Raw genomic sequence first — 57,671 nt, 5'->3', positions numbered from 1 at the left:
CGCCGAGTGGCTGCAGCTTCGCGGCATCAACGTTGCGCCGGTGGTCTTGAGCCGTGCCGTCGGAGCCGTCGCCCGCGAGCTGCGCATCCATCCCGTCCGCGACTGGCTCGACACCCTGACATGGGACGGCACACCCCGGATCGAGACCTGGACCAGCACGTATCTCGGCGCCGAGCCGACCGCGTTCCATCACACTATTGGTGCGCTTTGGCTGATCTCGGCCGTCGCCCGCATCTATCGCCCCGGCGTGAAGGCCGACCACATGCTGATCCTCGAGGGACCGCAGGGCGCGCGCAAGTCCACCGCGATCAAGGTTCTGGCCGGCGAGGAATGGTTCACCGACGAACTGCCCGAGCTCGGGTCCAAGGACGCGGCTCTGCACATGCAGGGCGTCTGGATCGTGGAGATCGCCGAACTCGACGCCATCGGCCGCGCCGAGGTGTCGCGCATCAAGGCGTTCCTGACGCGGACCACCGACCGCTTCCGCCCGCCCTATGGCCGCTACACCGTCGAGGTGCCCCGACAGTGCGTCTTCGCCGGCACCGTGAATCCAGACACCTATCTGCGCGACGAGACCGGCAACCGCCGGTTCTGGCCGCTTCGCTGCGGCGCCATCGACATCGCGACGCTCGCGCGAGACCGGGACCAGCTCTGGGCCGAAGCCGTCCATCGCTTCCGCGCCGGCGCGATCTGGTGGATCGACGACCCGGCGCTGTTGGCAGAGGCACGTGAGGAACAGGACCGCCGCTACCAGTCGGACGCCTGGGACGACCTGATCGAGCACTGGCTGACGCACGAGACCCGCACCGTCTCGGACGGCTTCCCCGACTACGGCAACTCGCGCACCGAGAGCGTGCCGCGGCCGGAGCCGCTGCGGGACGTGTCGGTCGGCGAGATCCTCGAGGAGGCCATCGGGCTCGAACCCGCACGCTGGACCCGCGGCGACCAGATGCGCGTCTCGGCCTACCTCAAGGGGAACGGCTGGGAGCGGTACCGGCGGCGCGACGAGGGCGGGCGCGAGGCGCCGCGGGAGTGGCGGTATCGGAGGGGTGCAAGGTAGGCTCGGAATGAGCGCAGACGGCCCTTAGCCGACGGTCGGGACAGCACTACGCGGTGCAGACTTTCGGAACTTCGCCATAGCTGACGTTTCCGGCGCATCATTGCCCTGACCGACATCTGGGGCCGACGGCGGGCTTTCGACCGTCGCGATCAGAAGACCCTCAGGCGCCGGTTACTGCTGCCCAGTCGGCGATCTCCCGCACTCACGGTCTCAACCAAAGACTTGACAGTTACAGCACTTACAAAACAGATACGACATTAGGAGAATTTTGCAGCGAGCGGCACTCATGGGTAAAGGCCTGGACCACGCAATCGCCGCGTTGCGTGACGCACTGCAGAAGCACTCCGGACCAGTCGAGGTTACGCTTGCCCTGGAGCGCAGCACGGCAGAGCGCGTCCTGCGTCTGCTGAAGGCGGAGCATGAATCTGGAGCCGTAGTCGTTCCAGTCAGGGTGTCATACAGCACGACAGAGGCTTCGGCGATGCTTGGTATCTCGCGTGCAACGCTCATGAAGCTAATTGAAGCCGGCGACATCGAAGCCTTCAAGGTGGGGACGCATCACAGAATCCACACAGAATCGCTGGTCGCATACCAACGCCTTCGACAGGTGAGCCAGAGCAGGGCGTCAGAGCTTCTAGCCGAGTTCTCTGCCCGCTCAGCCGAAAGGTTCCAGAGCAACGTCACTTTCCGCACGGATGGGGAGGTCTAGGTCAATGGATTCACAGGTGCGCCTCATGGAGGCTAAGATCGTGCCGCCCGAGAGTTTTGTGGCGGTTGATCATCGGCTATTCATCGACACCAATGTATTCATGGACACCGACCCAGTTCGTTCCGCCGGTTTGAAGAAACTATTCGAGCGGTGCAAGGACGCGGCCATCGGCAACGCCAACGGGATCATCGTCCCTTCGAAAGTCATGGATGAGCTCGTCCGGCAGAGCGGGCTCCATACCTCGGCATTCCCCGACGATCGCGCCGCTGCGGTTGAACGTGCTGGCAAGTGGCTCGAGGTGTTGAAGGAACTCGAGGTTCACAGAGTTGTACGCAACAATCTCGGAGATGGCTCGAACCCGTATGCTGACGACCTTTTTGCCGAACTGTTCTCTCAATTCGGTGGCCGTTACAACATGTGCCTTCTCACAAACGACATCACGCTAACGGTGCGGATTCGTCTACTTGCCGTGAGGACGGGACACCGGCTTGTAGCCGGGACTGTGAGCGGGGACGGCCAGGTCGAGCAGGATGGCGACCAATCCCTATATGATCGTGCAGTCAGGAAGCTGACTCGGATCACTCGGAAAACTGACGAAGGGCTCGCGAAATCCAAGGACATCAAAGAAGCAGCCTCCCTCACTTCTCTGCTTGACGAATTTAGACGAGCACTCCCGGTCGCAGCGGGAGATACCGGGTCCATTCCCAAGCAAGCAGACAAATTGAGGGCAGGTGAATCGCCCAGGCGCTTCAAGCGAGTGACAACGCTAAAGCCGAAGGACGAGCTGCTCCCGGACGCTGCAATCCCCGGGGCAGGTGACCGTGTGTTCATTGGGACTGCAGACTCACGGGTTGCCCTGCAACTCGGAGGCCTCCTCGGCGAAGGCGGAGAGGGCTCTGTTCACGCAATTGAAGAAGTTGAGAACCAGGTGGTGAAGATCTTCCATAAGAGTCACCGCACCACCCACCGAAAGGAGAAACTTGAGATCCTTGTGGAGCGTGTCCTGTGCGTGGAAGGCATTGGCTTTCCGACCGGCCTGATAACGAACGCCGACGGTGCGTTCGTCGGTTACTCCATGCCGAAGGCTTCCGGCAAAGAGCTTCAAGCGACGATCATGCGCCCCGCGCGGTTCAGGCGCGTCTACCCGAACTGGACGAAGGCCGATCTTGTTGATGTTTGCATCTCGTTCCTTGAGAAGGTTGAGTATTTGCACTCACTTAACATTCTCCTGGGTGACATAAACCCAAAGAATCTCATGGTTGACGAGCAGAAGAACGTCTGGATCATCGATGCGGACTCATGGCAGGTTGAAGGGTACCCCTGCCCTGTGGGTACTGCCATGTTTACCGCTCCCAGCATCACAGGCGACTATGCCAACTCGCTTCGCACCGTCGAAGAAGAGCGTTTCGCCGTAGCCACGATGCTGTTCATGATCCTGATCACCGGACAATTTCCCTATGCTCGCGCAGGCGCTGACGGAGGCGACTTCGCGACTTTGATACGTGAAGGTAAATTCACCTTCCAGTTCAAGGGAGCATCAAATCGAGACCAGCCAGAAGGCAACTGGAAGTTTATGTGGAGTCATCTCCCACCTCGGGTCAAGAGTCTGTTCTGGAACACCTTCCAGAAAGAGGGCGGTTCGCGCTACGATAGACGGCCAACCGCCGGCGAGTGGCTTGCCATCTTCCGTGAGTATCGAAGCTTTTTCGGAAGTGCCGACGACTTCGATCCAATGTCGAACGACGTCTATCCAATCCGATTCAGAGCATTCAAGCCTGATACGCCCATTCGGGATTGCCCAGGTTGTGGGCGCCAGAATGCGATCGCCTACACATGGGACGACCAGCATAAGAGCTACGTCGAGCAAACTCTGTGCTACACCTGCAATCAAATCAAGCCGCGATGCGCCGATTGCGGTAAGTCGAAGTCAGTGGACCAACTCAAGGACGGCTTATGCTTGGACTGCCGCCTTATGCCCTGCAAAGACTGCGGGAAACAGACTCGGAAGCCTGAGCTGCGATACGGCCGGTGCCCGGCTTGTGTGAAAAAGGGGACCGAGCTCGACCCGAACAGGTTGTGCTCCGATTGTCGCCAACCATTCATCACATACGATCACCAGCATTGGTTCACGTCAAAAGGACTGGACATCCCTAAGTCTCACCTCGCGATCAAGAAGGCTTGCCCGACGGGAGCATCTGCCCCGCAGAGCGCGCGAACGGCCCGCAATACCACGAGTGCGCCAAGATCGGTGAGCGCCACGACTGCACCGGGGCTATTAGAACGCTTGGTTAAATGGTTGTTCCAATGACTCTGTCCGCCTCCCAGTAGCACCACCCGAAAGGAATCCTCATGGCACTCAAATTTAACGTTGGCGACCTCGTGGACAACCCTACTCCGCGAGTCCCTGTTACGCTTTGTCTCGACACAAGCGGATCAATGATGGGAGAAAAGGTTCGCGAGCTCGTAAATGGTGTCAACCTCTTCTACGATGCTATTGGCGAAGACGATGACGCTCACGACTCGGCGGAGATCAGCATCGTCGAGTTCAATTCGTCGGCGAGCCTTATCCAGGACTTCGCTGGCATCGAGCACATCAGCCGGATCAACAGCATTGATGCCTCGGGAGGAACAGCGCTCGGTGAAGGCGTCAACCTGGCACTGGACACTCTCGAGCAACGGAAAATGATCTACTCCAATGCAGGAGTGCTATATTACCAGCCATGGCTCGTCTTGATGACCGATGGGCAGCCTAATGGGCGCCAGGAGGAGCTGGAACGTGCCATTGACCGTGTTACCGAGATGGTTGCGCAAAGGAAACTGACGGTTTTCCCGATCGGCATCGGCGCTGACGCCGATATGACCGTTCTGGCGCGGTTCAGTCCCAATCGCCCTCCACTCCGACTCCGTGGCCTGAGTTTCAAGGAGTTTTTCGAGTGGCTGTCAAAGTCTGTCTCTCGTGTTTCGCGATCCACGCCCGGTGACAAAGTAAAGCTGGACCTTGATGGACTAGCAGGGTGGGCGGAGTTGTAAGTGTTCAACGTGTTCCACCATTATGTTCGTGGCAGGGGTCACGAACTGGACGGCACCCCATGCCAAGACCGCACCCTGTATATGTCCTGCGATGGCGTCCAAGCGATATGTCTGGCAGACGGAGCAGGTTCCGCCTCACAGGCGGAGCTCGGCGCTCAAGCTGTGGTGGAAGAGGGCTGCGCCCTGCTGGTCGAGCGATTCAGTGAACTTTTGGCTAGCACCGATGCCGACCGGACGAGGATCGAACTGGTGGATCGACTGCTGTCAAAGCTTGGCCAGCTCGCGAGCCAACACGGGCTTGCACCTGAGGACTTCGCATCCACTTTTCTAGGCGTCGCGATCTCAGGGGACCATTTCCTGGGCGCCCATATCGGCGACGGGGTCATCGCGTATTTCAAAGACAGTGAGATGAGAATCGTTTCCGCCCCAGACAACAGCGAGTTTGTAAACCAGACCACCTTTGTCACCTCTCAGAACGCGGCCCAGTCGATGCGCTTGTTTCGGGGTTCGCTAGACGGCGTGGGCGGGTTCATACTGATGAGCGACGGTGCAGGAGAGAGCCTGTTTGACGCTCGATCACGTCAGCTCGCCCCCGCATGCTCCAAGATTATTGCAACCGTTGGTGCCGCACCTCCTCGCCGCGACGGAAGTTTCAAATTCAGAAAGCAGTTGCAGAAACTTATCGATCTCAAGATACGCAGTGCGACCAAGGATGATTGCTCGATTGCTGTCCTTGGGCGGACTGTGCCGTGACGAAGAACGGCCTTCCGTCGGCTTTCCGCCCCTTGAGCATTTCAGCTTCTGCACTGCCTGCGGAACGGAGCTCTGTCCCAACCTCCCCGGTGGTCCCAACCCTGTCCCAACCTCCCGAGGGGGTTGGGGACACGAAAAGTCTTTCAAAAACATCGGTGTCCCCAACCTCGCCCTGTGGTCCCAACCTTTTGCTACACATTCATGCGGGAGAACGGAAAAGGTCGGGAACATGTTTTTCTATACGAAAAGAGAAGGACCCCCGTTGGGGACACCGAGGTTGGGACCAGATCCGTTCAAGCCATTGGAGTAAAAAAAAAAAGGGTTGTCCCAACCCCCTCGAAGGTTGGGACCACGCGCTCGGAGGTTGGGACCGGGACAGGCAGCGCGTCGATCTTCGCCCGCCGCGTCGTCCCTGGTCGTTTTCGCTTTGGCGCCGACCCGCCGGATGCTAAATATTGCGGCGACCAAAGCCGAAGGCCCACAGCTTGTGAGCCTTCACGATGAACACACCGATCCCCGCGCAGGACGTCCGCCCCGAACCGGGCGCGATCAACCGGTCCTGCATACTCGCCATCGATCTCGGCACCACCACCGGCTGGGCGATCCGCAGCCATGACGGACTGATCACCAGCGGCACGGTCAGCTTTCGACCCGGCCGCTTCGACGGCGGTGGCATGCGGTTTCTCCGCTTCACCAACTGGCTGACCGAACTCGATCGGCTGTCCGGACCCATCGCCGCGATCTGGTTCGAGGAAGTCCGCCGCCACGCCGGCACCGACGCGGCCCACATTTACGGCGGGCTGATGGCTACCCTGACCTCGTGGGCCGAACTGCGCGTCGTTCCCTACTAGGGCGTTCCGGTCGGCACGATCAAACGCCACACGACCGGCAAGGGCAACGCGCTGAAGGAGGCGATGATCGCCGCTGCCCGAGCACGAGGGTTCTCACCCGCCGACGAAAACGAGGCCGACGCCATCGCCATTCTGCACTGGGCGATCGAGACGAACGGGGGCCTCGGATGAGGTGGTACCCGAAAGGTTACGGCGGCACGCGCCGGGATCCGGATCAGGTAAAACGCGATGGCTGGCATGACGAAGGCGTGCTCGCCGTCTCCGTCGACGACGACCGGCTGACCTGGCCGGAGCGCGAGCTGGTGCGTCAGCTCGCGGAGAAGCTCTACGGGCCACGTGCGGGCGCCCGGGAGGCGGCGAATGGCTGAGTGGACGCCCACCATGGTCGAGGACCGGCTCGAGAGCGCGGCCGACGTGTTCCGGTCGCTGCCCGAGGTGAAGCCGCAGGGCTACTTCAACGCGTGGCCCGCGTACTTCCACAGCTTTGCCGACCACGTCGCCCAGGAGCCACGAACCCGCCGACCGAAGCCCGGACCGCGCGACATCACGCAGGCCGAGGATGCTCTGCTCTGGCTGCGCTGGCTCGACCCTGCCGATGCGCGCCTGCTCTGGCTCCGGGCGAACCGAAAGCCGTGGAAGCCCATCTGCTGGGAGCTCGGCATCAGCCGCGCCACCGCGAACCGGCGCTGGCAATACGGCATCGCGGTGATCGTGTGGCGGCTGAACGGGAGGCGAGTGCCGCGGAAGAGGTCGATGGGGTTCGTGGTGGCGCAGGCGGCGCACTGAGTGTGTCAAGGCTCGACAGTCGCGTGAGACAATTTCCGGCGAGACACCGGACGGCGAGACGGATCGCCCCGCTGACGCTATCCATGGCGATATACTCGGGGTCGTGCGCTCGGGCGAACCGACGCTCATCCCGAAGTGGACACCGGGGCTGGCTTCCGGGGTCCAGCCAGAGTCCAGGCCGCCAAGCCATTGTTTTCCGGTTACTTTCCGGGCCGAAACGTATGCTGGCGGGCTTGGCTCGGCATTTCGCCAGCGACAGGGCCGGATTTTTGGGAAGCCACCGGAGTCCAGCGTCCAGCCACGACGCCCTGAAACCCTCGTGAATTCGAACATCTGACCGGCCGCCCTGGGTGGATACCCCGCGGATGTCGGAGTCCGGCCGGAAGCCGGTGGACCCCATCGCGCCGGGGTCCACCCAGCGGATGCCGATCAACCATCGACAGGAACCTGCATGACCCTCGCCTTCGCCCCCGAGCGGATCGAGACCTGGCCCCTTTCGCGCCTGCAGCCCTACGCGAAGAACGCGAAGGTGCACGGGGCCGACCAGGTCGCGAAGATCGCCGCCAGCATGGCCGAGTTCGGCTGGACCGTGCCCTGCCTCGTCGGCGATGACGGGGAGCTGATTGCTGGTCACGGCCGCGTCCTTGCCGCGACGCAGCTCGGGCTGACCGAAGCGCCGGTGATCGTGCTCGGGCATCTGACCGAGGCGCAGCGCTGAGCGTACCGGATCGCGGACAACAAGCTGACCGAACTCGGCACCTGGGACGAGGCGCTGCTGTGGGCGGAGTTGAACGACCTCTTGGCCGAGGATTTCGACCTGTCGCTGGTCGGCTTTTCCGATGGCGAGGTGGACAAGCTGCTGGCGTTTGTGCCGGAGGGGGACGGTGAAGAAGGTGGCGCCGGGGGCTCCGTGCCGCCGGTGACCATCCCCGAACCGCCGCGCAATCCGGCCTCGCGAACCGGCGATCTGTGGATCCTCAGTGATCCCGGCTGCTCTGCGGTGACAGCACCAGCGCGGCCGATGTGCGCCGCTTGATGAATGGCGAGCGCGCGATCCTGTTCGCCACCGACCCGCCGTATCTCGTCGACTACGACGGCTCAAACCATCCGACCCGGAACAAGGACTGGTCGGCGTCTTATGGCACGACCTGGGACGACAGTTCGCAGGGGGCGGACCTCTACGACGGCTTCATCGCCGCTGCGGTCGCCGAGGCGATCACCGACGATGCCGCCTGGTACTGCTGGCACGCCTCCCGCCGCCAGGCGATGCTCGAAGCCTGCTGGGAGAAGGCCGGCGCTTTCGTCCACCAGCAGATCATCTGGGTGAAGGACCGCGGGGTTCTGACCCGGTCACACTACCTCTGGAAGCACGAGCCGTGTTTCATGGGCTGGCGCCGACCGAACCGCCCACCGAAGGTCGCCGAGCAGACGCTGCCCTCGACCTGGGAGATGCCGTCCTTCGCGAAGGACGAGCGGCCCGACCACCCGACGCCGAAACCGCTCGACGCCTTCGGCATCCCGATGCGCCAGCATGTGGCGCGGGGCGGCCTATGCTACGAGCCGTTTTCCGGCTCCGGCTCGCAGATCATGGCAGGCGAGGCCAACGGCCGCCGCGTCTTCGCGATGGAAATCAGTCCCGCCTATGTCGATGTCGCCGTGGAGCGCTGGCAGGCTGAGACGGGCAAGGAGGCCATCCTCGACGGTGACGGCCGGACCTTCGCGCACGTGAAGGCCGAGCGGCTGGGCGAGACCCCGGCCGCGGCCGAGGCGGACGTCCAGGCGGTGCCTGGCTGAAGTCATGGCCGCGCATTTCGTCAACATCAGCGGTGGAAAGGATTCCACCGCTGTCTAACTGCTCGCGCTTCGCCGTGGTCGTTCGTTCCGAGCCATCATGGCCGACACGGGCCATGAAAATCCGGTGACGCTGGAATATGTCGCGCAGCTCTCTGAGCGCACCGGCGGCCCCGTGGTCGAGATGGTGCGCGCCGACTTCTCTGCCGAGATCGCACGCAAGCAAAGGTACGTGGAGACAGTCTGGCGTGAAGAGGGCGTACCGGAGACGACGATCGAGAGAGCCTTGGCAGCGCTGGTGCCCACCGGCATCCCGATGCTGGATCTCTGTCTGTGGAAAGGGCGCTTCCCGAGTCGGCGAGCGCAGTTTTGCACCGAATACCTGAAGGAAAGGGCGGTTTTCGACACATGCGTGGGCCCGGCACTCGAGACAGGCCCCGTCGTTCAATGGCTCGGCGTACGCCGAGATGAGAGCCGCAATCGCGCTCAGGCGCCCTTCACGCAACGCGTCCGGTACTCGGATCGGCACGACATGGTGCTCTTTTGGCCGCTGATTCACTGGAGCGCCGATAACGTCTTCGCCTTCGCGCGGGCGCACGGAATGCCGCCAAACCCACTTTACCTGCAGGGCATGGGACGGGTTGGCTGCTTCCCCTGCATCAATGCGGGCAAGGTGGAACTGGCTGCTATCGGCCGACGGCATCCTTGGGCAATCGACCGTCTGCGTGAGTATGAAGCGGCGGTTATGGCCGCGTCCAAACGCGGCATCGCCACGTTCTTCGCGGCCGACAAGACCCCGCAGGGAGCAGCGCTGGTCAAGCAGCTCAAGCGCCGCGCGATCGCGGAGACGCAGGGAGCCCATCCAGTTCTGGACCCGGAGAGCAAAGAGTTTGACCGGGAGCGGCGGCGGCGACTGTCGGACCTCTGCAACGACGCGGAGTGGCCGGGAGCCGATGCGGTGTTCCGCTGGGCCAAGACCGCGCGCGGGGGGCGGCAGTACGATCTTCTTAGCTGGAGCGACGAGGGGCTGTCCTGCTCGAGCCAGTATGGCCTTTGCGAATGATGACGGGGACAGCAGGCATGAAACAGAGCCGGGCTATGTCGCAGGTGGAGGCCGTTGCCAACGTGGCGGTGGGCTACGGCGTCGCAGTCGTGACGCAGATCCTGATCTTCCCGGTATTCGGGCTGCACACGACGCTGGCGCAGAACCTGAAGATGGGCGCGATCTTCACCGTGGTGAGCATCGCGCGCTCCTTCGCCCTGCGGCGGCTGTTCGAGGCGATCCGAATGCGGAGCGCCAAATGATTGACCGCTGCCCCGGCGGGACGGCGGCCTGAGTTCTTGTGCGCGCGATCAGGCGGCGGGGAGCCGATAGACCCGCCCGCGCCCCTCGACCTTCTCGGAGCTCACTTCGAGCCCGAGCTTCTTCTTGAGCGCCCCGGCGAAGGCGCCGCGCACCGTGTGCGACTGCCAGCCTGTCGCAGCCATGATCTCCTCGATGGTCGCGCCGTCCGGCGCGCGCAGCATGGCGATCAGCGTGGCTTGCTTCGTCCCTTCGCGCGGCGTGTACGCCTTGGGCGCGGTCTCGGGTTGGCTGGGGGTGTCCGTCGAGGGCTCCTCGGACGGCGCGTCCGTCGCGCCCGCAGACGCGGCGTCTGCGTCTTCCGACTCGATGCCGATGGCGGCGAGCCCTGCGTCGGTGGCGACCAGCGTGACGCCGTGGCCGTCACCGGTCTCGCGCCACACGGGCTCACCCTTGCGCGTGTCGGCGTCGACCTCTTCGAGAAAGCCCTTGGCGAGCATCGCGCCGACCACCTTGGCGGCCGCGCCACCCCGCAGGCTCGCGGGCAGCGGCAGGGCGATGTGCTCGGGCCGCTGGGCGGCGGCGCTCAAGATCAGGGCTTGGATGTCGGAAAGCTGGGTCATTGTCGTCTCCGGTATCGGGGCGCGCGGGATGCGGGCCCTTCTACGAGGTCGAGCCCGCCAGTCGGCGGGCGGGACCGGGAGCGGGTCGTCTCACTCGGCGTGTTCGCCTTCGCGGAAGGCCATGTCCGTGATCTCGCGCAGCTTGGCGCGGTAGTGGCTCAGGGTTCCGATATGGCCCCAGTTGATCTCGTCGGGGTGGGTCTCGAAATGGTCCGCACTGAGGGCGGCGAGCCGTTCCAGCATCGCGTCGATCTCGGTCTTCGCGGTAATGAAGGCGTCGAGGGCCTTCGCGTTGTCCTGTGTGCGGCGCGTCATCGTGGTGGCTCCTTGGGTCGAGTTGCATCTCCCTTCTGGAGACACGTTCCCTCTGTCCGCACCGCTTATCAACTCGATAAGCACATGATTCTGAATGATAATCTGAGCCATCGATGCAGGGCATGAGCGAGCGCCAGTACGCCGCCCATGTCGGGCTGTCGCGGGGCGCGATCCAGAAGGCAAAGGCCGCCGAGCGGCTGGTTCTCTATCCGGACGGCAGCATCAACGCGGCCGCCAGCGACGCCCGGCGGGCCGAGACGACGGACCCGTCGAAGACCCGCAAGCCGCCCGAACCCAAGCTGAAACCCGTGCCCGAGGCCGCTGCCGCCGCCGTCGGCGACACGCTTCGGGAACAGGGGCTTTCCGCCCCGGCCGTCGGCGGCGGCACGACGTTCCTGCAGGCCAAGACCGCGAACGAAGTGCTGAAGGCGCAGGAAAGGCGCATCCGGCTTCAGAAGCTGAAGGGGGAACTGGTCGATCGAGCCCGGGCGGAAACCCTGATGTTCCGACTCGCGCGCGACGAACGCGACGCGTGGGTGACCTGGCCGGCGCGGGTTGCCGCGCTGATGGCCTCGGAGCTCACCGCGGAGCTCGGGGACGGATGCGAGGTGGAGGCGGCGCTGATGCAGAACGTTCTGGAGGCCCATGTCCGCGCCCAGCTTGACAGCCTCGCGGAGATCCGACCCGGGCTTGGATGACGATCTTGTCGGGTTCGACGGGTCAGCCGCGCTGATCCGCGCCTGGTCGCGGGGCCTGCGTCCCGACCCGGACCTGACCGTTTCGAGCTGGGCCGACCGCCACCGGAAACTCGCCTCGCGCGCCTCTGCCGAGCCGGGGCAGTACCGGACCGCGCGCACGCCCTACATGCGCGAGATCATGGACCGGCTCTCGCCCGGCGATCCCACGCAGCGGATCGTGTTCATGAAGGCCGCGCAGGTCGGCGCGACCGAGGCCGGGAACAACTGGATCGGCTTCGTCATCCACCAGGCGCCCGGGCCGATGCTGGCGGTCCAGCCGACGGTGGAACTGGCCAAGCGGAACTCGCGGCAGCGGATCGACCCGCTGATTGACGAGAGCCCCGAGCTACGGGAGCGGGTGAAGCCCGCGAGGTCCCGCGACGCGGGCAACACAATGCTGTCGAAGGAGTTCGCGGTCGGCATCCTGATCATGACTGGGGCAAACTCGGCGGTCGGGCTGCGGTCCACTCCGGCGCGCTACATCTTCCTCGACGAGGTCGACGCTTATCCGGCGTCCGCTGACAAGGAAGGCGACCCCGTCACGCTGGCCGAGGCACGGTCGCTGACCTTCGCCCATCGGCGCAAGGTGTTCCTGGTATCAACGCCGACGATCCGGGGGCTGAGCCGGATCGAGCGCGAATACGAAGCCAGCGACCAGCGCCGGTTCTTCGTGCCGTGCCCGCATTGCGGGGCGATGCAGTGGCTGAAGTTCGACCGGCTGCGGTGGCAGAAGGGCCGTCCGGCGACGGCCGAATATCTCTGCGAGGGCTGCGAGCGGCCCATCGCCGAGCACCACAAGACGCGGATGCTCGAGCGCGGCGAGTGGCGCGCGACCGCCACGGCCGCCGATCCGACGACCGTCGGCTACCACCTGTCGGCGCTCTATTCGCCGGTGGGCTGGCTCAGCTGGCAGCGGATCGCGCGGGCGCATCAGGCGGCACGGAGCAGCGACGAGGCGATGCGGGCGTTCCGGAACACGATCCTCGGCGAGACCTGGATGGAAGCCGGCGAGGCGCCCGACTGGCAGCGGCTGGCCGACCGGCGCGAGGCGTGGGCGCCGGGCACGGTGCCTGAACGCAGCCTGTTCCTGACCGCGGGCGCCGACGTGCAGAAGGACCGGATCGAGGTCGATGTCTGGGCGTGGGGCCGGGGTCTGGAAAGCTGGCTCGTCGACCACCTCGTGCTCGAGGGCGGCCCTGGCGATCCGGCCTGCTGGCAGAAACTGACCGACCTGCTGGGTCGGACATGGGAGCATGCCTCGGGACAGCGAATGACGCTCGCTCGGCTCGCGATCGATACCGGCTACGAGACGAGCGCGGTCTATGCCTGGTCGCGCCAGGTAGGTTTCGCGCAGGTGGCGCCCGTGAAGGGCGTCGAGGGGTTCACTCGGACGAGCCCGGTGACGGGACCGACCTATGTCGACGCGACCGTCGTGGGGCAAGCGGCTCCGCCGTGGCGCGCGGCTCTGGACAGTGGCCACCTCGACCTTCAAGGCCGAGACCTACCGCTTCCTGCGGCAGGACCGGCCGACGAGGGAGGAACAGACGGCGGGTGCTCTGTGCCCGCCCGGCACGATCCATCTGCCGGATTGGGCGGACAGCGAATGGCTCAAGCAGCTGACCGCCGAGCAGCTGGTGACGGTGAAGGGCAAGCGTGGCTTCACGCGGCTCGAATGGCAGAAGCTCCGCGAGCGCAATGAGGCGCTGGATACCCGGGTCTATGCCCGCGCGGCCGCGTGGATCCTAGGGGCAGATCGCTGGCCCGAGGCGCGGTGGGCCGATCTGGAGGCACAACTCGGTGTGGCGAAGCAGGACGGGCCCGAGGCCGGTCCAGCGACGGCGCCATCCACCCCAACCCGAACGACGCCGCGCCGACGCACGGTGCGCTCGAGCTACATGAGGTGATCCATGGCCACGGCCGAAGAGCTCCGCGCCCGCCGCGACGCGCTGACCGCGCAGCGGTCCTCGGGCGTGGCGCGGGTCAGCTATGACGGCAAGACCGTGGACTATCGCAGCGTCGCCGAGATCGACCGGGCCATCGAGGCGCTGGACCGAGAGATCGCCGCGGCCGAGGGGCGCCGGATCGTTCGGCATGTGCGCGTGACGACTACGAAGGGTCTTTGAATCCATGGGTCTCTTCGACCGCTTTCGCCGCCGGTCCACCGGCGGCCCCGCTGCCGTGCGCGCCCGTCTCGAAGGCGCCATGGCGAAGCGCCGGCTTCGCGGCTGGAACCCGCCGCTCGAGAACATCAACGCGCTGGTTGCCTCCGGCGGTCCGCGGCTGCTGGCGCGGTCCCGCGAGCTGGTGGTGACCAACGGCTATACCGCCAACGCCTGCGATGCCTTTGCCGCTAACCTCGTCGGCGACGGGATCAAGCCGTCGTCGCTGATCGGGGACGCTAACCTTCGCGACCGTCTGCAGCGGCTCTGGCTCGCCTGGACGGACGAGGCCGATGCGGATGGGCTGACCAACTTCTACGGCCTGCAGGCCATGGTCGCGCGCGAGATGTTCGTCGCCGGCGAGTGCTTCGTCCGGCTGCGTCCGCGCCGGGCCGAGGACTGGCTGCTGGTGCCGCTTCAGCTGCAGCTCCTGCAATCCGAGATGCTGCCGTTCGAGAAAACCGAGACGGCTGCGAACGGCAACCGCATCCGCTGCGGGATCGAGTTCGATGGGATCGGGCGGCGGGTGGCCTACCACTTCCGCCGCCGGCACCCGGGTGACAGCACCGACCAGGGGGCGGTCATCCCGGAGACGGTGCGCGTGCCGGCGGCGGACGTGCTGCACATCTACCGCCCCATCGACGCGGGCCAGATCCCGGGGCTGCCGCATATCGCGCCGGCGATGGTGCGGCTGTTTCTCCTGGACCAGTACGACGACGCCGAACTCGACCGGAAGAAGACCGCGGCGATGTTCGCGGGCTTCATCACCAAGACCGCGCCGGAAGAGCCAATGATGGGCGAGGCGGAGGCGGATCTCGAAGGCGCGGCCATCGCCAGCCTCGAGTCCGGCACGATGCAGGTACTGCTGCCGGGCGAGGACGTGAAGTTCTCGTCCCCGGCCGATGTCGGCGGCGGCTACGAGGCCTTCCAGTATCGCACGCTGCTCGCGGTCTCGGCCTCGCTGGGGCTGCCGTATCAGCTCGTCACCGGCGACGTGCGGCAGGCGAACTACTCGTCCCTGCGCGCCGAACTCGTCGAGTTCCGCCGCCGCATCGGCCAGCTGCAGCACGGCGTGATCGTGCACCAGCTCTGTCGCGCGGTGTGGCAGCGCTTGCTGGAGACGGCGGTGCTGTCGGGCGCGCTCGATGCCGATCCCGCGATGGCGCGGCCGGTGCAGTGGATTCCGCCGCGCTGGGACTGGGTCGATCCGCTGAAGGACATCCAGGCGCAGGTGCTGGCGATGGAGGCGGGCATCACCTCGCGGCGCAAGGTGGTCGAGGCCACCGGCTACGACATCGAGGAGGTCGACCGCGAGAACGCCGCTGATGCCGCGCGCGCGACGGGTCTCGGCCTGCGCTACCGCACGAGCCCCGGCGAGACGCAGGGCGCCCGCGCGACGCCAGCGACGCGGCCGCACCCGGGCGATGGCGCCGGTAACGACACGGACGACGGCGCCGACGCGACCGATCCGGCCACCGAACAGGAGTGACAATATGACAAGCTGGTATGCGATCCGCGCCCGCGGGACGGGCGCGGAAGTGGCTATCTATGACGAGATCGGCGCCTATGGGATCTCTGCGAAGGGGTTTCTGAGCGAACTGGGCGCGCTGCCCAAGGGCGCGCCTGTCGATCTGCGGCTCAACAGCCCTGGCGGATCGGTCTTCGACGCGGTCGCGATCCACAACGCGCTGAAGCGCCACGAGGGCCCGGTCACGGTCTGGATCGACGGCATCGCCGCCTCTTACATCGCGATGGCGGGCGACGAGATCGTCAAGCCGGAGAACGCTTTCCTGATGATCCACGACCCCGCCGGCCTCGTGATGGGCACGGCCGAGGACATGCGCGCCATGGCCGAGGCGCTCGACAAGGTGAAGGGCAGCCTCGTCTCGGGCTACGCCGCGAAATCCGGCCGGACGCCCGAGGAGGTCTCCGCGCTGATGGCCGCCGAGACTTGGTTCGACGCAGGCGACGCCGTGGCGCAGGGCTTCGCCGACCGCCTGATCGAGCCTGTTCGGATCGCCGCGAACTTCGACATCGGACGCTTCCGGAACGCGCCGCCGGTGCTGGTCGAGGCTATCGAAACCGAGCCGGAGCGCGATGACGAAAGCGACGGCGGTGAGATCGAAGCGGACGAGGATACCGACGACGCCACCGAAGGTAACAAGTTCGCGGACGCCGAGGACGAGCCGGCCGCCGCCTCCGATTCCCCGCAGCCGCCGGCCGAGGCGCCGCCGCCCAGTGGCGCGCCGCCGGACCCGGCCGCGATCCGGTCGGAGGCCATCGGCCACGCCCGGGCCGTCGTCGAGCTCTGCCGCCTCGCGGGCAAGCCGCAGATGGCGGGCCGCTTCCTCGAAGCGGACGCGAGCCTCGACGAGGTGCGCGCCGCACTCCTCGCCGCGAAGGCCGAAGCCGAGCCCGAGATTGCGCCCCATCACCCGCAGCCCGGCCGGTCCTCGGCCGCGCGCCCCTGGGGCGAGATCGTCGCCCGCACCTTCAAGCTGAAAGGATGACACCATGACCACGCTCGTCGAAGGCACGCACCCCGGCGGCTTCCTCGTCTGGGAAGCCTTCCGCGACTACACCCGCGAGACGATCACCGTCGCCGCGGGCACGCTCGAGCCCGGCACGGTGCTGGGCAAGATCACCGCCAGCGGAAAATACGCCGCCCACGACCCGGCCGCCGGCGACGGCACCGAGACTGCCGTCGCGGTGCTCTGGGGCAAGGCGGATGCGTCCGGTGGCGATGCGCCTGCCGTCGCGGTCGTTCGCGGCCCCGCCATCGTCAACCGCCACGACCTCGTCTTCGCCGGCACGCCCAGCGAGGCCGAGATCGCGGCCGCCCACACGGCGCTCCTCGCCGCGGGCATTCTCGTTCGCTGACCCAATCCCGACAGGAGGCATCCTCATGGCGCAGGCCCGAACCCCGATTACCGACGGCGCGGCGGCCAAGCCGTGGGTCTTCCGCTACAAGGATCTGCGCGCCTGGTGGTCGAGCGCGCACTACGACCGCCCGGGCGGGTTGGAGAGCGCGACGCCGACGGCATGGGCGCCCGAGTCCAAGCCGATCTGGTTCACCGAGTTGGGCTGTCCCGCCATCGACCGGGGCACGAACCAGCCGAACGTCTTCTTCGACCCGAAGTCCTCGGAGAGCTTCACGCCGCATTTCTCGCGGGGCTGGCGCGACGATGCCATCCAGCGGGCCTATCTCGAGGCGACGTATCTCTGGTGGGGCGAGGCCGCGAACAACCCGCTGTCATCGGTCTACGGCGGCCGGATGGTGCATGTGCCCGAATGCGCCGCCTGGACATGGGACGCGCGGCCGTACCCGTTCTTCCCGGCGCTGGCCGGCGTCTGGACGGACGGGGCGAACTGGCGGCTTGGGCACTGGCTGACCGGGCGGCTGGGAGCGGTGTCGCTGGCGGCGCTCGTGCGGCACCTCTGCCTGCGGGCCGGGCTGCCAGAGACCTTGATCGACGTCACCGGCCTCTGGGGCGCGGTCGAAGGCTACGCCATCACGGCGCTGGAAAGTCCGCGCGCCTCGATCACCACGCTGTCGCGACACTTCGGCTTCGACGCCGTCGAGACCGAGGGGGCGATCCGCTTCGTCATGCGCGGTCGGGCGTCCGTCGCCACCCTCGCGCCCGACGACTTGGTGGCCGTCCGCGAGGGCGACGTGCTGGAACTGACCCGCGGCCAGGAGACCGAACTGCCGCAGGCGCTGAAGTGGCAGGTGGCTCGCGCTGACGAGGATTACGAGGCCGCGCAGGTCGAAGCCCGGCGCATCACCGTCGACACCACGCGGATCGCCTCCGAGTCCTTCCCGATGGCGGTGCCGCCCGAGGAGGCTGAACGCCGCTGCCGACGCGCGCTGATTGAGGCGTGGGTGGGTCGCGAGACGGCGGCGTTCCGCCTGCCGCCCTCGCGCCTCGCGCTCGATCCGGCCGACGCGATCCGGCTCGCCCATGACAGTCGGCTGGTCGATCTGCGGCTCGTTTCCATCGCCGATGCCGAGGCGCGCGGCATCGAGGCGGTGCGCCAGGACCGGGCGACCTACGATCTGCCGCCGGGCGATCCCCGCGCGGCGTCGCTGACGCGGGTCGTGGTGTTCGGCGCGCCGGATGCGGTGCTGATGGACCTGCCGCAGCTGACCGAGGAGCAACCCGCGCATCGGCCGATGGTCGCCGCGCACGCGGTTCCCTGGCCGGGCGAGATGGCGGTGTTCCGCAGTCCCTCGACCGATGGCTTCGAGCTGCTGACGACGTTTGGCAACCGCGCCCGGCTCGGCACGCTGGTCTCGGACTTCTACGCGGGGCCCACGTCGCGCTTCGACCTCGGCAATGTACTGGTCGTCGAACTGCTCACCGGGACACTGGAGAGCGTGACCGACCTGACGCTGTTCGGAGGGGCCAACGCGCTCGCCGTCGAGAGCGCGCCCGGCGATCGTGCAGGCGGGCGCGGCGGAACTGCTGGCGCCCGGCCGGTATCGGCTGGCTCGGCTCCTCCGCGGCCAGCGCGGGACCGAGGATGCCATGGGCAACCTGACTCCGGCAGGCGCGCGGGTCGTCGTGCTGGACACCGCGCTGGCGTCGCTGCCGATCGCCGAGGCCGATCTCGGCATCCCTTGGAACTGGCGCATTGGCCCTGCCAGCCGCCCGGTCAGCGACGAGACCTATGTGGCGCAGACCTTCATGCCCGAGGGCATCGGACTGCGGCCGTTCTCGGTCGCGCATGTCGAGCAGCCGTGGCGCAAGCCGCGCACGCCCGGCGATCTGACCATCCGCTGGACCCGCCGGTCCCGCGCGCTCGCGGCGGACAGCTGGGGCGGGCTGGAGGTGCCGCTGGCCGAGGAACTGGAAGCCTACGAAGTGGAGATCCTCGACGGTGCCACCGTGAAGCGGATGCTGAGCACCGCCACCACCAGCGCGGTCTACACCGCCGCCCAGCAGAGCGCAGACTGAGGAACGCCGCTCGCCTCCGGCGACAACCTCACCGTCCGCATCTACCAGCTCTCCGCCCTCGTCGGGCGGGGCGCGCCCAAGACCGTCACGCTGAGCTTATGAGGTGGCGCAATGAGTTCTGGCACTATGCGCGATCGGCGTCCTAGGCTCGGGCCATGCGCCCCGAGGACGAAGACCGGATTGCCGCCAAGCTTGCCAGAGTGATGGCCGTTGCCTGCGTGCGAAACACGCAGCTCGAGACCCTGCATGCCGGCCTCACGCCCGTTTCGCACACGGGTGATGGCAGCGACGTCATCGTGGAGGACGCCGTGGGCCGACGCATACCCTGGTCCGAGGTCTCGCGGATCAATGACGACGAGATGCGCGCGTTGATGCGCGAGATCGTGGATCGCCTCTACACCTTTCATCTGCGGATCGACGATCCGGCCTTCCGGGCCGAGATCGATCGCTGGGCCGCGATGACCGCAAAGTGGGACGCGCCGAAGCCCGATCCGGTTCTCTCGGCCATTCCAGCGGAGACGCCCGAACGCGGGTAGCCCGCCACCGCCGATCGCCGCGCCATTATCCGCCGCCTGCCATGCAGGCGGCGTTCTTCGTTCTGGAGACCGCCCATGTCCGACGCCACGACCCATCTCCTGCTGCCCTACATCCTCGCGGCGCAGGCCCAGAAGCACGTCACGCACAACGAGGCGCTGCGGATCCTCGACGGGCTCATCCAGCTTTCCGTGCTCGACCGGCACCTGACCGCGCCGCCCGGAAGCCCTGCCGATGGAGATCGCTACATCGTCGGCACGGGCGCGACGGGTGACTGGGCGGGGTGGGATCTGAACGTCGCGCTCTGGACGGACGGCGCGTGGCTGCGTCTGCCACCCCGGACCGGCGGCGCGCTTGGGTCGAGGACGAGGGGCTGCTGCTGGTCTACGACGGGTCCGGCTGGATCGGCACGACGCCGGCCGCGCTGCAGAACATGGCACTCCTCGGGGTCGGCACCACAGCTGATGCGTCGAACCCGTTCTCGGCCAAGCTGAACGCCGCGCTCTGGACCGCGAAGGCCGTGGCCGAGGGCGGCACCGGCGATCTGTTCTACACCATGAACAAGGAGTCGCCGGGCGACGATCTCGGGCTGACCCTGCAGACCGGCTTCGTGACCAAAGCGCTGGTGGGGCTGTTCGGCTCGGACCGCTTCCGGCTGGCAGTCTCCGCCGACGGCAGCACCTTCTTCGACGGGCTCAGCGTCGACAACGCAACCGGCATCGTCGACCAGCCCCGGCTGCCGCGGTTCAAGGCATACACGAACTACGACAACTATGTCGGCGTCGGGACCTGGACGAAGATCGGCCTCAACAACACCGACTACAATGACCAGGGCGCCTTCGACGCCGCCAACAACCACTTCGTGGCGCCAGTCGAAGGCACCTACCTGTTCGGCGCGACGCTGCTCTACAAAATCAACGCCAGCGCCACGGCCCGCATGCGGGGGCGGCTCGTGCTGAACGGCACCACCGAAATCCGCGGCTCCCTCGGCGAAATCTCAGCCACCCATGTCTCGCTCGCCACTGCCATTTGGCTGCAGACCATGGTGCCTCTGACTGCGGGCGATACCGTTGAGCTGCAGGGCTATTTCCGGGTCGCGGACGGGTATTTTGCCGCCGATCACACGTCCTTCTGGGGCACGAAAATCGGCTAAGGGAGGCGCGCCATGGCACCCCAAAGACCCGAAGACGGTTTCGTCCGCATGCCGGAGCACGAGTTCGAGGCGATCTTGGCGCGCGCCGCGGAAGTAGGTGCGAAGCGTGCGCTGGCCGATGTCGGGCTGGAAGGCGACGAGGCCGCGCTCGACATCCGCGACCTGCGCTCCCTGGTGGGCTGCATCCGGATCGTGCGCCGCACGGCGATACAAACCGCCGTTCGTATGATCACCACCGGCGTCATGCTGGCGTTGCTCGCCGGCATCGCCATCAAGCTCAAGATCTTCGGCGGTAGTCCGTAGCACGTCACCATCCCATCCATCAGCCCACCAGCACCCGCCCACGAGGCGGGTTTTTCGTTTCGGAGGACCCCATGACGACGACCTTCCACCGCAACTGGCGCGACGTGCTAGAGAGCACCTGGCGCTGGCCGAATTTCAGCCCTGCTGAGATCGCCTGCCGGGGCACTGGCAAGCTGCTCATCAACGAGCCCGCGCTCGACAAGCTGCAGGCGCTCCGCGACCGGCTGGGCAAGCCGCTGATCGTCCGTTCCGCCTATCGCAGCCCCGAGCACAACCGTGCTGTCGGCGGCGCGATCCGGTCGAAACACCTCGACGGCGCCGCCTTCGACATCGCCATGGCGAACCATGACCCGGTGGCCTTCGAGGCCGCGGCGCGGGAGGTCGGGTTCCTCGGCTTCGGCTTCTATCCGCGCTCGGGGTTTATCCATGTCGACCTCAGCCCCGCACGCCAGTGGGGCAAGCGGTTCCCGGCACGTGCTGTTCCCTTCGCGGCCGAGACCCCGCCGGCGCGCGAGGTCTTGGCGCGGAGTCGGACCATGAAGGGCGGTGGCGCGGCGGGCGTCGCGACGCTCGGAGCGGCCGGAGTCGAGGTGGCGGAGCAGGTGCTCACCGAGACCCAGACCGCGATCCTGCCGCTCGTCCCCTATCTCGACACCCTGCGCTGGGTGTTCATCGCGGTTGCTCTCGGCGGCATCGCCGTCACGATCTACGCGCGCCTCGATGACTGGCGCCGGGGGCGGCGGTGATCGGCGGCCTCCTCGCCACGCTCGCCGGATCGGCATGGGCGCGCACGGCACTCCGCTACGGCGTCACCGCCCTTGCGATCCTTCTGTTCCTGCTTTCCCTGCGCCGCTCCGGCGAGCGCACGGGGAGGTTGGCCGAGCAGCTCGAAACCATGGAGAAAACCCATGACGCGCAACGACGGATGCTCGAGGCGGCGGCGCGTCGCCCTCGTTCTCGCGACGATCTTGCTGAGCGGCTGCGCGACGGGCGCTTCTGACCTCACCGGCGTCGGGATGTGCCCGCCGGTCGTCGAATACAGCCGGGAGTTCCAGGCGCAGGCGGCGGAGGAACTGACCTTGCTGCCGGAAGGGTCGGCAATCGCCGAGATGCTGGCAGACTACGCGGTGATGCGAGACCAGGCGAGGTAGTAGCCTTCTGTAGATCGCTGCTCTTGTGATTCCGTCCACTTGCGACCTATGCTAAGTCCTATGACTTCATGGGTTTTTAGGAAGTGGCTTAGGACGCAATGAGCTTATCCCCTGACCTGGACGAGGCTGACCAGCCGCAAACCTCCGGCCGTCGCACGGGACGCTCATTCTACGCTGCGCCTGTATCAGAGTTTCGCATCACCGACGATGACGCGATCATCGGCAGGCTGTCATCTCGCCACGTTGCCTTCCACGCCGCCGCGGAGGCCGAGCAACTTCGCGCCTGGGAGCGCGAAATCGAGATCCTGAAGGGAAGTTTCGCAAAGCTAGGCTCGCTCTGCGACGACTGGCAGCCGCTTCTCGAAATCCCGCTGCTGCGGCTCGGAAAACGGATCGACGCGGTTGTTCTCGCGCCCGGCGTCGTCGGCGTGATCGAATTCAAGATCAACGCGACGGCGTTTCAGAGCGCTGACCGGGTCCAGACGGAACGCTATGCACAATCGCTCAGCGATTTCCACGAGGCGTCGCAGCAGCGACTGATCCTGCCGATCCTGTGCGCTGAGCGGGCGCGGGCGAAGCCCCCGGCGACGACGTTGGTCGAAGGCGTCGGCACATTGATGGAGGCCAATGCGACGACGCTCGCAGACGCGCTTCTGATCGTGCAAAGTCATGTCGATCCGAACGCTGCCGCGATTGACGCGCATGGGTTCGACTACTCGCCGTACCGACCGACTCCCAACATCGTCGAAGCTGCGCAGGCGCTCTACGCTGGGCACGAGATCGCAGATATTGGGCGCGGCGACGCGGCCGATGCAGAGTTGCAGGCTGCGGCCGCGGCGCTGCAGAAAATCGCCGCCGATGCAGAGGCGTAGCGCGCCAAAGTTGTGTGCTTCGTAACCGGCGCACCTGGCGCCGGTAAGACCCTGCTGGGCTTGGACCTCGCACTCAAGAGTCGATCGGGGACCCGTCCCGCGGCGCTTCTCTCGGGTAACCGCCCACTGGTCCATGTGCTGACCGAAGCCTTGGCGGAAGACAGTGCTGCGCGTGGCGCAATGACGAAGACCGAGGCGCGACGTTTCGCTGACGCAGCGATTCAGAACCTCCTTGGCTATTTGAAGGAGCACACGGACGGCGCTCCGCCGCCGGAGCATGTGATCGTCTTCGATGAGGCGCAGCGTGCCTGGGATGCCGAAGTAGGCAAGGAGCTTATGGGACGGCCGAGCTCCGAGCCCGAACTCTTTCTCGAGATCCTCGATCGCTTGGACTAAGCCTGCCTCGTCTGCCTGGTTGGTCCTGGCCAAGAGATCAATCGGGGCGAAGGCGGCCTCGCTCTCTGGGGGGAGGCGCTGCGCTCGGCACAGAGCGCAGGCAGTCGATGGCGTGTGGTCGCCGCGCCCCAGGCGCTTGACGGCGGGCCGGACGTTCCAGGTTCCGGCATGTTCGCTGAGGGTGGGCTCGGCGGTGTCGAGGTTCGACGGGAGCCATCTCTGCACCTGTCAAACGCCATACGGGCGTATCGAAACCCCCTTCATGCGCAGTGGGTGGCGCGCCTTCTGGATGGCGACATCGCGGAGGCGAAGGCCCTGGCCGCCAGAATGGACGCCCCACCAGCCCTGATGACGCGTGACCTCGCCGTCGCGAAGCAATGGCTTCGTCAACGGCGACGGGGCAGTCGGACTGTCGGTCTGCTTGCCAGCTCGGGTGCTGTCCGCCTCGTCGGCGAAGGAGTGCCGCCTTCACCGCGATCAAATGAGTTGAACCCCATCGGCCACTGGTTCTTGAAGCCCTTCACGGATTTCCGCAGCGCTGGCGCGCTTGAGACCCCAATGAGCGAGTTTGGGTGCCAGGGGCTCGAGTTGGATTATGCGTGCCTGTGTTGGGGCGGAGACCTGATCTGGACTGATCAGGGTTGGCTGCCCAGGATGATGCGTGCGCCTCGATGGCAGATTGCACGAGACCCTGAGAAACAGCGTTTTCGGCTGAATGGCTATCGCGTGCTGCTTACCCGGGCCCGGGCCGGTCTCGTGCTCTTCGTGCCGCGGGGCGAGACTGATGATCCGACCCGTTCCCCGGATGAGATGGACGCCTGTGCCGACGCTCTGATTGCAGCGGGGTGTGCGGAACTCACGCAGAACTAGAGTCGCCGCTGATTGAACTATTGAGCGTATGAACTGTGGACAGTCTGGCTACTCGACCACCGGGAAGAAGGGACGGCCCCAATCCTCCTTCGGGTTGTCCATCATTAGGTCCACGAAGACCGGGAGGAGGAAGCCGAGTATCGCAGCGCCGTCACGGACCTGTGCTCGGTTCACGCCGCTGTTCCACGTCGATCCGCCATGCACCAGCCGATTGCGCAGCACGTAGAGCCGGTCAAAGACGAAGCTGAGAACGCGAACGCTGTCGCCGGCCTGGAACGCCTGTGCAAAGCTGCGCGATGAGGTCCGGAACCTTTCCTCCCAATCCTCGAACCCGTCTATGCCGTTCTGATGCTGCCAGAATGGGTTGAAGACGAAGCGGTTCTCCATGAGCATCCGAACTGGACCTGAGAACCGTTGCCATAGCGCCCTGTAAACGCGTCGCTCTTCATCGCGCGCCACCAGCTTGCCAAAGTAATCGACGATCGCAGCCCTTTCCCCGGGTGCAACCCACTGGAATTCGCGCTCGTCCGCATAGGCTGCGTTGAAAGCGATCCAGAGGAAGATGAAGCGTGCATCGTGATCGTCGCCGCACGCCTCGGCTCGTCCGATCCAGCTGATGGAGCCGTGTACGCGCAGGCCCATCGTCTCGGGGAAGCTGCACGGATCGCGCGTTGCTTCTCCTTCAAAGCGCTAAACGACAGGCTGTCCGTCATCGAATTCCTCCATTTCAAATACTCGTTTAAGGCATCGCGCCGAAATCGGACCGGCAGTATCCGTCAACCATCGCGCGGAGCGGCTCCGGGGCAATGACCTCGACCTTGTTCCCCCACTGGTAGAGGTGCCAGGTCATCTCCAGCCAGCCTGCTGCCTCGAAACGCACGACAAGGCTGCCGTCGTCTTGCGGCTCAAGCACTTGCCGCGGATGAAAGCGAAAGCCAGCGGCGCGCTCGGCTGCCTCAGGCGCGAAGCGCCAGATCACCTCGCCGTATTGTTCGGGATCCTGCCAGACCCCGAAGGACCGTGCAGCGTAATCCACGATGCTGAAACCCTCCTGAAGCGGGAAGCTCTCGTCGAGGACTTCCGCAGCGCGGATCAGGTCGATGCGGAAATTGCGTACCTCGTCTGCTTTGGCGGGGTCGCGTGCCGCTAGGTATGTCCGGTGGCCCAGCAAGACGCCATGTGGTTCCAGGATGCGGTTTGCGTCGTCCTGGTTGTAGCGCACACTCAGGCGAAACGGGACGCGCAGTGCCTCGATGATGGCATCGAGCACGTCCGTTTCGACGCTGACTTTCGGGCCGGGGCGCGTGACCTGCCCCATGGCGGCCAGGACCGCCTCTGCGTCGGTTTCGATACGGGATCGGGAGGGCGCCTGAGCCAGCAGCCCCTCGCGCAGATCAGCCAAGGCTCGTGCATGTCGTAGCCGACCCTCGGCCTCCGCCCCGCGAACGGCGATCTCCAAGGCTTCCACACCTGTTTCATGGCGAAGTTGCAGGCGGTCGAGGCCGGGATCGATCAGGCGCCAGCGCCGTTTGCGGTCCTCGCCATCCTCTGCCAAGACGTTTCCAAAGGTTTCCTCCAGCGCGTCGGTCATCCTCTGCGCTGTCCGGTGGGACACTCCGAATTCCAGCGCGATCTCCTCGAGGCTGATCCCGCAGCGTCTTGCCGCAGCCAACTGTGCGAGCCGGATCAGATCCTGAGCCTTGGAAAAGGACATGTGCGCCTCGCAGCCTGCCAATTTTTGACACCCTTGGAGGCTAAGAAGGTATCTGTTGCCTGTCGACCTGATTCTCTCACCGCTGCAGAGGAACTGGCGAAAGGCAGACAGAAGCTTCGAAAGGAAGATGGATGGCCATGAGTGGGCGTGTGATCAGGATCGAACGAGTTTCTCCACGTGAAGGCGTTGTGGAAGAACCAGACTTCACGTCGAAAGGTTACCGCCTTGGCGACCCTGCCCATGGCAACGCCAAGCATCACGCCAAACACACCGTCTATGTGAAGACCCTCGATGAAGCTGCGGAACTGATCGAGAAAGGCTTCTCTCTGTGGATGGGGGCGAAGGGGAAGCGAGCTTCGCTGATTTCACCGCAGAGCCTGCGGATCGTCCGTGGCGGAAATACCAAGAAGGCTTGAGGCGTGGCTGTTCGTACCCCTTCCAGGCACCGGACCTGCGCAAAGGCCGACAGTTATTGACACCCACCGGGATGATTTAAGAAGCTGCAATCAGGAGACGTTTTCCGCGGTTCGGGTTGCGCTCATTGACGATTGAAGGAGCCCATGCGGGAAATCGGCGGCAACATCCTATTCTCGGCGAGCGACCTGATGCAGTTCATGGGCTGTGCCCATGCGACGACACTTGATCTCATGCGCCTGCGCGGCGAAGGGCCAGACCCGGGCGGGGACAGCGAGGATGCTACGCTTCTGCAGAAGCAGGGCGACGCGCATGAGGCCGCGCATCTGGAGCGTTTGAAGGTTTCTGGCAGGTCCGTGGTCGAGATCCCGCGCGGCAATCTGGCGCGCGATGCGGAGGCCACGCGCGTGGCGCTGACCGAAGGTTCAGAGGTGGTCTTTCAGGGCGCGTTCCTGTCGGGCAACTGGGGCGGCTGGTCGGATTTCCTGGAGCGCGTCGCGCGCCCCTCGGCGCTCGGGCCCTTCAGCTACGAGGTCGCCGACACCAAGCTGAAGCGTCGCCCCCATCCGAAACACGTCCTCCAGCTCGTGCTCTATTCCGACCTTCTCGCCGAGGTTCAGGGCGCGGCGCCTGAATTCGCCCACGTCGAACTCGGCTCGGGGGAGCGCGCAACCCTGCGCCTCTCAGATTACGTGCACTATGCACGCGGCGCGCGGGCACGGCTGGAGAACTTCGTTGCGAACCTGTCGCACACGCGCCCCATCCCCTGCGCCGATTGCGCCTTGTGCCGCTGGGCCGACCACTGCGAAAGCGTCTGGGCCGCCGAGGACAGCCTCTTCAATGTGGCGGGTATCAGCCGCGGACAGGTGAAGAAGCTCGAAGCGGCGGGGATCACGACCATGCAGGCGCTGTCCCGCCTCGATCACCCCATTCGCGGCATGGCGGAGACCACGCGGGCCAAGCTCGTCACCCAGGCGCGGCTTCAACATGCCCGCAAGACGGGGGCGCCTGCTTACGAGCTGCGCGCGCCCGAGACGGGCAAGGGCTTCGACCTGCTACCCGCGCCGGCGCCCGGCGACATCTTCTACGACATCGAGGGCGATCCGCATTACGAAGGCGGCCTCGAATACCTTCACGGCGTGTGGTGCGACGGGCAGTTCCACGCGTTCTGGGCGCATGACCATGAGGCCGAGGCGAAGGCCCTATCGGAGCTACTGGCTTTCTTCCGGGCGCGGCTCGACGCCTACCCTGATGCGCGGATCTACCACTATGCGCCTTACGAGATCACCGCGCTGCGTAGGCTGACCACAAAATACGGGATCGGCGAGGCGTTCCTCGACCGGCTCCTGCGCGAGCGCCGGTTTGTCGATCTCTACGCCGTCGTGCGCGGCGGACTAATCTGCTCGGAGGCGAACTATTCCATCAAGTCGATGGAAGCCTTCTATGACCGAAAGCGCGACGGCGAGGTGAAGACGGCGGGTGGGTCGGTGGTCGCCTACGAGCGTTGGCGCGAGACGGGCGAGCGGCAGATCCTCGACGAGATCGAGGAGTACAACCGCATAGACTGTATCTCCACTGAGGAACTCCGGGATTGGCTGGTCCGGATCCGGCCCGAAGACCCCTGGCCGCGTCTGGCCGACGATGCGGGCGACAAAGAGGAGGCGGAGGATGCCGACGCCTCAGAACTGCGCGCCATGCTCGCCGCGTCCGGGCTGTCCGACGAGCGCCAGCAGATGCTTTTCAACCTCGGACTGTTCCACAAGCGGGAGGCGAAACCCGCGCAATGGGCGGTGTTCGACAGCGCTGGCAAGGACGAGGACGAGTTGATCGACGACCTCGACGCGCTTGCCGGGCTCGAGGCTCTCGGGCCGGCCGAACCGGAGAAGCGATCCATGGCGCGCACATATCGGTTCCCACCCCAGGAGACGAAGCTGCGGGGCGGGCAGAAGGCGACGGTGCCAGTCGTCGACGGGCCGCCCACCACCATTGACATTGCGGCTCTCGACCGGACGAGGCGAGAGATCACTCTCAAGGCGGGACCAAAGAAAGCGCACCTGCTGGGCGAGCGTCTCACGCTGCACCCGGACTGGCCGCTCAATACCGGCGTCATCGCCGCGGCACTGCGTGACGTCATCGCGGATCAATGCGGGCCGCGCCGGTTCACCGCCATCGACGACCTCCTGTCCTGCGCAGCCCCGCGCCTAACAGCTGGCCCGAAACCCGACCTGCTGGAGGGAGCCGATCCCGTGGCCGGGACGATCGCGGCGGTGGGCGCGATGGACGGCACCGTGCTGCCGATCCAGGGGCCGCCGGGCACGGGCAAGACCTATGTGACGGCGCGGGCGATCCTGTCTCTCGTCCGGCAAGGGTACCGTGTCGGCGTGGCCTCGAACAGCCACGAGGCCATTCGCAATGTGCTGATGGGATGTCTTCTTGCGCTTGAGGAAGACGACCCGGACATCACATTGGAGAACGCCGAGCTCGCTCACAGGGTGAGTGGTGAAGACGACGGCTATCCCGAGGGCTTCGCCGGCATCACGCGGGCCACGTCCAACGACGACCCTGTACTGACAGAGGCCCATGTCGTCGGCGGAACTGCGTTCTTCTTCTCGCGCCCGGAGCTCGAACAGTCTCTGGACTGGCTCTTCGTTGACGAGGCTGGACAAGTCGGCCTCGCGAATATGGTTGCCATGGGGCGTGCCGCACGCAACATCGTGCTGGTCGGTGACCCGCGTCAGCTGCCGCAGGTGATCCAGGGCGCGCACCCCGAGCCTGCGAACCTCTCATGCCTCGACTGGACGCTGGGCGATCACGCGACGATCCCGCCGGACCGCGGCATCTTCCTTCCTGTCTCGCGGCGCATGCATCCTGAGGTCTGCCGCTTCATCTCAGAGCAGGTCTACGAGGGTCGGCTGACCAGCCACCCCGATACGGCACGCCAACTCGTCAGAAGCACCCGGTTCCCCGAGGCGGGGGCCTTCTGGGTGCCGGTCGCGCATGAGGGCAATGCGCAGGTCTCGACCGAGGAGGTCTCCGCAATCCAGGCCGCGGCTGCCGACCTTCTGCAAGGTGAGTGGACGGAGAAGGACGGCACGCGCCGCCCCATGCGCGAGACCGACATCATCGTCGTCGCTCCCTACAACGCGCAGGTGAACGCCCTTCGCGACGCGCTGCCGCCCGGCATCCGCGTCGGCACGGTCGACAAGTTCCAGGGACAGGAGGCGCCGGTCTGCCTCGTCTCCGTGACGGCCTCATCGGCCGAGGAAACGCTGCGCGGGATGGACTTCCTGTTCTCCCTCAACCGCATCAACGTGGCTGTCTCGCGCGCCAAGGGGCTGGCGCTGGTCTTCGGCGCGCCGCGTCTGCGCGAGGCGAAGTGTGAGACGGTCGAGCAGATGCGGCTGGTAAATACGCTCTGTGCATTGGATGCAGTGGATTTCAGAGTCTAAAGAAAAAAGATGACAAAACCTGAAGACGGCTGGCTACAAATCAAGAAAGAGCAGGCTCTCGCCTTCGGCAAGCCAGTGCCATCTGGCTTCGTTGTTCGCCAGGGGTCAACCGCGATGCGGGAAGGATCCCCAAATAAGAAGCGCGACAGGCCCGAACGAGACCGTTTGGTTGAACAGGGTATTCTCGTCCCCGATGAGAATCCGGCACTTTTTCGTTTCGGCGTCGATCATGTGTTCAACAGTCAGAGCCGTGCAGCGGGTGTGGTTATCGACGGAAATAGCAATGGCAGTCATTGGCAACCCGCAACGATGAGCCTTCCCACACAGGTCGAGGCGCGGGGCGTTTTCACGAGGCGAGAGATCGAAGAGGCGATGGATGCCTTTGATCGCTACAGTAAGAACGGCGAGGAAAGCGAAATACTCCGCCACTTCGGCGATCCGCGGGACTACTGGGTGCGATCCAGCCACGACCGTGAGAATCGCGTCTTCCCCAGCAAGCCGCTCGTTGGATACCTCCTGAAAAAGACTGAGCTGAATGGTGGTTGGGGCCAAAAAGCTGACGCGGCTGCCAGGCTTCACAACTCCGGCTTCATTATCGTTGATCAGGCGGATGAGCCTGTTCAAGCGCCCGAACGATACGAGCACCTAATTTCAGGCGCTGATCGTATCAGACTATGCGCACTCAATTACTTTATCGAGCCGGCTCGGGAGAAACGCCTAAAGACTGTAACCATACGTGCTGGAGATCTGGCCAGCGCAATGGGGCTAAAGAACGCTTTCCCAAATATCTGCCAAACTCTCGGTGGCGAGAAGCTTCAGCAGCTTGCGAAGGTCCCGCCGCCCGCGATTTCAGAGCCGAATCCTAGCAGCTCAACAATATTCACCTACCAACTTGGATCTAACTCGGAAGCGGACACAATGGACCAAGCGAGCACGACGATATCGGCGTCCGCAACCAACCTCATCCTTTATGGGCCGCCAGGGACCGGGAAGACCTACACCACAGCGGCGGAGGCAGTGCGGCTGTGTGGCGAGCCGGTGCCGCAGGATCGGGCCGAGCTCATGGCGGTCTACCAGAGGCTCGTGACGGCCGGGCGCATCGAGTTCGTCACATTCCACCAGTCGATGTCGTACGAAGATTTCGTCGAAGGTCGGCAGCCCATGATCGGAGCGGACGGCGAAGGTGAGGCGGAGTCGGCCGGCTTCCGGCTCGAAACGGTCCACGGGGTATTCAGGCGGATCGCGAAGCGCGCGGAGACCAGCCGTGGGCGCTCATCGGGTGATGACATGATTAGGTTGGAGGGCCGCCAGGTCTTCAAGATGTCGATCGGCGAAGCGAACAATCCCGAGGACGCGCACTTGTTCGAGGAAGCGATAGAGGGCGGTTACACACTCCTCGGCTTCGACGACATCGACTGGAGCGATGAGAAGTACGCCAGCCGTGAGGCGATCTTTGAGGCCTGCAAGGACCACCGAGACGGCGGCGGCGACATAGATGCAAGATCCGGATGGGTTCAGATGCCCTTCCGATTCCGGAACTGGGTCCGGCAAGGCGACATCGTGATCGTGTCGAAGGGAAACCAGCAGTTCCGTGCCATTGGGGAGTTCGCCGGCGACTACGAGTTCAAGCCACGGCCGGAAGGGGGCTATGCCCACCGGCGCGCGGTACGATGGCTCTGGATGGATCGTGACGGGGTAGCGGTCAGCGAGATCTACAGCCGCGGTTTTATGCAGCAGTCGATTTATCTGCTCTACGACAGCGAGCTCAATATTCCGGCGCTCGAGCGTTATATGAACAGTCAGAGGAACGACGGGGGTGACGAGCCCGATCAGTTCGTTCTGATTATCGACGAGATCAACCGAGCGAACATCTCCAAGGTCTTCGGTGAACTGATCACGCTTCTTGAAGCCGACAAGCGGCTCAACCAGCCGAATGCGGTGCGGGTCCGCTTGCCCTATTCCGGGGACGAATTCGGCGTGCCGTCCAACTTGCACATCCTCGGCACAATGAACACCGCCGACCGGTCGATCGCGCTTCTCGACACTGCCCTCCGGCGGCGGTTTACCTTCGGTGAAATGATGCCTGATGCATCCATCCTCGAAGACGCTGGTCAGAAATGCGGGATCGACCTGCCGCAATTGCTCACCAAGATCAACGAGCGGATCGAGTACCTTTACGACCGGGAGCATCAAATCGGTCATGCCTACTTCACCGCGTGCCGTTCGCAAGCCGATGTCGACGAGGTCATGCGCCACAAGGTCATCCCGCTTCTCGCGGAGTACTTTTTCGAAGAATGGGCCAAGATCGCGGCGGTGCTCGGCGACCTGGAACCGGGCGAAGGTTCGATCACAGGTGGCTTCCTCAAGCGTGCGATCCTGAACCCGCCTCCGGGACTCGAGGATGGCGATGCTGTTGCCAGGTTTCGCTGGCAGGTCCGATCAATCGATGAGGGCTTCGACTATAGCAAGTTGGTCGGGACATGATCCGCCGCACGATCCGCGAGTGGGAGCGCATCGCCTACGGGTCCGGCAACGCCGAGATCCCGGAGACGCAGGCTGACCGGCTTGCCGCGGTCGCGAGGACGTCGACCTTCTCCGGGCGCGGGGGTGAGGGTGTTCTGGAACACGGACGGAAGGGGCTACGCGCGCGTGGCGTCGTCGGCGTCATTGCCACCCCCGGCTGCCAACTGGAGATTCTCCCAAAGATCGAGGGGGGCGGGGAGAGCGGGGTGTCGGATACGGTGCTCCGGCAGCGCCTGATCCACATGCTTGCGGTGACCTACGATCTGCCAATCGAAGCCGGCGCGATGACACAGCTTGGCTGGCAGCGCGAGACCGTGCTCGAACTTCTGATCCGTCTATTCTGTGCGAAGCTCACCGACGCGGTCCGGCAGGGGATGCCGCGCCACTACCTCGAACACGAAGACGACTTGCCTGCGCTTCGGGGACGCCTGGACGTAACACGGCAGTTCTCCACGTTCGCGGTCTCGCCACAAAAGCTCGCATGCCGTTTCGATGCCCTTTCGCCCGACATCGCTCTGAATCAGGTTATGCGGGCGGCTGTCAGCAAGCTGTCGCGCCTGTCCGGTGCACCTGACAACCAGCGCGCTCTGCGCGAACTGAGCTTCGTGTACGCCGACGTAGCCGACGTCCCTCCGAACGCCCTCCGCTGGGACCGGATCGTCCTTGACCGCACAAATCGTCGTTGGCGGGATCTCCTGTCTCTCGCGCGCCTCTTTCTATCCGACCGGCACCAGCAGACGAGCGCGGGGACCATCGACGGTCACGCGCTGCTCTTCGAGATGAACGTCTTGTTCGAAGCATACATCGAACGGACCCTGTCGCGTGCGCTGGCCGGCACGGGCTTTCGTGTGGCGTCGCAAGGCGGCCATCGGAGCTGTCTCTACGAAGGCGAGACCGGGCGGTTCCGCACAAGGCCGGACCTCATCGTTCGGCAGGGCGAGAGGATCGCGCTGATCATCGACACCAAGTGGAAGCGCATGACGCCGCGGATCGACGATCCGAAGCAAGGCGTCAGCCAGGCGGACGTCTACCAGTTGATGGCGTATGGCAGGCTCTACGACTGCCCGAACGTCGTGCTGCTGTACCCCCATCATGGCGACTTGCTGCCCGATCCGATCCGTTGCCGGTACTCCATCGCGAAAAGGGGAGCAGATGAAACGCTGATCGTAGCCACGCACGATCTCGCCGGCACTCAGGGAGACCAAAGAGCAAGTTTGCGACAGCTGGTCGTCAATTCTCTGGTCTTCGGCGCATCGCGCGTCGATGCAGTAGATCATGAAGTGGTTTGAGCAGATGCGACTAGTGAGTACATTGCGCGCGCTGCCGTTAGCGAAAACGGCTGAATAATGAAGAGCCTGTTTTCTAAGTTGAGACGCAAGCTGGGTGTATCTCCGGAGGCACCCACACATCCAGATTTAAACCCGCCATCTGATTGGGGTGGCCCCGAAGCCGAATACATGCCCGGCGCCGCAAAGGCTGAGGCCCGCTCTGAGTCTGACGAGTCGGCGGCCGATCCCCGGCAGGTAATCGAAGACAGCATTCACCCAGATCTGCTTCTTATTGAGCCTCAAATTCTTGCGGAGGATCCTTCTGGTAACCCGCATGCCGAAGCTCCAATACAATCGGAATTTCCCGTTTCTGGGCGCCAAGCGCCGACAGCCGAGGCAGTCACAGAATTTGAAGCGGAGAATGACGTTTCGGCTAACCATGAGCCGGACCCGGATCCCGCCTTGGCTCCACCAAATCCCGATTATTCGAGATTGAGTGCCGATCTCGAGCTTGTTGAGGCGGATGACGATTATGATGAAATCATTGGTGACGACGATGTGTTCGATGATCAGGCTGACGATCTATGGGAGGCCGTGCTTTCCTACGACGTCGATGAGGAAATTGAACGCGCCCGCGCCAACGGTGATTTGTTCGAAGTTTCTGATTTCCATAAGTTTCAGGATTTTGGCCCAGGGGAGATCGAAAGCGAAACTGAAAGCGCTCGATGGGAAGACCTTTTGGATCTGGATCTATATGAGGAAGATCCAGATCTACTTCTTCCATTTACTGAAGAAGAGACCATCACTGATGGTCAACTATTGGATGACTACGCCGCAAGGCTAGTCAGCCAGATGCGTATCATAAAGCTTGACCAACGTTCCCTGCTTCAAGGTCGTTTGAAAGCAGTCTTGGAAGAGTTTCCGTTCTCGTCGAGTTACAGGGCTCTCTCAAGGCTGGTGCAAGCTGGCTGCAGCTTCGAAGAGCTGGAAGACGCATGCGAACTAAAGTGTCTTTGGCGAGAATCTCCTTGGCTTTGGTCTCATCGAAAGTTCAACAGAATGCAGCGCGCCTGGGAGACAGAGGAGCGGTTGAGCTATCGAAGCGCTCTTTCTTGGAAACTCGCATTGGCATTGATCCATCGGGTTGGGCGCGTGGAGGCCGAGCGAAGGATTTTTGACGATTGGCGAAACGCATGGCTTCAGATGCAGCCAGAGCAATCGAGTGAGGGTGATCTTATAGACCCACGGTTCTGGAGCTATCCTGCTTTCCTTAATTTCGATTGCGAGAGCATTGAACTAGCTGATCGTGAATCTTGGTATTACGAGGAGCCCATTGACGTTCAACCTTCAAGTTCCTTCCGCCTCGAAGATAACGAAGGTGAGATTTGGCGCTTCGAGAAAAAATATGGACGCTGCGACGTTGGCTTTCTGTCATTACTTCCACACTCCAAACGGGTTGCAGAAAAAAAGGAAGCCGAGGCAAAAGAGGAAGGCAAGGATGCATAGATCGCTTTATCCATCGAAGGGCGCCCTAGTGAAGTTGGAAGACGAGGCGCGCGGGGTGATCCATGATCTGAGGCCGAAGGCAGAGCCGAACGAGGCTCAACTTGCAATGGCAGGCAATCGCCGAGTATGGGTTGCGCTATCGGACCTGAAACCCGCATATGCTCCTGGACAGCAAGTACAGCACAAGCCACCGCGAGGTCGCGGACTGAGCCTCGGCACTGGAGTTGTACTTGCCACGCGTTCGCTTGCAGGTTTCGAGCAGGTTCTCGTACAGTTCGCAGAGACCGGAGAAACCAGGTGGCTGGACTGGCGTGTCCTCGCGCAGGCGATGCCTGTCGAACTGCGGATCGCAAGGCGACAAACCGGCCAGCATATGGACCATGCGGAGCGATTTCGGCTCCGAATGCTGTCTAAGGCACTTCAAATATGGAATGCGAACACCGGAGCTTTCGGTCGTCTCGACATCGACCCTCTACCGCATCAACTTGATGTGGCGCGGAAGGTCGTAACTTCCCCTCAGGCGCGTTGGCTGATCGCCGACGATGTTGGTCTTGGCAAGACCATTGAAGTTGGTCTTATTCTTCACGCCCTCTGGCAGCGTAACCGCTGCAGGCGCGTTCTGATCGTCTGCCCTTCTTCGCTGACTAAGCAGTGGAAAGATGAGATGCGCGCCAAGTTCGGACGTGCCTTCGAGATCTATCAACGCGACTTCCGCCCCGAATACGCCGACGAGATGCGACTCAGAGAGAATGTCATAATCTCGCTCGATCTCGCGAAGCGCGACGAGCATTTGGCGCGGCTCATCGAAGCTGGCTTCTGGGATGTTATTGTGTTTGACGAGGCGCATCGGCTCGGTCGGTCCGAAACGGGTGAGCAGACGGAACGCTACGCGCTCGCGCACAAGGTTCGCGACCGGACCCATTCGATGCTATTGCTTACTGCAACGCCGCACCAAGGTAAAACTCGTCGTTTCGCGGCTCTATTGGAGTTGGTACGACCAGACCTCCTGCCTGAAATCCGAACGCTAGAAATGAACCCAGAGGTGGTCGGGGACATCATCATTCGCAACCGGAAGACCCGCGTCACGGATGCAGAAGGCAATCTGATTTTTCGCGGTCACGATACGCTTCGCCACATGGTAATCCCATCGCCCGAAATGCGCACTGCCGACAAGGCGCTCCGGAGGTATTTGAGCGAGGGGTATCGCGCGAGTGCCGACGCGAAGGATAGAATGATCGGCCGAGCCATTGGCTTTGTCATGACGACGTATCGCAAACTCGCTTCATCTTCCGTGGCGGCAATCGAGCGAGCACTAGAACGTCGCTTGGAGCGGCTGCAAGGTTTCGATGCCGCATCGGCGCCGGTGATACCTTCAGACGAGCAACTCGAAGGGGATGACAACCTTTCGGAAACTGGGCCAATCGGTGAGGTTGGCGCCTTTTTCGCCGATGAAGCACGCGAGGTTCAGGCCGTTCTGAAACTTATCCGCGTGGCTCGGCTATCGGATGCGAAGCTACAGACATTTCTAACTAACGTGGTTTCGCCGCTTCTAGCACAGGACCAAAATCTTTTGGTGTTTACTGAGTACAGGGCCACCCAGAGTTACCTAGCAGAGGCGATTGCGCACGCATGTCCTGGGGTGCAGGTTGCCGCGATCAACGGCTCGATGTCGCTGGATGAAAAAATAAGGAATGTCCGCGCCTTCAACAGCCGAGAGGCTCAGGTCATGTTATCGACTGAAGCAGGGGGCGAAGGCCTAAACCTGCAAGACGCCTGTCATATCATGGTGAATTACGACTTGCCCTGGAACCCGGCACGTTTGGTCCAACGGATCGGCCGCTTGTACCGCTATGGTCAGACACGGCGCGTTCAAGTTATCAATTTGCAGTCGGATGATGGATTCGACAACAGCGCGATCACTTTGTTGTTGGATCGCGTCAGTACGATTGCACAGGATATGGCAAGCGTTGCCGGCGAGATGAAGGATGCACTGGCTGCGGAAGTGCTCGGAGAGCTGATGTCTTACATCGACATGGAAAGCATCCTCGAGCGTGCGACAAGCATGAAGATGGACCAGACGGAAGAGGAGATCGCTGAAGCCATACGCGAAGCACAAAAGGCGCGGGCGGCCGAGGACGATATTCTGCAATTTGCATCCGCTCACCAGACGCGCGTTTCAGGCGGCTTTGACTTTCGGCATATGGTCAGTTTTGTCAAAGGGATGGCACCAATCGCCGGATACGACGTGAGGGCCGAGATGCATGGCGGAAAGACGCTTGAGATTGAGCTCGGCGAAGAGGATATCGGTCGCTGGCCAGAGTTCGGCCGTCGCAGCATTGTGCGCCTGACGGCCGACCACGCAAAGGCAATCGCTGACCCGTCGCTTGTTCCTATGGACTTCGAAGCCGGCTTTGTGCGTGATCTCTCAGAGCTGGCTAACGATCGGCTGATTTTTGACGGACTGTACGCGGAGGCGCAAACGGAAGCCGAAGATCACGAGGATGTCGTGGCCGTTCATCAGGTTCGCTGGCAGGGTCTTTCTGGCGAGTTACTAGAGGAAGAGTTGATCGCTTCGTCTGGTAACAAAGACGGTGCCAAGGAGCTGCCGCACGAAGAGTTTGCGGAACTGCTGCTGAGACCAATGGAGAGTGTGCCGGCATCTACGCCCGGAGACGAGGACCGGTTAATTGCAAAGACCTTTGCACCGGCGGTTGAAAGTTTTGTCTCGCGCTGGGCCGAAGCCGACCGCATGCCGTCGTCAGTGTTTCTGGGTGCAGCTCTGAAGAGAAGGGGTCAGTTCCCCGGAATGTAGCACCCAAATTCGACAAAATCGCGGAGGGGCCAACCGCACTTGCAGCTTTGCTTGCTCCAGTCCGTTGTAGCATGCTGTAGTCAATGGCGGCGCGGTGGTATTTTCCCACTAGAATCTCGGCAGGATAGGGAGCACTCACGCCGCGTAGCGGGTGTAGGATGTGATGATGCCGCCGAGCTGGCGGTTGCGGCGGATCGGGCCGTCACGGACGGGCTGGAAATCGACTTGCAGCACATTGTTCCCGATACCCCGTCCACGGTGCGGACGCTCGGTGTTGTAATGGCGCACCCAAGTCCGCAGGATGTAATCGAGCTGCGAGCTGCTGAAGCAGACGAAGAAATCCAGGCATTCACGCTTCACGGTGCCGATGAAAGATTCAGCGAAGGCATTGGCGTCTGGCGCCCTGTGCGGGATCTGGATCACCCTGGCACCTTCAGATGCCCAAACGGTATCGAAGCTGGCGCTGAACTTGGTGTCGGCATCTCGGATGAGGAAACCCGGCGCGATCCCGTGCTCTGCGCACCACATAAGCGTGTTGCGTGCCTGCTGGGTCACCCATGCCGAGTCCGGGGCATAGGTCGGGGCGCTACAATAAACCCGGCGACTGCCGATGTGGATGAAAATCAGCACATAGGCTGTCAGCGGCCCACGGGCGGTTAGCACGGTCTTGGTGAAGAAGTCACAAGCAACCATGCTTTCCATATGTGCCCGGACGAAGGTGGTCCATGGCAGGGCTGGCTTTTTCTTGCGCTTCTCAGGGCTCGGGTGGATGCCAGCATCATTCAGGATGCGCTTTACCGAGTTGGTGCCGGCGTAGAGCCCCAGCTTTTTCAGTTCCCCCGCGATCCGCTTGTAGCCCCACAGAAGATTTTCCGACCCGATGCGAATGACAACGTCGCGCAACTCCTGTGTCAGGCGCGGTCTGCCCACGGCCTTGAAGGGGCGCCCACCATGCATCTGGGCAAGCCAGCGCTTGTATGTCGCAGGCTTTGCGACCTCCAGCAGCCCGTCGATATCATGTCCACACTCCGCTCCGATGCGCAGCAGCTCGGCTTTCTCTTCGGGAGAGAGGATTATCCTCTGCGTCGGGATGCGGGCCCGCAGGATCTGCATCTGGGCCTTGAGCAGCCTCAGCTGCGCGTTGTGCCGGGGCATGAAAAGCTGGGTCAGGAAGACGATCAGGAGAGAGAGGGTCGAATTCATCTTGCCAGGCTCCACCACGGCGCTTAAAAAATTGCTGGCATTTCAGCGTGATGGGCCTCGCTTACATTTTGGCACCCCGCTCAGGAAGGACAAAAAATGCTGGGGGCCTGGTTGTGGCCGCGAAAAATCCGATCGTGGGGTGTGTTGGCGCCTTTGCGCGTGTTTCGCTGCCGGTCGCGACTGAACCAAATGGCGATTCAAACCATCAGTCATATCAATTAAAACAATGCCTTAGAGGGTGGAGAACGTTGGATTCCAGGCCCATCCCCTCCGGTATTTCCGGGTCGCGGACGGCTACTTCGCGGCCGATCACACGTCCTTCTGGGGCTGCAAGATCGGCTGAGCGGCGAAAGGAGGAACCGATGAACCCACCCCGATCCGAAGGCTACGTGCGCATGCCGGACGCCGAGTTCGAGGCGATCCTGACGCGGGCGGCCGAGGACGGCGCGAAGCGTGCGCTTGCTGATGTGGGCCTCGACGGCGACGAGGCCGCGCTCGACATCCGCGATCTGCGCTCCCTCGTGGATTGCATCCGGCTGGTGCGTCGCACCGCCATGCAGACCGCCGTTCGCATGATCACCACCGGCGTCATGCTGGCGCTGCTCGCGGGCATCGCGATCAAGCTGAAGATTTTTGGCGGCGGCCCGTAGCCGCGCCCCATCCACATTCATCAGCTCGCAATGACCCGCCCTCGTGGCGGGGTGAGCCGTGGTCTGCCTGACAGGCAGACGGGAAGGTCCAGTGGACCTTCCCGAGCGGCGAATGCACCGAGCCCTGCGAGGGGCCGGATAATCGTTTTCGGAGGACCCCCATGACGACGACCTTCTACAACCATTGGCGCAAGGCGCCGGAGGATGCCTGGCGCTGGCCGAATTTCTCGCCCGCCGAGATCGCCTGCCGCGGCTCCGGCAAGCTGCTCGTCAACGAGCCCGCGCTCGACAAGCTGCAGGCCCTCCGCGATCGGCTGGGCAAGCCGCTCATCGTCCGCTCCGCCTATCGCAGCCCCGAGCACAACCGCGCCGTCGGCGGCGCGCCCCGCTCCAAGCACCTCGACGGCGCGGCCTTCGACATAGCGATGGCGAACCACGACCCGGTGGCGTTCGAGGCCGCGGCGCGCGAGGTCGGGTTCCTCGGCTTCGGATTCTACCCGCGCTCGGGGTTCATCCATGTCGATCTCGGGCCCGCTCGCCAGTGGGGCGAGCGCTTCCCGATCCGGGCGACGGCCTTCGCGGCTGAAACGCCGCCTGCGCGCGAAGTGCTGGCCGACAGCCGCACCATGAAGGGCGGCGGGGCCGCCGGTGTGGCTACGCTGGGCGCCGCGGGCGTCGAGGTCGCCCAGAGCGTCCTGGCTGAGAGCCAGTCCGCCATCCTGCCGCTGGTGCCATACCTCGACACGCTCCGCTGGGTGTTCATCGCCGTGGCGCTCGGCGGGATCGCGATCACGATCTACGCGCGGCTGGACGATTGGAAGCGGGGCCGCCGATGATTGGTGCGCTCCTCGCTGGGTTCGCCACCAACCCGTGGGCCCGGACGGCTCTCCGCTACGGCGCCATCGCGCTCACGGTACTCCTGTTCCTGTTCGCACTCCGGCGCTCCGGCGAACGCACGGGCCGCCTCGCCGAACGTCTCGAAAACTTGGAGGAAACCAATGATGTTCAACGCCGGATGCTGGATGCGGCGGCTCGCCGTCCTAGCGGTCGCGACCAACTTACTGAGCGGTTGCGCGATGGGCATTTCTGACTCGCGCATCGCAACCGTCTGCCCACCCGTGATCGAATACGGCCGTGCGTTCCAGGCGCGCGGGGCGCTCGAACTGACGTTGCTCAGGGATGAATCGGCGGTCGTTACGATGATGCAGGACTATGCTGTGATGCGGGAACAGGCACGCTCGTGCGCAGACGCATGAAACTCAACGAGAGTTTTCAACCATACACCGGCCAAGTCTAGAATTACGAAAAAGCCTGTTTCTGTCAGTCGTGCTCGAGCAACATTCACGGCGTGTTGTAAACTAGGCCGTGCCGGTCAGTCAGCAAAAGCACCTTCAATAAGCTGAGCGTAGTCACGTAAAAACTCCTCCCCCGAATAGGGCTTTGTTTCACGTTCGCTGGAAATATAATCGTAACCACCGCTCGCATATGCGTTCATACGCCGCATGCCTTCATCAGTCAGTTGGTTGGGACTGTGTGGGTTGACTAAACGCTTGAACATATCGCGTACCGATTCACGTTCAAATACTTCAATGCCGGCCTTCTTGAGTTCGGCCATTACAAGAAGCCCGATCAGGAAACGACTCGCTTCTTTGTAATCCTCGGGGAAATTCTCGACCATCTCTGTGGTGGCGCCGACTTCGTTGCTCCGCCCACTAGCGAAGCCAGCCAAAAGACAAAAATAATATCGGTCGAAATCAACCTTAAAATGTTCAAAATTCTCAATTTTGTTGAACCAAGTGCGCGCATCGTTGCGCATACGGAAACGAGCCATCAGATCTCCTCCACATCGGTCACGTCAAACTGCATGAAGTAATCGCGATCCTTTACAAGTGTCGCGGACTCTGTCTGAACGACACCTTGCGTCGGAAGGTTTTCTTCAAGCCGCTTTGTACCATCTGTGCGACGGAACATGGTTAAGAACAAACAATCGTCTGACGCCTTTTCGAGCGCCTGGACGAAACCGGGCCGCTCGGTGTTAATCGTAAAGCCAACAAACTGCGTACACAGGTCAGGAATGAGCCTCCCAATCTTTCGACGCACTCCCTCGTCGATAGGTCCGGCCGGACTGTCAACAATCAACGGAAAATCATTATTCCCACGATTTAGTGCACTCATAAGAAAAGTATAGCCGACCGACAATTTCTGCCCGGCACTAGCACCAGTTTGATTAGCCAAGTGGAGCGACTTGTCGATCCGTTCCACGCGCAGCGGATCATTGGAGAGCACGACTTCAAGGCGCTCGTTTGTGGCCCGCAGCAAGTCAGCGCGGATCGCGTCGCGCGCAAGCAATTCGGCGCTTTCGAAGATAGTTCTCAGTGCATCCGTCTTTTTTCTTAGCTCAACTGTCTTACTGAGTTCCGCTATCTTACCCTTAACTTCATCAAGTTTCCTCTTGACGAGCTTTAGTGAAAGGATTGTACCCCCGGTATCTTCCTCGCTAGAATCGTCAATATCGTGAAGCGCTTGCTTGTAGCGATCAAGATCAATCAGCAAGGAATCTAGCGTGGCTTTCCACGCTTCGAGTTCAGCGTCGCCTGCGTCGATGAGTTTCTTTGCGAGAAAATCAAGCGTCTGCTTAGCTTCCTTCTGCTGGCGCTTTGCAGCGGCGAGTTCCTTCAGCCCAGCTTCTAGGCGAGTGTGGCGACTATCCTCCTCGGTTGGGGACACAAAACGTGTGATATCACTCTTGAGCGCGTTGATTGTCGCGGACTCATCGTAGTCAAGATAACCCATAGCACGCTTCGTGATTTCTTTGGCGGCCGCTTCAGTCATGGGGCGGCCGCAGATGCATTCCACATCTTTCACAAGATCATCGAAGAACTGTGCTGAGCTGGTTTCGGGCAGGCGTAGATTGTCGAGATTATCCCTAAGGAGAACAAGTTGTTCGCAGAATTTTGGATGTACGGCGAGCGGCATTCGCATCAGTCCCATGACACTTCCAGAGATGGTGTTCACCGCGTTATCGGCATTTTGAAGGTTGAACTGGGCTTCACCATGCTGAAGCTTAGTAGCTTCAACGCTTCCAATTTTCTCAGCAATCTTTTTTTCAAGCTTAGCTGCTTCGACAGTGCCAGCTTCGACCTTACTCGCTGCAATTGCTCTAGCCCGTATTAGTCTCGTTTGCTGAGCAAGAAGTGCGTCGTGCGTGGCGTTGAGCTTTTCGAGCGCGTTAGCGCTCTTAGGACCACCTTGGCTAGTTGCCTGTTTCCATTGTAGCTCCACCGTATTTGAGACAATACTGAGCAAGTCGAGCTGACATAGGGCTCCAATAGCTTCATCGGCACGCTGAGTGCCTTGCGTGAGTAGGTTATCGGCAAACTCACCGTCAAATATGAACAGCTCAAGAAACGCCGGAGTTAGAAACTGGAGCATATTCGCGGGCGACTCCCATCGATTTTTGACGCCGCCGCTATGCGGCGCTGTTGTTCGATATGAGGCACTTGCGGCCTTAAAGTCGAGGATCAGTTCAAAAGTCAACGGCTTGCCATTGACCAACAGCGTCACGCGAAATTTGCCGGTTTCGTTGGTCGCTCCTGGCCGACGTAATTCGCGGATCCGTGCAGGCGTCCAATTGACAGCTGTTCCGGTCAGCGCGGCGCGCAGCAACTCGAGTGTTGTCGTCTTGCCTGTACCGTTGGGCATTTGGACGAGCGCGACACGGGCGGGGGTGCCATTCTTACCAGTGAGATCAATAGTGATGTCGGGACAGCGCATTCCCTCAACCATCCAGCTAGCAAGACTAATCTGCATTATCAACTCCAGGCAAAACGATTGCCGCCATTACATTTTGGTAAAAACTGAGATCCTGCTGCTCGCTACTTTCGCCAGTACTCAGAGCTTCAAGCCAGGCAACTAGACGTTGCGCAACCTGGCGAGGCTGATCAGCCTTTTCGGCTGCATCGTACAGTGCTTTCTTAAGCGCGGGATCAAGCGCCATTTGCATCCCCCCTTCTGACTTGCGACAAAGCGGTAAGCCATTGGCTCCGCTCCTGATCGGCATTGGGAACCGAATCTGTAGGACTTGCAGGTCGCACGAAGTCGATCACGAGCGCACGCTTATCGGGCTGCCGCGGATCAATGCGAAGACAGCGTCCAATACGTTGGATGGTTTCGAGCCGCGCACGTGCTGACGCGAACAGCACAACTGTGTTAAGCGACCGGATGTCGATCCCTTGCGATATCCGGTGGCAGGTGATGAGACAATCAATCTTACCATGCGCGAAATCGACCAAGTGCTCACGATCATCTTCAGCGTAATAAGTGCGATATAAATGGGTGAAATTGTGAAGTAACTCTAGGATTGGCACTCCATATTCCTTCGTCTCCACGAAGATGATGCAGCGCTCCAAAACATTGGGGTGGTCTGGTAGAAAGTTAGCGAAGACCTGCGGTTTCATCTCGGCAGTTTTGTAGACTTTAGCTATCTCGGTCCATATTTCTTCCTGGCTCATTGGCCGGCCTTCGCGAGCACGCGCCGCTTTCTTGGCATAGACGGCCTGAAGGCGGTCGCGATCGGCTTGGGTCAGGTCATAGTTCAAGGGCAGGTAATCAAATTCGGCAAGTACGCCGCGCGAGATCGCCTTTTCAAGTGGAAACTCGTAAAGGACGGGACCGAGTTCAGCTGCGATGAAAGCATTGCCATTCTGGTCATAGGCCCGTTCTGGGGTAGCGCTTAGACCGACCCGATAGGCAAACGCGGCATGCCGCCCCTGTAGTGATTCAACTAGGCTTGGCGTGGCAAGGCCATGAACCTCATCATGGATGATCAGCATTCGCCCCTTGACGTTGTCAGGGAGGCGATCGATGACTTGGCGCAACTGCTGGCGCGAAATAACCAGAAGTGCGTACTTCGGGTCCAGCGCGAAGTCACCAGATTCGTGATGGCGCTCAAAATGGCGGTATAGCAGCCAATTAGGACGGCCATCTGCGATCCACTCTTCGAGCTCACCAGACCATTGGTCGAGTAGGTCGGTGCCTTCCATTGTGATGATCGCGGCATCGATCGCCTTATTGACGATCAGCGATTGCATTATCTTGAGTGCGGTCCGGGTCTTGCCCGTGCCGGTCGCCATTTCAAGAATGCCGGCGCGTGCGGAGAGGAAGGCTGCCACGGCTTCGTCCTGATGCGCCCAGCGCGGATCGCTGGCAGGTGTCGGTATTTCAAGCTGCGTCGAGCGCGGCGCAATTTGCCGTGGAGCACGCTCGCGGAGCTTGGCGACAACCTCCTTTGAGGGCGCTAGCACTGACAGTCCGGTGGCTAGATTGTCCCAGGCTTCGTCAAACTGCTCGGTCTTGACTGCAACCCGATCCTGCTCACCGGAGATCCAATCGCAAAAAACGTCGATCGATTCATAGTTCCGACGATGGCCGCTGATCGTCTCGTTGGCTGACCCTGTGAAGGCCGCTCGGGTGCCGTCGACAAAATCAAACACACCGATCTTCTCATGAAAAATCCCTGGATCATCGACATGCTCAGGAAACGCGAACTTAAGCTGTAGGCGGTCATTGGCAACCAGCCACGCAAAAACACTTGCGCGCAGCGCGCGATCATCCGGAGCATCAAGTAGCGCAAGGATTTCTTCGAAGACCTGATCAACAATCACCGATTGGTACGCCGCAGTTTTCTCTGGATCCTGCAGAGAGCGCAGGGTGGCGGCGTCAGCTGGTGAGAGCTCGGGTGACGCGATCAATTGAACCGTTAGCTCGCCTTCGCGAGCGAGCCGCAACAGCGCATCAGTCCAGCTGAGGAGGGCCGACGTTGAGAAATAGCCGACGGCACGTCGATAGCGCGAGGCGCGCATCAGACATGGCTGGAAAAAATCTTTGGCAAGGTCATCGCTGCCACTGCGGTAATGGCTCTTGAGTGCCATTGGTTTAGCCAAATCATCGCGTTGTCCAATCAATTGGGTCATGACGCGATCATTCCTCAAGCAGCCAGTCGAGCGTGGCTCTTTTACGCTCAGCATCACGCGCGCGCCGTTGCGCCGCGAACAACTCGGCAAGCGGATCATCGTCGTCGGCATCCATCGGTTCCCGGACGTACGAGTGCGAAAACATACCGGCGAGCGCAGCATCTTCAACCCAGTCGTCGCCGCCGTGGGTTGTCGCACGCTCAGCGAGTTCCTGGCCTATCGCACTCGTCCAATCTGCATCAGCACCCAAACGCGCGAACGCAGCATCAAGACGATGGCACAAGTCAGCGGCAAGTGGCGTAGTGCGATGCGGTCGCTGCCAACGGTAGCCTTTGTGCCCGACCTCCTCAATAGCGCCAAGTCGCAAAAGTATGGCTACCAGCCCCGCTCCGCCGTGCCAGCCGATCCCGCGCCCGGTAAGGCGATTGCCGGCGACCCAATTGAATTGTCCAATCTTTACGGCGTAGTGGCACGCAGCAAATACACGGTCAAGCTCTGGGAGTTCATAAGCTGCGCCATGACGAAGGCTGTTTCCTAAGTCGTAGCGTCCCTTCAGCTTTTGGAGCCGCCGCCATTCCTGCCGCTCATGTTCATTGATTGGCCACTCATTGATCGTAGCAATCGCCAAGAGCGATGCTAGAGTTGTATCATCACCAGAATGGCGTGCCCAAAGACAGAGTGAATATTCGATTGCTGGCGTCCAAAAGGGGAAGATGCTCCTTGGTTCACCAGCGTAGCGAGCAACGGCGTAGTGTCTGGCCTGCGTATCATTAAATAGCACTGGCCATTCTTGCGGCATGTTTTCCAAATAGCTCTGGATCTGCTCTGGTAGCGCGTAAACTCCGGGCAACGCCCGGACGAATAGATCTCGTCGAGTTAATAGGATTGGACCGATGCTGTTCGCCGAGCGGCCATCAGGCAAAATCGCCATGGCATCGTCCATCAGCTCGACAAGCCTGGTCGGTCCGCGACGACGCAAGGTCGTCTCGAGCGCTTGTGCAATTGTGCCCGGATCCTCGGCGCGGTTCGGGGTCGGAGCTTTGATCGCAACGGTCTCCGGCAGCGACGCGCCTGCAGTTCCAATCGCTGACCAACAACCATCCTCAATTTCGAGAAAGAGATGAGGCGCCGCATCCATGACAATCTCTGCATCGCGTTCGCTGCAAGGATCATCCTCGAACATAGCGCGGTAACGCTGGACCAAGCGATCGAGAAAATACAGTTCTTCGTCTGCAAGAAGTGCGTGCAAGCGAACCAATCGTGTCAGTCGCACTCCGACGCGCGACGGCATCAAGTAATCGTAGAGTACCGGCTGGTTATGAATCAATATAGCAGCGGCCCTTGCCGCAGGAACTACATCGGCCGGTACCAACAAAACGAGGGGTTTCGGTAATGGACCATCGACGGCCTCAGTCAGAAGTTTACCGGCGGTTTCTATTGCGGTGGCATCGGCATCGGGAGAGAGCCAGCCATGTGGCATAGGGTATGCCACCTGGTCGAGCCAAGCATCGAGGTCCAGTTTCTGAATATCAAGCGCAAGGCGGACATACGGATCAAGCCCCTTACGGCGGTCTTGGACGTCTTTGCGGCGAAGCAATGTTTCGCCTCCTACGAGGCTAAGCCAGGCCTTTCTTCCCTCACGATTCAGAAGTTCGGCAATCGGCGCTCGAAGAACACGGATCCGGATGCGTTTGAGCGATTTGGCCTCGATCTGGCGGATTCGCTCTCGCGTGACTGACTCGTCGCTACCAATCTCCTCGAGTGTTTCACTGGTCTTCTGACCGATGCCGTTTCGGCGACGTAAAATCCTTTGCGCTCGCGGGTCGAGCTCGGCAAGCAGCCATTCGAGCCGACCGACTAGATAGTCATGCTCTGGCGTAGCAAATTGAGTGGGTAAGGGCGCAACGGTCTCAACGGCGGCGCTATTTCTTAAACAGGGCGAGCCGACTGCGACATGGTGTATGGGCTCCGGTCCGCCCAGCAGCCACGCAACCAAGGGTGCTGTGTCGACTTGCCCCGCATTGTGCAATCGCATGGCGATGTAACGATCACAGAATTTTCGAAACTCATTTACCGATTCACGCCCGCAATTGGGCACCCGCAACATCTTGCCAATCGTTGCCTGGAAGTTGTCAATTGCATTGGTGAACAGCATGGACGACAGCGCGGCTTCATTCAGCGCATTGTCAAGACGCGCCGAGAAGAGTTCACCGCGCATTGCTTCGGCAACCGTCTCGTCTGCGAATAATGCGAGCAATTTCGCGCGGTTTACGGCTGCTTCAGACGGGCTTGGAACCGGAGGCGCGGTAATTCCTGCGACGGACACGGCATGCACAAGTGCATCCAATTCACTCGCGGTCTTGCGCCCAAAGTTGCGAATGCCGCCCATCATGATGCGTTGAGCTTCGGCACCGGCATTGAGATAGGCACCGACTGTCTTCAAAGGGAGCGAGTCTGCGTAGGTTGCTGCAAAAATCGAATTGCGCAGTCGCACCGAAACGTCGTGCTGTTCAACCAAAGCAAGCAGTTCATAGTCGCGCACGTCAAGGGCGGGTTCGTCCATTCTATTGCTGCCAGCCAAATGATCGAACGCCTCGGTGAATTGGCGCAGACGGTCTCTTTGCATCAGGCGACAGCCTGTGCTTCGACGACTTGCGGAGCGTATTCCTTGAACGCGCGCGCTAGCGAGTAAAGCCGTCCCGGACGCTTCGCTCCACTACTAGGTGACAGGGCCTCTTCGATCGTCGCCGAACCTATCTGGAGAATACCAATTAGGACAAGGTCTGCGGATGCACTGTTGAGCCCGAGTTCGGAACGACCGGCTTGCTCGAGATAGGCATTGAAGGCTTCGATAGCAGCGGCGGCAAGTTCGGGCTGGAATGCTTTGTCACTGGTGGCCTTGTCGATTTTTTCGACCGAGCTCAGACCCAAGATCATGGCTGCGTCGAAGGCCGGTCCGGCGTTGACAGATAGATCAGCATCTGGAAACGAAGGGCGTAGTCGGGCCACAAAATCATGGACGTCGACAAAGTCACCGGTCTGTACTGTCATGCGGGCAACATTGGCAGCGAGCAGTCTTGTTATCGTGGCATCACCGGCACGGGTCAGGTGCCCCAATGCTTCCAGCAGGCCGCGTTCAGCATCACTTGGCCCTTCGCCTTCCGGTTTGTACCCGATGTCGTGCTCGATCTCATTCCAGACGTGGGCCATCATAGAGCAAATCTGGATCTCGCAACTGGCCCCGCGTAGGTTTTCATAATTGCCGAGCAACTCACTTTCTCGGAGGTGTACTTGGCAGTGGGTAGCGCGATAGAACTGGCCTACCGCGGGGGCGAGCTTGTCCTTGAGGTCGACTTCTATGGCTCCGCCATCAGCGCCGCAGAACAGTTCACTGATCGCTTCTGCGGCGCGCGCTTCGTCTTCCGGTCGATATGTCGCGATCCGAACGCCAGCAAAATCACCGATCCGAGCGAACACATCGTCGACTGTCGCAAATTTCTTATCAGGACGGCGGGCGAAGCGGCGTAATTTGCCCTCGAAACTTCGGACCGTTTTGGTGCGCGACGTGACCTGCGCACGAATGGCGTTGTCTTCGACAACGGCCGTTCTGCAAAGGTCCGCCACGCGACTAGCGAGCTTAAGGTAACGGTCGCGCTCACGAACGTAGCGCGCTACAGCCTCGTTGATAACATTATCGCTTATCGGCACGCACAACCTCCGTTCCTTCGAAACTGCATGCTTCGAGCTTCGGTGTCGATAGAAAACCAGGCAAAGCTCGCTAAGTGAACCAGTCCGCTGTCAGCGAACTGTGGTTGTTCGTTCTTTGTTCTAGCGAGTGAGGAATTCCGACCGTTCCGGGGTCCCAGTAGACCCACCATGCCTCGCTTCGCGTCGGCTGAGTTCGGTCGGCTGCTTGGTCGCCCGGCTCCGTAGGGATTGCGTCGGGTCGAGGGGATGGCCGCTTCTGACCTAGACCCCTTTTAGCCTAACCGCCCTGTCACGGGTTGAGAGTGCGGCATAGTGCCCACCATCGACAGTGGACACTATGTAAGTGGCGTGGCGTGTCGGACGAAGCGGCTTTGGACGAATGAGGAGGAGCAGTCGATCTGCTTTCAGGCGGTGGCACAGGCGTTTCGGTGGCCTAGGTGGCGCGGCGCTACGCGGTCAATGCGAACGTGATCGTCAATTGGCTGCGCGATCCCGCTACGCGCCGGACCCTGCGGCGGTGCCTGCGCCTGCGGTGGGGCCCTGGCCTGCTGCCGGTTCCATGGACGTCGGATTAGGCTGAATAGCGCGGACCTCGAACTCCCGCTCCTAACCTAAACCAATATCTTCAAACCCCTGATCGCCTTTGCGAGTTCATGCCAGGGCGTTGGCGGCTGAAAGTGGTTCCACGAAAGCCGGACGATCGACTCAATCGTTTCTTTATCTAACCCCATGGCGGTCAAAACATGGGAGGCCTCGCGCCGCGCAGACGTGCAGGCAGACCCGTTAGATATTGCCACCTCGTCCCGCAGGGCTAACATGAGAGCCTCAGAATCTACGCCCATAAATCCCAGAGACAGGACGTGACCCAATGCATGGCATTGATCACCTATTAGAATGGGTTTGAGGGGTTCAAGCTCCTTTAGAGCCATTTGCCGTTCCGCGATGCAGGCGTTCCGCCGCAACAAGTGATCCCGCAAAGCAATCGTCGCCGCAGCACCAAATCCAGCAATCAGTGGAACCGGCAGTGTTCCTGGCCGCAAGGTTCGTTCCTGCCCCCCACCAAGCATCAGCGGCTTAAGCGGAGGCCGTTCGTACCCTCTACGCCGCGCGATGAGGGCACCTACACCTTTGGGGCCGAACAACTTGTGTGCGCTGACTGAGAGCAAGTCGATCCGAGCATGCCGTGGACCTTCGAGGTCCTTACCGAAGCCCTGGACCGCGTCCACGTGAAAGTAGGCGGTATGATCCTTTAGACCGCTCGCAATGTCTCCAATCGGTTGCAGAATGCCTGTCTCGTTGTTTGCCTGCATTACGGAGACAAGCAGCGTGTCGTCCCGAACCGCTGCAAGAATGTCCTCCGTCAACACGCGCCCTGACTTCCCAACGCCAACGATAGTCAGCTCAAAACCTTTTTCTTCCAGCGCCTTCATTGGCTCGAGCACCGCTTTGTGTTCAATCGCTGTGGTAACAAGGTGTTGCCGACCAGTCTGGCGACCATGGTCGGTTAGACCAAAAATGGCCAGGTTGTTCGCCTCGGTCGCTCCGGACGTGAAAATCACCTCGGATGGGTCCGCGCTGGCTAAGGTGGCGATCTGCTCTCGTGCAAGCTGTACCGCCTTGTTTGCACGAGAGCCAAACTCATGCGTGCGGCTCCCGGCGTTGCCGTAATCCAGGTCGAAGTAGCGCAGCATGACTTCGCGGACTTCAGGCTCAAGGGGCGTCGTGGCGTTGTTATCTAGGTAGATCGGCATCTTCTAGTTCAGCTCCAGTGTACCTGCCCGGAGGGTTAGCAGATTGTGCCTCGCGGTTCAATTTGCATGTTATCTGTTTGTTATTCCGTTTGACAAACAGTTTTTGACTTGGCAGAACCCGGGAAACGCGGGAGGGACCATGGACGACGCATTTCACTACGCTTTTCCTGCGATTCGTGGCGTCCAAGCTGGTCGTGAATACTATGTTTCGATGTGCCCGCTCCGCCTGATTCCAAAGATCTTTCTCTTCGACGAGGAGGAGCTAACACCTGAGTTGCGCTCTCAGCGAACTCTGAACAAGGCGCGGATCCCGGAGATGACGCGATACCTTACCGAGCAAGAAGACACCTACGTCTTCTCGGCCATCACTGCGTCGGTCGATGCCGAGCTTGTGTTCGAGCCGGTTTCGCAAGACAATGATCGACTAGGGGTTCTTCGGATCCCGATGGCAGGCACGTTCATCATCAACGACGGACAGCACCGACGGGCAGCCATCGAGGCGGCACTGAAATTGAACCCAAAGCTTGGCGAAGAGAGCATCGCCGTCGTCTTCTTCAGTGACATCGGTCTAGCACGATCTCAGCAGATGTTCGCCGATCTAAACCGTTACGCGATCCGCCCCTCAACCTCGATTTCGCTGCTCTATGACCACCGCGATGCCGGTGCTGAGATGACACGGCGTCTGGTTCTCGAAGCTGAGCCGTTCCGTGATCTGGTAGAGATGGAGCGCAGTACGCTCTCAGCGCGCTCGCGGCGACTGTTCACGTTCAGCGCGATTTATCATGCGACCAACGCGCTCCTCGCCGATGCGAGCGACGACACTGAAGCAAGCCTTAAGACAGCCAAGGCCTTCTGGGAAGAAGTTGCAAAGCAGCTGCCGGAGTGGAACCAAGTCCGTCGTGGCCGTCTGGCATCAGGTGAGGTGCGGCAGGATCTAATTCATTCGCATGGCGTAGTCCTTCAGGCACTCGGCAAGGCAGGTGCGGCACTATTGCGCGAGGCACCGAAAGATTGGAAGGGCCGCTTGAAGGCACTCTCAGAAATTGACTGGTCGCGGAACAGTCCGATATGGGCAGGCCGTGCGGTGGTCGGTGGTCGTCTTTCAAAGGCGACACAGAACGTCACTCTTACAGCAAACTACATCAAGAAAAGCCTCGGACTTGAGCTGTCACCAGACGATCAGCGCATTGAGGACGCATTTGAGCGGGGAGACCATGAGCGAAACACCTAAATCAGCAAGGCAATCCATCTTTAAGTCCGCCGGGTTTCAGGAAACGCTTTCTCAATCGATTGAGCAGATTCAGAAAACATACCTCTCCGACCAGATCCCCTGGGTAATCGGCTACAGCGGTGGCAAAGACTCAACGGCAGTGTTGCAGCTGGTGTGGCTGGCTCTTTCAAAGCTTGAACCCAAAGATCGCCGAAAGATTGTTCACGTCATTTCGACCGACACTCTGGTGGAGAATCCGGTAGTTGCCGCGTGGGTCGACCGCTCTCATGAAGTCATGGGTGAAAACGCGGCGCAGTTAGGTCTGCCAATATACCCGCACAAGCTGACGCCCGACGTCCAAAATACTTTTTGGGTCAATTTGATCGGGCGAGGCTATCCCGCACCTAGGCCAAAGTTCCGTTGGTGCACCGAGAGAATGAAGATCCGACCGGCGGATGCCTTCATTTCCGACGTGGTCAAACAAAATGGCGAGGCGATCGTCGTTCTTGGGACGCGCAAGGCCGAGAGCTCAGTTCGCGCAGCGCGCATGACGGCGAATGACGAGGGGCGTTTCCGTGAAAACCTGAGCTCACATAGCTCGCTTCCAAATGCATTCATCTACAGCCCGATCGCGGAGTGGACCAATGACGATGTATGGCTGTTCTTGCTTCAGGTAAAGAACCCTTGGGGCCACGATAATAAGGCCCTTCTGAGTATGTATCAAGGTGCCTCGCAGGACGCTGAGTGTCCCGTAGTTCTCGACACGTCAACACCGAGCTGCGGTGACAGCCGTTTTGGCTGCTGGGTTTGCACACTCGTCGAAAAAGATAAGTCGATGTCGGCGATGATCCAGAATGACGAAGAAAAGGAGTGGATGGCTCCGCTGCTAGAGCTGCGCAACGCGCTCGATGAGCCTGACCACGACAAGCGTGACTTCCGTAGGATGAGCGGGACGGTGCAGCTTTTCAACAATGACAGCCGCCCGATCCCTGGTCCATACACACAAGCCACCCGAGAGGACTGGTTGCGTCGACTGCTTGTCGCCCAGGAGATTGTCCGCAATCACCCCAAGGCGCCTCAAGAGGTTCGCGGAATTGAGCTTGTGACACAGGACGAGCTCCATGAAATCCGTAGGATCTGGGTCGCAGAAAAGTACGAAGTCGAAGACCGTTTGCCCACGATCTATGCCGAAGCGACGGGGCGGAGTTTTGCCGCCAAACGGCTGGACGACACGCAACCGTTCGGGGCAGAGGAAATGACAATTCTGAAGGATGCTGCGGGCGACGATCAGATTCACTTCGAACTGGTTCGTGAACTCTTGCAGGTCCAGCGAAGCTACCGAACGTCAAGTCGGCGTGCGAAGCTGTTCGAGCGTTTAGAGGAAGCTTTCAAACGCGGCTTCTACAACAACGTCGAAGACGCAACCGGACGCGCTGCGCGCCGACGCGATCTTGGCGCCTTGTTGGAAACAGTCGGCGAAATCGGCCATGAGGGCGAGACCGCCGCAAGAGCACTTCAACTAGAACTCGAGGAGCTTGCAGAAGTTCAGAAATTGGAGGACGCGAAATGATCTTGGACGAAATCGTGCTACACAATTTCGGCGTCTATCGCGGGCGGCATCAGTTCGAACTGACTCCCGTATCGGCTGACAAGCCGATCATTCTCATTGGTGCCCAAAACGGTGCTGGTAAGACAACTTTTCTGGAAGCTCTTCAGCTTGCATTTTTCGGAAAGCTGGCAAGAGGCCGGCTGCGGGGAACTGGCGCGTATGAAGACTACCTGCGGGGAGCGATCAATAGGAATGCCCCGTCGGGCGATGGGGCCGAGGTGAAGGTGAAATTCCGCCGAACGATGGATGGGAAAGAGCAGTTCTTTGAGATTCGCCGCGCCTGGTCCGCGAGTGCCCGCCGGGTGCGCGAGATATTCGAGGTGGTGGTAGATGGAAAGCTCGATCGCGTCCTGACCTCTCAGTGGAACGATTTCGTCGATGAGTTGCTTCCTCCACGCATAGCACCGCTGTTCTTTTTCGACGGCGAGAAGATCGAACACTTTGCTGATCTGGACCGGTCATCCAAAATTATCGGCACCGGTATCAATGCTCTACTGGGCCTAGATATCGTTGAGCGACTGCAGGTCGACCTCGAGGTTCTAGAAGCTCGAAAGCTTGGCGACAACGGGAGTGTGGATCTCCGTGAAGAGCTTTCGATGGCGGAGGCCGAATTACGGGAGGCCGAACAACGCGTTCGAGCAGAGAATGATAGCGTTGCGAGCGTTCGCGTGAAAGCAGAGCGGAGCGTATTAATGCTGGAGCGTGCTCAGGTGGCGCTGGAAGCAGAGGGCGGCGATCTATTCGCGACTCGGGAAGCGCTAACTGCTGAGCGGGCGCGACTTGACGTGGGGTTGGAGCATGCCCGCAAGGAACTGCGGTCTTGGGCTGCGGAAGGAGCGCCGCTCCTCCTCGTTCCAGAGCTGCTTGAGTCTGCCGCGAAGCAGTCCGAGCAGGAAACAGAAATCGAAGCAACCGGAGCGCTCCTGACGTTTCTTGCTGACCGCGATCGGTCGGCACTTTCGAAGTTTAAAGATCTTGGTGCGACAGATGATCTCATCCAAGAGGTCAAAACGTTTTTCCTGCAGGACCGTGAGCGATTGGAACAGACGGCGTCTCAGGAAATGCATCTATTTTTGAGTTCATCTGCACGAGCGGCGCTTGCGACACTTTGTGGCGAAGGTCGTGCTACTACGCTTGATACGCAGAAGGCCCTGCTAGAACGTCTCGATGCTCTGGAAGAAAAACGGGATGACCTTGAGCGTAGGCTTGCCTCTGTTCCGGCTGCTGAAAGCGTCGCGCCACTTGTTAAGGCTGTATCGGACGCAGAAGGCGCACGGAGGCAGGCTGACATCGAGCTCGATCGGCGCGTTCAGGCTCGTGACGCCGCGGATCGAGACGCGGCGGCTGTTCGAAAGCGCTACAAGGCTAAACTGGAAAAACTCATCAATCTTCAACTTCAGCGCGAAGACGCGAGCCGGTTGTTTCAGCACTCGGCTGCAGTTCGTCAAACACTCTCACTTTTTGCGACGCGAGTCATCCAGCATCATATTCAGCGGATTGAGAGCCATATGCTTGAGGGGCTGCAGGCGCTTTTCCGGAAGGATGATCTAGTCGCCAAGGTAACTATAGATCCAAAGACATTTGCGATCGAATTGCACGGCAGCGACGGGCATGTTGTAGCCCCAGATCAGCTCTCAGCAGGAGAACGCCAGCTGTTTGCCATTGCTCTTCTTTGGGCTTTGGCAAAAGCATCGGGTCAGGCCGCACCGACGGTGATCGACACGCCGCTTGGGCGATTGGATTCACAACATCGGACACGCCTTGCAGAACGTTACTTCCCGTACGCCGGAGAACAGGTGATTCTCTTATCCACCGACGAAGAAATTGACGAGCGGCTTTATCAAATGCTGGCCCCGCATATTTCTAGAAGCTTTACGATCACGTACGATAGTGATGGGAAAGGTAGTCAAGCAAAACCTGGCTACGCCTTTGCCAGCAAAACTGGGCTGGAGGCAGCATGATAACGATTGAGACCGTTCGAATCGACGAACAGGGTCGCGAACAGTTGATTAGGTTGAAGCGGCACACTGGGATCGAAACTTGGAATGTACTTTGCCGATGGGCCCTTTGCGCGTCCCTTGCGGAGCCGACCAAGCCGCCAGCCCGCCAGTTCAAGGGTGAGGCGGCGGTAGAAATCGCATGGCGCGTCTTCGGCGGCGTACATCACGAGATTTATTTGGCTCTGCTAAAGCAGCGCTGCCTGCAAGACGGCCTAGAGCTTGACCAGGCAACGGTTCATGAGCAGTTCCGACTGCATCTTCATCGTGGGCTTGGCTACCTTGCGTCGGATCGAAGCGTACGTTCAATAGGTGGCCTGGCCCGAAAGCTGGACGAGATCGACGCCCCAGCGGCGGCGTGACGTGGCCGACTTGCCCGACCTGTACGAGTTGGCGAGTGACCACTTTACGTATGCGGACCTGTGTCACTGCAGCGACACCTGGCGCAGAACAGGTGTAGAGAACGCTCCACAGGAACTCGACACCTACCGGGCCATCTCTGAGCTTTGCGCGAAAGTGCTTGAGCCGGTAGAGAAGGAGTTTGGTCGGATTGCGCTCACGTATGGCTTCGCAGGTTCAAAACTCACTCTTAAAGTTCATGGGCGAATTGCACCACGGCTCGATCAGCATGCTGGACACGAACGGCGAGTTTCGGGAGACTATATATGTCCCCGGCTTGGTCAAGCGGCAGACTTTCGAGTGCCAGGGGTATCGTCGATAGTTGTGGCCCGCTTCCTCGCCACGATGGTGCCATTTGACAGGCTCTACCTTTACGGAACTGATAGGCCGTTGCACGTTAGCATTGGACCGCAGCATGCTCGTTCGATCTTTGAGATGCGCAAGTCTGGTACGCGCCTGATCCCACGCAGGTTGAAGGCGACCGATTTCTCTGTATCGGATTGAAAGCGTGCTATTATCGCCCGCTATTGGGCGGCGCAACGGGCAATGCCGGATCATGTTTGACCTATGTCTCTTCAAAACCTAGCGGATGGGTATCCAATGCGAGAATGGACCGCCTCTGATCAAATGCTCCTTCAAACAGGACGCTATGACCTGGACGATGACGGAAAGCTGAAGCTTCGATACACGGCAATCGATCCGATGGATCGCTATGTTAAGTGTGGTTGCGGAAAACCTGATTGCTGGATGAACGAGCTCCGCCCTTTACGCGAGCACATGAATGCGCTCATTCAGACCATCCTGTCCTGTGGCCAAGAGGGGCTAATTGACGGCGGTCAGAATCCGTGGTCAGGCACAGTTTACTCGCTACATATGGCAGTCAGTATCGAAGATGTCTTCGTCGATCCGTCATACATCGATGAAAGCGCGTCAGATCTTTATTGGGAGCCCGCTTGGGCGTTCGATAAGGAGCAGCGCGAAAAGTCATCAAAATACGTTGCAGCGTGCTCTGCCCCCTGAGAACTGGACCGTTTGAGGCTGGAGTTTTCGGCTAACCTTCCCTGGCTGGGAGAGGAGCGGAGAACGATGAAGGCATCGAAGTTTACGGAAGCGCAGAAGGCGTTCATCCTGA

Annotated in this window: 45 protein-coding genes and 6 pseudogenes (1 of these 51 running past the window's edge); 39 read left to right on the top strand and 12 right to left on the bottom strand. The window is 61.5% G+C overall.

What is annotated here, in order from left to right; translation table 11 throughout:
* The 11 genes and pseudogenes from LZ686_RS11330 to LZ686_RS11285 all read left to right on the top strand — a co-directional run.
* Positions 1-1,060: the 3' portion of a VapE domain-containing protein gene (locus LZ686_RS11330; protein WP_349547866.1), read on the top strand. 1,532 nt of this gene lie to the left of the window's left edge; only the last 1,060 of its 2,592 coding nucleotides appear in the window; the start codon falls outside the window, past its left edge; its stop codon occupies positions 1,058-1,060.
* A gap of 286 nt (positions 1,061-1,346) precedes the next feature.
* Positions 1,347-1,769 (top strand): helix-turn-helix domain-containing protein, encoded by a 423-nt coding sequence (locus tag LZ686_RS18830; protein WP_502922002.1) that lies wholly within the window; start codon positions 1,347-1,349, stop codon positions 1,767-1,769.
* Between the two features lie 25 nt (positions 1,770-1,794).
* Entirely contained in the window at positions 1,795-4,077 is a 2,283-nt protein-coding gene (locus LZ686_RS11325; protein WP_349547865.1) for a protein kinase domain-containing protein, read from the top strand.
* Between the two features lie 41 nt (positions 4,078-4,118).
* The gene (locus LZ686_RS11320; RefSeq protein WP_349547864.1) at positions 4,119-4,799 is read left to right on the top strand and encodes a vWA domain-containing protein; all 681 of its coding nucleotides are present in this window, start codon (positions 4,119-4,121) and stop codon (positions 4,797-4,799) included.
* Positions 4,800-5,552, top strand: a complete 753-nt coding sequence (locus tag LZ686_RS11315) for a PP2C family serine/threonine-protein phosphatase (RefSeq protein ID WP_349547863.1) — start codon at positions 4,800-4,802, stop codon at positions 5,550-5,552.
* 500 nt (positions 5,553-6,052) lie between these two features.
* Positions 6,053-6,403 (top strand): hypothetical protein, encoded by a 351-nt coding sequence (locus LZ686_RS11310; RefSeq protein WP_502922001.1) that lies wholly within the window; start codon positions 6,053-6,055, stop codon positions 6,401-6,403.
* 167 nt (positions 6,404-6,570) lie between these two features.
* On the top strand, positions 6,571-6,771 hold the full coding sequence (locus tag LZ686_RS11305; RefSeq protein ID WP_111406098.1) for a hypothetical protein: 201 nt from the start codon (positions 6,571-6,573) through the stop codon (positions 6,769-6,771).
* Positions 6,764-7,189 (top strand): DUF6362 family protein, encoded by a 426-nt coding sequence (locus LZ686_RS11300; RefSeq protein ID WP_349547862.1) that lies wholly within the window; start codon positions 6,764-6,766, stop codon positions 7,187-7,189. Before LZ686_RS11305 ends, LZ686_RS11300 begins: the two co-directional genes overlap by 8 nt.
* A gap of 451 nt (positions 7,190-7,640) precedes the next feature.
* Positions 7,641-8,983: pseudogene (locus LZ686_RS11295) on the top strand (site-specific DNA-methyltransferase).
* Between the two features lie 58 nt (positions 8,984-9,041).
* Positions 9,042-10,043 carry a phosphoadenosine phosphosulfate reductase family protein gene (locus tag LZ686_RS11290; RefSeq protein ID WP_349547974.1) on the top strand — a complete coding sequence of 334 codons (1,002 nt, stop codon included), beginning with the start codon at positions 9,042-9,044 and terminating at the stop codon, positions 10,041-10,043.
* 17 nt (positions 10,044-10,060) lie between these two features.
* The gene (locus tag LZ686_RS11285; protein WP_349547861.1) at positions 10,061-10,285 is read left to right on the top strand and encodes a DUF7220 family protein; all 225 of its coding nucleotides are present in this window, start codon (positions 10,061-10,063) and stop codon (positions 10,283-10,285) included.
* A gap of 48 nt (positions 10,286-10,333) precedes the next feature.
* On the opposite strand, the gene LZ686_RS11280 is transcribed toward LZ686_RS11285, so the two are convergent.
* Both LZ686_RS11280 and LZ686_RS11275 read right to left on the bottom strand, forming a co-directional pair.
* Complete coding sequence (locus LZ686_RS11280) at positions 10,334-10,906, bottom strand: DUF3489 domain-containing protein (RefSeq protein WP_349547860.1); 573 nt, start codon at positions 10,904-10,906, stop codon at positions 10,334-10,336.
* A 90-nt stretch (positions 10,907-10,996) separates the two neighbouring features.
* Positions 10,997-11,221, bottom strand: a complete 225-nt coding sequence (locus LZ686_RS11275; protein WP_349547859.1) for a hypothetical protein — start codon at positions 11,219-11,221, stop codon at positions 10,997-10,999.
* A 113-nt stretch (positions 11,222-11,334) separates the two neighbouring features.
* Between LZ686_RS11275 and LZ686_RS11270 the strand changes: the two genes are divergently transcribed.
* The 14 genes and pseudogenes from LZ686_RS11270 (at position 11,335) to LZ686_RS11200 (ending at position 24,354) form a co-directional block, all read left to right on the top strand.
* A complete protein-coding gene (locus tag LZ686_RS11270) occupies positions 11,335-11,919 on the top strand; it encodes a hypothetical protein (protein WP_349547858.1) in 585 nt (194 codons plus the stop codon).
* Positions 11,867-13,862, top strand: a pseudogene (locus tag LZ686_RS11265) (phage terminase large subunit family protein). The gene LZ686_RS11270 and the pseudogene LZ686_RS11265 overlap by 53 nt, the downstream one beginning before the upstream one ends.
* A gap of 3 nt (positions 13,863-13,865) precedes the next feature.
* Entirely contained in the window at positions 13,866-14,081 is a 216-nt protein-coding gene (locus tag LZ686_RS11260; RefSeq protein ID WP_349547857.1) for a phage head-tail joining protein, read from the top strand.
* A 4-nt stretch (positions 14,082-14,085) separates the two neighbouring features.
* Positions 14,086-15,606, top strand: coding sequence for a phage portal protein (locus tag LZ686_RS11255; RefSeq protein WP_349547856.1), 1,521 nt, complete (start codon positions 14,086-14,088; stop codon positions 15,604-15,606).
* Between the two features lie 4 nt (positions 15,607-15,610).
* Positions 15,611-16,627 carry a head maturation protease, ClpP-related gene (locus LZ686_RS11250; protein WP_349547855.1) on the top strand — a complete coding sequence of 339 codons (1,017 nt, stop codon included), beginning with the start codon at positions 15,611-15,613 and terminating at the stop codon, positions 16,625-16,627.
* Between the two features lie 4 nt (positions 16,628-16,631).
* Positions 16,632-16,997, top strand: coding sequence for a head decoration protein (locus LZ686_RS11245; protein WP_349547854.1), 366 nt, complete (start codon positions 16,632-16,634; stop codon positions 16,995-16,997).
* Positions 16,998-17,025: 28 nt separating this feature from the next.
* A pseudogene (locus LZ686_RS11240) lies at positions 17,026-19,177 on the top strand (baseplate multidomain protein megatron); the annotation flags it as partial.
* Between the two features lie 53 nt (positions 19,178-19,230).
* A complete protein-coding gene (locus LZ686_RS11235) occupies positions 19,231-19,611 on the top strand; it encodes a hypothetical protein (RefSeq protein WP_199257655.1) in 381 nt (126 codons plus the stop codon).
* A gap of 75 nt (positions 19,612-19,686) precedes the next feature.
* Positions 19,687-20,762: pseudogene (locus LZ686_RS11230) on the top strand (DUF2793 domain-containing protein).
* Between the two features lie 12 nt (positions 20,763-20,774).
* Positions 20,775-21,065, top strand: a complete 291-nt coding sequence (locus LZ686_RS11225; RefSeq protein ID WP_349547853.1) for a DUF6127 family protein — start codon at positions 20,775-20,777, stop codon at positions 21,063-21,065.
* A 71-nt stretch (positions 21,066-21,136) separates the two neighbouring features.
* On the top strand, positions 21,137-21,811 hold the full coding sequence (locus LZ686_RS11220) for a YcbK family protein (RefSeq protein ID WP_349547852.1): 675 nt from the start codon (positions 21,137-21,139) through the stop codon (positions 21,809-21,811).
* Between the two features lie 162 nt (positions 21,812-21,973).
* Positions 21,974-22,216 (top strand): hypothetical protein, encoded by a 243-nt coding sequence (locus tag LZ686_RS11210; protein ID WP_349547850.1) that lies wholly within the window; start codon positions 21,974-21,976, stop codon positions 22,214-22,216.
* A 98-nt stretch (positions 22,217-22,314) separates the two neighbouring features.
* The gene (locus tag LZ686_RS11205; protein ID WP_349547849.1) at positions 22,315-23,088 is read left to right on the top strand and encodes a hypothetical protein; all 774 of its coding nucleotides are present in this window, start codon (positions 22,315-22,317) and stop codon (positions 23,086-23,088) included.
* A gap of 12 nt (positions 23,089-23,100) precedes the next feature.
* Positions 23,101-24,354: pseudogene (locus LZ686_RS11200) on the top strand (DNA/RNA helicase domain-containing protein).
* Positions 24,355-24,402: 48 nt separating this feature from the next.
* On the opposite strand, the gene LZ686_RS11195 reads toward LZ686_RS11200, so the two are convergent.
* Together LZ686_RS11195 and LZ686_RS11190 are read right to left on the bottom strand one after the other, a co-directional pair.
* Entirely contained in the window at positions 24,403-24,996 is a 594-nt protein-coding gene (locus LZ686_RS11195) for a hypothetical protein (protein ID WP_349547848.1), read from the bottom strand.
* Between the two features lie 97 nt (positions 24,997-25,093).
* Entirely contained in the window at positions 25,094-26,068 is a 975-nt protein-coding gene (locus LZ686_RS11190) for a helix-turn-helix transcriptional regulator (RefSeq protein ID WP_349547847.1), read from the bottom strand.
* A 131-nt stretch (positions 26,069-26,199) separates the two neighbouring features.
* Here LZ686_RS11190 and LZ686_RS11185 point away from each other — a divergent pair, with 131 nt between their 5' ends.
* The 6 genes from LZ686_RS11185 (at position 26,200) to LZ686_RS11160 (ending at position 38,040) form a co-directional block, all read left to right on the top strand.
* Positions 26,200-26,484 carry a hypothetical protein gene (locus tag LZ686_RS11185; RefSeq protein WP_349547846.1) on the top strand — a complete coding sequence of 95 codons (285 nt, stop codon included), beginning with the start codon at positions 26,200-26,202 and terminating at the stop codon, positions 26,482-26,484.
* Between the two features lie 144 nt (positions 26,485-26,628).
* Complete coding sequence (locus tag LZ686_RS11180) at positions 26,629-29,931, top strand: TM0106 family RecB-like putative nuclease (RefSeq protein ID WP_349547845.1); 3,303 nt, start codon at positions 26,629-26,631, stop codon at positions 29,929-29,931.
* A 9-nt stretch (positions 29,932-29,940) separates the two neighbouring features.
* Complete coding sequence (locus tag LZ686_RS11175) at positions 29,941-32,415, top strand: DUF4357 domain-containing protein (protein ID WP_349547844.1); 2,475 nt, start codon at positions 29,941-29,943, stop codon at positions 32,413-32,415.
* Complete coding sequence (locus tag LZ686_RS11170) at positions 32,412-33,743, top strand: McrC family protein (RefSeq protein WP_349547843.1); 1,332 nt, start codon at positions 32,412-32,414, stop codon at positions 33,741-33,743. Before LZ686_RS11175 ends, LZ686_RS11170 begins: the two co-directional genes overlap by 4 nt.
* A gap of 57 nt (positions 33,744-33,800) precedes the next feature.
* Positions 33,801-35,228, top strand: coding sequence for a hypothetical protein (locus tag LZ686_RS11165; RefSeq protein ID WP_349547842.1), 1,428 nt, complete (start codon positions 33,801-33,803; stop codon positions 35,226-35,228).
* Complete coding sequence (locus tag LZ686_RS11160) at positions 35,221-38,040, top strand: DEAD/DEAH box helicase (protein WP_349547841.1); 2,820 nt, start codon at positions 35,221-35,223, stop codon at positions 38,038-38,040. Before LZ686_RS11165 ends, LZ686_RS11160 begins: the two co-directional genes overlap by 8 nt.
* Before the next feature lie 135 nt (positions 38,041-38,175).
* On the opposite strand, the gene LZ686_RS11155 is transcribed toward LZ686_RS11160, so the two are convergent.
* Positions 38,176-39,243: an integrase core domain-containing protein gene (locus tag LZ686_RS11155; RefSeq protein ID WP_349547840.1), complete on the bottom strand. Its 1,068-nt coding sequence runs from the start codon at positions 39,241-39,243 to the stop codon at positions 38,176-38,178.
* 362 nt (positions 39,244-39,605) lie between these two features.
* On the opposite strand from LZ686_RS11155, the gene LZ686_RS11150 reads away from it, so the two are divergent.
* From LZ686_RS11150 to LZ686_RS11140, 3 genes are all read left to right on the top strand, one after another.
* Positions 39,606-39,893, top strand: a complete 288-nt coding sequence (locus tag LZ686_RS11150) for a DUF6127 family protein (protein ID WP_349547839.1) — start codon at positions 39,606-39,608, stop codon at positions 39,891-39,893.
* Positions 39,894-40,054: 161 nt separating this feature from the next.
* Entirely contained in the window at positions 40,055-40,729 is a 675-nt protein-coding gene (locus tag LZ686_RS11145) for a YcbK family protein (RefSeq protein WP_349547838.1), read from the top strand.
* Between the two features lie 162 nt (positions 40,730-40,891).
* Positions 40,892-41,149 carry a hypothetical protein gene (locus LZ686_RS11140; protein WP_349547837.1) on the top strand — a complete coding sequence of 86 codons (258 nt, stop codon included), beginning with the start codon at positions 40,892-40,894 and terminating at the stop codon, positions 41,147-41,149.
* 116 nt (positions 41,150-41,265) lie between these two features.
* Here the strand turns inward: LZ686_RS11140 and LZ686_RS11135 are convergent, their stop codons facing one another.
* From LZ686_RS11135 to LZ686_RS11105, 7 genes and pseudogenes are all read right to left on the bottom strand, one after another.
* Complete coding sequence (locus LZ686_RS11135) at positions 41,266-41,724, bottom strand: hypothetical protein (protein WP_349547836.1); 459 nt, start codon at positions 41,722-41,724, stop codon at positions 41,266-41,268.
* Positions 41,724-43,667, bottom strand: a complete 1,944-nt coding sequence (locus LZ686_RS11130; protein ID WP_349547835.1) for a hypothetical protein — start codon at positions 43,665-43,667, stop codon at positions 41,724-41,726. Before LZ686_RS11130 ends, LZ686_RS11135 begins: the two co-directional genes overlap by 1 nt.
* Before the next feature lie 25 nt (positions 43,668-43,692).
* On the bottom strand, positions 43,693-43,890 hold the full coding sequence (locus LZ686_RS11125) for a CxC ATPase DNA modification system associated small protein (RefSeq protein WP_349547834.1): 198 nt from the start codon (positions 43,888-43,890) through the stop codon (positions 43,693-43,695).
* Positions 43,880-45,865, bottom strand: coding sequence for a DEAD/DEAH box helicase family protein (locus tag LZ686_RS11120; protein ID WP_349547833.1), 1,986 nt, complete (start codon positions 45,863-45,865; stop codon positions 43,880-43,882). The genes LZ686_RS11125 and LZ686_RS11120 overlap by 11 nt, the downstream gene beginning before the upstream one ends.
* 1,681 nt (positions 45,866-47,546) lie before the next feature.
* Positions 47,547-47,705: pseudogene (locus tag LZ686_RS11115) on the bottom strand (sigma factor-like helix-turn-helix DNA-binding protein); the annotation flags it as partial.
* 785 nt (positions 47,706-48,490) lie between these two features.
* Positions 48,491-49,573, bottom strand: a complete 1,083-nt coding sequence (locus LZ686_RS11110) for a GTP pyrophosphokinase (RefSeq protein ID WP_349547832.1) — start codon at positions 49,571-49,573, stop codon at positions 48,491-48,493.
* A gap of 611 nt (positions 49,574-50,184) precedes the next feature.
* Positions 50,185-51,324 carry an aminotransferase class V-fold PLP-dependent enzyme gene (locus tag LZ686_RS11105; protein WP_349547831.1) on the bottom strand — a complete coding sequence of 380 codons (1,140 nt, stop codon included), beginning with the start codon at positions 51,322-51,324 and terminating at the stop codon, positions 50,185-50,187.
* A gap of 139 nt (positions 51,325-51,463) precedes the next feature.
* Between LZ686_RS11105 and dndB the strand changes: the two genes are divergently transcribed.
* The 5 genes from dndB to LZ686_RS11080 all read left to right on the top strand — a co-directional run bounded on the left by dndB (position 51,464) and on the right by LZ686_RS11080 (position 57,559).
* Positions 51,464-52,555 (top strand): DNA sulfur modification protein DndB, encoded by a 1,092-nt coding sequence (gene dndB, locus LZ686_RS11100; protein WP_349547830.1) that lies wholly within the window; start codon positions 51,464-51,466, stop codon positions 52,553-52,555.
* Entirely contained in the window at positions 52,539-54,104 is a 1,566-nt protein-coding gene (dndC, locus tag LZ686_RS11095) for a DNA phosphorothioation system sulfurtransferase DndC (RefSeq protein WP_349547829.1), read from the top strand. Before dndB ends, dndC begins: the two co-directional genes overlap by 17 nt.
* Positions 54,101-56,104, top strand: a complete 2,004-nt coding sequence (gene dndD, locus LZ686_RS11090) for a DNA sulfur modification protein DndD (RefSeq protein ID WP_349547828.1) — start codon at positions 54,101-54,103, stop codon at positions 56,102-56,104. The genes dndC and dndD overlap by 4 nt, the downstream gene beginning before the upstream one ends.
* On the top strand, positions 56,101-56,502 hold the full coding sequence (dndE, locus tag LZ686_RS11085) for a DNA sulfur modification protein DndE (RefSeq protein ID WP_349547827.1): 402 nt from the start codon (positions 56,101-56,103) through the stop codon (positions 56,500-56,502). The genes dndD and dndE overlap by 4 nt, the downstream gene beginning before the upstream one ends.
* Before the next feature lie 637 nt (positions 56,503-57,139).
* Entirely contained in the window at positions 57,140-57,559 is a 420-nt protein-coding gene (locus tag LZ686_RS11080) for a hypothetical protein (protein WP_349547826.1), read from the top strand.
* Positions 57,560-57,671 lie beyond the last annotated feature (112 nt).

Origin of the sequence: Paracoccus sp. NFXS7 (genome assembly GCF_040148865.1) — a bacterium.
Lineage (GTDB): Bacteria > Pseudomonadota > Alphaproteobacteria > Rhodobacterales > Rhodobacteraceae > Paracoccus > Paracoccus marcusii.
The sequence above is the reverse complement of the archived record's forward strand: the minus strand, read 5'-3'. Positions and strand labels throughout refer to the sequence as shown.

Excerpts from the sequence above, each read along its gene's own strand:
- LZ686_RS11145 (WP_349547838.1), top strand. The coding sequence starts at position 40,055 with ATGACGACGACCTTCTACAACCATTGGCGCAAGGCGCCGGAGGATGCC.
- LZ686_RS11220 (WP_349547852.1), top strand. The coding sequence starts at position 21,137 with ATGACGACGACCTTCCACCGCAACTGGCGCGACGTGCTAGAGAGCACC.
- LZ686_RS11120 (WP_349547833.1), bottom strand. The coding sequence starts at position 45,865 with ATGACCCAATTGATTGGACAACGCGATGATTTGGCTAAACCAATGGCA.
- LZ686_RS11250 (WP_349547855.1), top strand. The coding sequence starts at position 15,611 with ATGACAAGCTGGTATGCGATCCGCGCCCGCGGGACGGGCGCGGAAGTG.
- LZ686_RS11305 (WP_111406098.1), top strand. The coding sequence starts at position 6,571 with ATGAGGTGGTACCCGAAAGGTTACGGCGGCACGCGCCGGGATCCGGAT.
- LZ686_RS11135 (WP_349547836.1), bottom strand. The coding sequence starts at position 41,724 with ATGGCTCGTTTCCGTATGCGCAACGATGCGCGCACTTGGTTCAACAAA.
- dndC (WP_349547829.1), top strand. The coding sequence starts at position 52,539 with ATGAGCGAAACACCTAAATCAGCAAGGCAATCCATCTTTAAGTCCGCC.
- LZ686_RS11165 (WP_349547842.1), top strand. The coding sequence starts at position 33,801 with ATGAAGAGCCTGTTTTCTAAGTTGAGACGCAAGCTGGGTGTATCTCCG.
- LZ686_RS11225 (WP_349547853.1), top strand. The coding sequence starts at position 20,775 with ATGGCACCCCAAAGACCCGAAGACGGTTTCGTCCGCATGCCGGAGCAC.
- LZ686_RS11280 (WP_349547860.1), bottom strand. The coding sequence starts at position 10,906 with ATGACCCAGCTTTCCGACATCCAAGCCCTGATCTTGAGCGCCGCCGCC.
- LZ686_RS11080 (WP_349547826.1), top strand. The coding sequence starts at position 57,140 with ATGCGAGAATGGACCGCCTCTGATCAAATGCTCCTTCAAACAGGACGC.
- LZ686_RS11125 (WP_349547834.1), bottom strand. The coding sequence starts at position 43,890 with ATGGCGCTTGATCCCGCGCTTAAGAAAGCACTGTACGATGCAGCCGAA.
- LZ686_RS11150 (WP_349547839.1), top strand. The coding sequence starts at position 39,606 with ATGAACCCACCCCGATCCGAAGGCTACGTGCGCATGCCGGACGCCGAG.
- LZ686_RS11160 (WP_349547841.1), top strand. The coding sequence starts at position 35,221 with ATGCATAGATCGCTTTATCCATCGAAGGGCGCCCTAGTGAAGTTGGAA.
- LZ686_RS11285 (WP_349547861.1), top strand. The coding sequence starts at position 10,061 with ATGAAACAGAGCCGGGCTATGTCGCAGGTGGAGGCCGTTGCCAACGTG.
- LZ686_RS11235 (WP_199257655.1), top strand. The coding sequence starts at position 19,231 with ATGCGCCCCGAGGACGAAGACCGGATTGCCGCCAAGCTTGCCAGAGTG.
- LZ686_RS11275 (WP_349547859.1), bottom strand. The coding sequence starts at position 11,221 with ATGACGCGCCGCACACAGGACAACGCGAAGGCCCTCGACGCCTTCATT.
- LZ686_RS11245 (WP_349547854.1), top strand. The coding sequence starts at position 16,632 with ATGACCACGCTCGTCGAAGGCACGCACCCCGGCGGCTTCCTCGTCTGG.
- LZ686_RS11310 (WP_502922001.1), top strand. The coding sequence starts at position 6,053 with ATGAACACACCGATCCCCGCGCAGGACGTCCGCCCCGAACCGGGCGCG.
- LZ686_RS11190 (WP_349547847.1), bottom strand. The coding sequence starts at position 26,068 with ATGTCCTTTTCCAAGGCTCAGGATCTGATCCGGCTCGCACAGTTGGCT.
- LZ686_RS11210 (WP_349547850.1), top strand. The coding sequence starts at position 21,974 with ATGACGCGCAACGACGGATGCTCGAGGCGGCGGCGCGTCGCCCTCGTT.
- LZ686_RS11255 (WP_349547856.1), top strand. The coding sequence starts at position 14,086 with ATGGGTCTCTTCGACCGCTTTCGCCGCCGGTCCACCGGCGGCCCCGCT.
- LZ686_RS11140 (WP_349547837.1), top strand. The coding sequence starts at position 40,892 with ATGATGTTCAACGCCGGATGCTGGATGCGGCGGCTCGCCGTCCTAGCG.
- LZ686_RS11180 (WP_349547845.1), top strand. The coding sequence starts at position 26,629 with ATGCGGGAAATCGGCGGCAACATCCTATTCTCGGCGAGCGACCTGATG.
- dndB (WP_349547830.1), top strand. The coding sequence starts at position 51,464 with ATGGACGACGCATTTCACTACGCTTTTCCTGCGATTCGTGGCGTCCAA.
- LZ686_RS11175 (WP_349547844.1), top strand. The coding sequence starts at position 29,941 with ATGACAAAACCTGAAGACGGCTGGCTACAAATCAAGAAAGAGCAGGCT.
- LZ686_RS11300 (WP_349547862.1), top strand. The coding sequence starts at position 6,764 with ATGGCTGAGTGGACGCCCACCATGGTCGAGGACCGGCTCGAGAGCGCG.
- LZ686_RS11320 (WP_349547864.1), top strand. The coding sequence starts at position 4,119 with ATGGCACTCAAATTTAACGTTGGCGACCTCGTGGACAACCCTACTCCG.
- LZ686_RS11170 (WP_349547843.1), top strand. The coding sequence starts at position 32,412 with ATGATCCGCCGCACGATCCGCGAGTGGGAGCGCATCGCCTACGGGTCC.
- LZ686_RS18830 (WP_502922002.1), top strand. The coding sequence starts at position 1,347 with ATGGGTAAAGGCCTGGACCACGCAATCGCCGCGTTGCGTGACGCACTG.
- LZ686_RS11155 (WP_349547840.1), bottom strand. The coding sequence starts at position 39,243 with ATGAATTCGACCCTCTCTCTCCTGATCGTCTTCCTGACCCAGCTTTTC.
- LZ686_RS11205 (WP_349547849.1), top strand. The coding sequence starts at position 22,315 with ATGAGCTTATCCCCTGACCTGGACGAGGCTGACCAGCCGCAAACCTCC.
- LZ686_RS11260 (WP_349547857.1), top strand. The coding sequence starts at position 13,866 with ATGGCCACGGCCGAAGAGCTCCGCGCCCGCCGCGACGCGCTGACCGCG.
- dndD (WP_349547828.1), top strand. The coding sequence starts at position 54,101 with ATGATCTTGGACGAAATCGTGCTACACAATTTCGGCGTCTATCGCGGG.
- LZ686_RS11270 (WP_349547858.1), top strand. The coding sequence starts at position 11,335 with ATGCAGGGCATGAGCGAGCGCCAGTACGCCGCCCATGTCGGGCTGTCG.
- LZ686_RS11105 (WP_349547831.1), bottom strand. The coding sequence starts at position 51,324 with ATGCCGATCTACCTAGATAACAACGCCACGACGCCCCTTGAGCCTGAA.
- dndE (WP_349547827.1), top strand. The coding sequence starts at position 56,101 with ATGATAACGATTGAGACCGTTCGAATCGACGAACAGGGTCGCGAACAG.
- LZ686_RS11185 (WP_349547846.1), top strand. The coding sequence starts at position 26,200 with ATGGCCATGAGTGGGCGTGTGATCAGGATCGAACGAGTTTCTCCACGT.
- LZ686_RS11195 (WP_349547848.1), bottom strand. The coding sequence starts at position 24,996 with ATGGGCCTGCGCGTACACGGCTCCATCAGCTGGATCGGACGAGCCGAG.
- LZ686_RS11130 (WP_349547835.1), bottom strand. The coding sequence starts at position 43,667 with ATGCGCTGTCCCGACATCACTATTGATCTCACTGGTAAGAATGGCACC.
- LZ686_RS11325 (WP_349547865.1), top strand. The coding sequence starts at position 1,795 with ATGGAGGCTAAGATCGTGCCGCCCGAGAGTTTTGTGGCGGTTGATCAT.